The 57110-nt window shown below is 45.5% G+C and carries 60 protein-coding genes (1 of these 60 running past the window's edge); 35 read left to right on the forward strand and 25 right to left on the reverse strand.

What is annotated here, in order from left to right; all coding sequences use genetic code 11:
* Nucleotides 1–16: 16 nt before the first annotated feature.
* Entirely contained in the window at nt 17–196 is a 180-nt protein-coding gene (locus V2H45_RS00575; protein ID WP_330481654.1) for a hypothetical protein, read from the reverse strand.
* Between V2H45_RS00575 and V2H45_RS00580 the strand changes: the two genes are divergently transcribed.
* From V2H45_RS00580 to V2H45_RS00615, 8 genes are all read left to right on the forward strand, one after another.
* Nucleotides 195–860 carry an S-layer family protein gene (locus V2H45_RS00580; protein WP_330481655.1) on the forward strand — a complete coding sequence of 222 codons (666 nt, stop codon included), beginning with the start codon at nt 195–197 and terminating at the stop codon, nt 858–860. The two genes, V2H45_RS00575 and V2H45_RS00580, sit on opposite strands and share 2 nt — an antisense overlap.
* A 143-nt stretch (nt 861–1003) precedes the next feature.
* Nucleotides 1004–1885, forward strand: a complete 882-nt coding sequence (locus tag V2H45_RS00585) for an NAD(P)-dependent oxidoreductase (RefSeq protein ID WP_330481656.1) — start codon at nt 1004–1006, stop codon at nt 1883–1885.
* A 51-nt stretch (nt 1886–1936) separates the two neighbouring features.
* Nucleotides 1937–2557 (forward strand): trimeric intracellular cation channel family protein, encoded by a 621-nt coding sequence (locus V2H45_RS00590; protein WP_330481657.1) that lies wholly within the window; start codon nt 1937–1939, stop codon nt 2555–2557.
* Between the two features lie 285 nt (nt 2558–2842).
* The gene (locus tag V2H45_RS00595) at nt 2843–3118 is read left to right on the forward strand and encodes a pilus assembly FimT family protein (protein ID WP_330481658.1); all 276 of its coding nucleotides are present in this window, start codon (nt 2843–2845) and stop codon (nt 3116–3118) included.
* The gene (locus V2H45_RS00600) at nt 3093–3458 is read left to right on the forward strand and encodes a type IV pilin-like G/H family protein (protein ID WP_330481659.1); all 366 of its coding nucleotides are present in this window, start codon (nt 3093–3095) and stop codon (nt 3456–3458) included. Before V2H45_RS00595 ends, V2H45_RS00600 begins: the two co-directional genes overlap by 26 nt.
* Nucleotides 3459–3665: 207 nt before the next feature.
* A complete protein-coding gene (locus V2H45_RS00605) occupies nt 3666–4190 on the forward strand; it encodes a DUF2059 domain-containing protein (RefSeq protein WP_330481660.1) in 525 nt (174 codons plus the stop codon).
* A gap of 240 nt (nt 4191–4430) precedes the next feature.
* Nucleotides 4431–4634 (forward strand): hypothetical protein, encoded by a 204-nt coding sequence (locus tag V2H45_RS00610; RefSeq protein WP_330481661.1) that lies wholly within the window; start codon nt 4431–4433, stop codon nt 4632–4634.
* Nucleotides 4635–5057, forward strand: coding sequence for a type II toxin-antitoxin system VapC family toxin (locus tag V2H45_RS00615; RefSeq protein WP_330481662.1), 423 nt, complete (start codon nt 4635–4637; stop codon nt 5055–5057). It abuts the gene before it with no gap.
* Nucleotides 5058–5172: 115 nt separating this feature from the next.
* Here the strand turns inward: V2H45_RS00615 and nuoK are convergent, their stop codons facing one another.
* The 5 genes from nuoK to V2H45_RS00640 form a co-directional block, all read right to left on the reverse strand.
* Complete coding sequence (nuoK, locus tag V2H45_RS00620; protein ID WP_330481663.1) at nt 5173–5478, reverse strand: NADH-quinone oxidoreductase subunit NuoK; 306 nt, start codon at nt 5476–5478, stop codon at nt 5173–5175.
* Between the two features lie 124 nt (nt 5479–5602).
* A complete protein-coding gene (locus tag V2H45_RS00625; protein ID WP_330481664.1) occupies nt 5603–6214 on the reverse strand; it encodes an NADH-quinone oxidoreductase subunit J in 612 nt (203 codons plus the stop codon).
* A gap of 18 nt (nt 6215–6232) precedes the next feature.
* Nucleotides 6233–6823: an NAD(P)H-quinone oxidoreductase subunit I gene (ndhI, locus tag V2H45_RS00630; protein WP_330481782.1), complete on the reverse strand. Its 591-nt coding sequence runs from the start codon at nt 6821–6823 to the stop codon at nt 6233–6235.
* Between the two features lie 97 nt (nt 6824–6920).
* Complete coding sequence (gene nuoH / locus V2H45_RS00635; RefSeq protein ID WP_330481665.1) at nt 6921–8039, reverse strand: NADH-quinone oxidoreductase subunit NuoH; 1119 nt, start codon at nt 8037–8039, stop codon at nt 6921–6923.
* The gene (locus tag V2H45_RS00640; protein ID WP_330481666.1) at nt 8039–9220 is read right to left on the reverse strand and encodes an NAD(P)H-quinone oxidoreductase subunit H; all 1182 of its coding nucleotides are present in this window, start codon (nt 9218–9220) and stop codon (nt 8039–8041) included. The genes nuoH and V2H45_RS00640 overlap by 1 nt, the downstream gene beginning before the upstream one ends.
* 339 nt (nt 9221–9559) lie before the next feature.
* On the opposite strand from V2H45_RS00640, the gene petM reads away from it, so the two are divergent.
* From petM to V2H45_RS00655, 3 genes are all read left to right on the forward strand, one after another.
* On the forward strand, nt 9560–9649 hold the full coding sequence (petM, locus tag V2H45_RS00645) for a cytochrome b6-f complex subunit PetM (RefSeq protein WP_330481783.1): 90 nt from the start codon (nt 9560–9562) through the stop codon (nt 9647–9649).
* A 235-nt stretch (nt 9650–9884) separates the two neighbouring features.
* On the forward strand, nt 9885–10757 hold the full coding sequence (gene rsmH, locus V2H45_RS00650; RefSeq protein ID WP_330481667.1) for a 16S rRNA (cytosine(1402)-N(4))-methyltransferase RsmH: 873 nt from the start codon (nt 9885–9887) through the stop codon (nt 10755–10757).
* 152 nt (nt 10758–10909) lie between these two features.
* Nucleotides 10910–11638, forward strand: coding sequence for a DUF4349 domain-containing protein (locus V2H45_RS00655; RefSeq protein ID WP_330481668.1), 729 nt, complete (start codon nt 10910–10912; stop codon nt 11636–11638).
* A gap of 350 nt (nt 11639–11988) precedes the next feature.
* Here the strand turns inward: V2H45_RS00655 and V2H45_RS00660 are convergent, their stop codons facing one another.
* Nucleotides 11989–12144 (reverse strand): hypothetical protein, encoded by a 156-nt coding sequence (locus V2H45_RS00660; RefSeq protein ID WP_330481669.1) that lies wholly within the window; start codon nt 12142–12144, stop codon nt 11989–11991.
* Between the two features lie 373 nt (nt 12145–12517).
* Between V2H45_RS00660 and cobU the strand changes: the two genes are divergently transcribed.
* Both cobU and V2H45_RS00670 read left to right on the forward strand, forming a co-directional pair.
* The gene (gene cobU / locus V2H45_RS00665) at nt 12518–13051 is read left to right on the forward strand and encodes a bifunctional adenosylcobinamide kinase/adenosylcobinamide-phosphate guanylyltransferase (RefSeq protein WP_330481670.1); all 534 of its coding nucleotides are present in this window, start codon (nt 12518–12520) and stop codon (nt 13049–13051) included.
* A gap of 117 nt (nt 13052–13168) precedes the next feature.
* Nucleotides 13169–13504, forward strand: a complete 336-nt coding sequence (locus tag V2H45_RS00670; RefSeq protein ID WP_330481671.1) for a DUF3082 domain-containing protein — start codon at nt 13169–13171, stop codon at nt 13502–13504.
* Here V2H45_RS00670 and V2H45_RS00675 read toward each other — a convergent pair.
* Nucleotides 13501–14181 carry a response regulator transcription factor gene (locus tag V2H45_RS00675; protein ID WP_330481672.1) on the reverse strand — a complete coding sequence of 227 codons (681 nt, stop codon included), beginning with the start codon at nt 14179–14181 and terminating at the stop codon, nt 13501–13503. The two genes, V2H45_RS00670 and V2H45_RS00675, sit on opposite strands and share 4 nt — an antisense overlap.
* 309 nt (nt 14182–14490) lie before the next feature.
* Between V2H45_RS00675 and V2H45_RS00680 the strand changes: the two genes are divergently transcribed.
* Complete coding sequence (locus tag V2H45_RS00680) at nt 14491–16437, forward strand: M24 family metallopeptidase (protein ID WP_330481673.1); 1947 nt, start codon at nt 14491–14493, stop codon at nt 16435–16437.
* Nucleotides 16438–16514: 77 nt separating this feature from the next.
* Here the strand turns inward: V2H45_RS00680 and V2H45_RS00685 are convergent, their stop codons facing one another.
* The 3 genes from V2H45_RS00685 to V2H45_RS00695 form a co-directional block, all read right to left on the reverse strand.
* Nucleotides 16515–16859 carry a DUF5615 family PIN-like protein gene (locus V2H45_RS00685; RefSeq protein WP_330481674.1) on the reverse strand — a complete coding sequence of 115 codons (345 nt, stop codon included), beginning with the start codon at nt 16857–16859 and terminating at the stop codon, nt 16515–16517.
* Nucleotides 16856–17149 (reverse strand): DUF433 domain-containing protein, encoded by a 294-nt coding sequence (locus V2H45_RS00690; RefSeq protein WP_330481675.1) that lies wholly within the window; start codon nt 17147–17149, stop codon nt 16856–16858. Before V2H45_RS00690 ends, V2H45_RS00685 begins: the two co-directional genes overlap by 4 nt.
* Before the next feature lie 162 nt (nt 17150–17311).
* Entirely contained in the window at nt 17312–18922 is a 1611-nt protein-coding gene (locus V2H45_RS00695; protein WP_330481676.1) for a DUF1565 domain-containing protein, read from the reverse strand.
* Between the two features lie 145 nt (nt 18923–19067).
* Between V2H45_RS00695 and V2H45_RS00700 the strand changes: the two genes are divergently transcribed.
* Complete coding sequence (locus V2H45_RS00700) at nt 19068–19223, forward strand: hypothetical protein (RefSeq protein WP_330481677.1); 156 nt, start codon at nt 19068–19070, stop codon at nt 19221–19223.
* Nucleotides 19224–19560: 337 nt separating this feature from the next.
* On the opposite strand, the gene V2H45_RS00705 is transcribed toward V2H45_RS00700, so the two are convergent.
* Nucleotides 19561–20010 carry a peroxiredoxin gene (locus V2H45_RS00705; RefSeq protein ID WP_330481678.1) on the reverse strand — a complete coding sequence of 150 codons (450 nt, stop codon included), beginning with the start codon at nt 20008–20010 and terminating at the stop codon, nt 19561–19563.
* Nucleotides 20011–20286: 276 nt separating this feature from the next.
* Here V2H45_RS00705 and tig point away from each other — a divergent pair, with 276 nt between their 5' ends.
* The 4 genes from tig to V2H45_RS00725 all read left to right on the forward strand — a co-directional run bounded on the left by tig (nt 20287) and on the right by V2H45_RS00725 (nt 24713).
* Complete coding sequence (gene tig, locus V2H45_RS00710) at nt 20287–21825, forward strand: trigger factor (RefSeq protein WP_330481679.1); 1539 nt, start codon at nt 20287–20289, stop codon at nt 21823–21825.
* A gap of 205 nt (nt 21826–22030) precedes the next feature.
* A complete protein-coding gene (gene clpP, locus V2H45_RS00715; protein ID WP_330481680.1) occupies nt 22031–22714 on the forward strand; it encodes an ATP-dependent Clp endopeptidase proteolytic subunit ClpP in 684 nt (227 codons plus the stop codon).
* A gap of 19 nt (nt 22715–22733) precedes the next feature.
* A complete protein-coding gene (clpX, locus tag V2H45_RS00720) occupies nt 22734–24071 on the forward strand; it encodes an ATP-dependent protease ATP-binding subunit ClpX (protein WP_330481681.1) in 1338 nt (445 codons plus the stop codon).
* Nucleotides 24072–24167: 96 nt separating this feature from the next.
* Nucleotides 24168–24713 (forward strand): NYN domain-containing protein, encoded by a 546-nt coding sequence (locus V2H45_RS00725; protein ID WP_330481682.1) that lies wholly within the window; start codon nt 24168–24170, stop codon nt 24711–24713.
* 88 nt (nt 24714–24801) lie between these two features.
* Here V2H45_RS00725 and V2H45_RS00730 read toward each other — a convergent pair whose 3' ends face one another.
* Nucleotides 24802–25506, reverse strand: coding sequence for an ROK family protein (locus V2H45_RS00730; protein ID WP_330481683.1), 705 nt, complete (start codon nt 25504–25506; stop codon nt 24802–24804).
* Between the two features lie 231 nt (nt 25507–25737).
* Between V2H45_RS00730 and V2H45_RS00735 the strand changes: the two genes are divergently transcribed.
* The 4 genes from V2H45_RS00735 to V2H45_RS00750 all read left to right on the forward strand — a co-directional run bounded on the left by V2H45_RS00735 (nt 25738) and on the right by V2H45_RS00750 (nt 30571).
* The gene (locus V2H45_RS00735) at nt 25738–28098 is read left to right on the forward strand and encodes an NACHT domain-containing protein (protein WP_330481784.1); all 2361 of its coding nucleotides are present in this window, start codon (nt 25738–25740) and stop codon (nt 28096–28098) included.
* A 135-nt stretch (nt 28099–28233) separates the two neighbouring features.
* The gene (locus tag V2H45_RS00740) at nt 28234–29007 is read left to right on the forward strand and encodes an ABC transporter permease (RefSeq protein ID WP_330481785.1); all 774 of its coding nucleotides are present in this window, start codon (nt 28234–28236) and stop codon (nt 29005–29007) included.
* Nucleotides 29008–29012: 5 nt separating this feature from the next.
* Entirely contained in the window at nt 29013–29939 is a 927-nt protein-coding gene (locus tag V2H45_RS00745; protein WP_330481684.1) for an ABC transporter ATP-binding protein, read from the forward strand.
* A 68-nt stretch (nt 29940–30007) separates the two neighbouring features.
* A complete protein-coding gene (locus V2H45_RS00750; protein ID WP_330481685.1) occupies nt 30008–30571 on the forward strand; it encodes a Uma2 family endonuclease in 564 nt (187 codons plus the stop codon).
* 5 nt (nt 30572–30576) lie between these two features.
* Here V2H45_RS00750 and V2H45_RS00755 read toward each other — a convergent pair whose 3' ends face one another.
* Genes V2H45_RS00755 through V2H45_RS00765 form a run of 3 tightly spaced genes read right to left on the reverse strand, consistent with a single transcriptional unit; the run spans nt 30577 to nt 31879 of the window.
* On the reverse strand, nt 30577–31161 hold the full coding sequence (locus tag V2H45_RS00755; protein WP_330481686.1) for a DUF948 domain-containing protein: 585 nt from the start codon (nt 31159–31161) through the stop codon (nt 30577–30579).
* 33 nt (nt 31162–31194) lie between these two features.
* Nucleotides 31195–31545, reverse strand: a complete 351-nt coding sequence (locus V2H45_RS00760) for a YtxH domain-containing protein (protein WP_330481687.1) — start codon at nt 31543–31545, stop codon at nt 31195–31197.
* Nucleotides 31526–31879, reverse strand: coding sequence for a hypothetical protein (locus V2H45_RS00765; RefSeq protein ID WP_330481688.1), 354 nt, complete (start codon nt 31877–31879; stop codon nt 31526–31528). Before V2H45_RS00765 ends, V2H45_RS00760 begins: the two co-directional genes overlap by 20 nt.
* Before the next feature lie 151 nt (nt 31880–32030).
* On the opposite strand from V2H45_RS00765, the gene V2H45_RS00770 reads away from it, so the two are divergent.
* The 6 genes from V2H45_RS00770 to V2H45_RS00795 all read left to right on the forward strand — a co-directional run bounded on the left by V2H45_RS00770 (nt 32031) and on the right by V2H45_RS00795 (nt 37812).
* Entirely contained in the window at nt 32031–32729 is a 699-nt protein-coding gene (locus V2H45_RS00770) for an FHA domain-containing protein (RefSeq protein ID WP_330481689.1), read from the forward strand.
* Nucleotides 32730–33148: 419 nt separating this feature from the next.
* Nucleotides 33149–36055, forward strand: coding sequence for a CHAT domain-containing protein (locus V2H45_RS00775; RefSeq protein WP_330481690.1), 2907 nt, complete (start codon nt 33149–33151; stop codon nt 36053–36055).
* A 211-nt stretch (nt 36056–36266) separates the two neighbouring features.
* Nucleotides 36267–36392 carry a hypothetical protein gene (locus V2H45_RS00780; protein ID WP_330481691.1) on the forward strand — a complete coding sequence of 42 codons (126 nt, stop codon included), beginning with the start codon at nt 36267–36269 and terminating at the stop codon, nt 36390–36392.
* Nucleotides 36393–36560: 168 nt separating this feature from the next.
* Nucleotides 36561–36695 (forward strand): hypothetical protein, encoded by a 135-nt coding sequence (locus tag V2H45_RS00785; RefSeq protein WP_330481692.1) that lies wholly within the window; start codon nt 36561–36563, stop codon nt 36693–36695.
* A 310-nt stretch (nt 36696–37005) separates the two neighbouring features.
* Nucleotides 37006–37275 (forward strand): 30S ribosomal protein S15, encoded by a 270-nt coding sequence (rpsO, locus tag V2H45_RS00790; RefSeq protein ID WP_330481693.1) that lies wholly within the window; start codon nt 37006–37008, stop codon nt 37273–37275.
* Nucleotides 37276–37812 (forward strand): PAM68 family protein, encoded by a 537-nt coding sequence (locus tag V2H45_RS00795; protein ID WP_330481694.1) that lies wholly within the window; start codon nt 37276–37278, stop codon nt 37810–37812.
* Between the two features lie 42 nt (nt 37813–37854).
* On the opposite strand, the gene V2H45_RS00800 is transcribed toward V2H45_RS00795, so the two are convergent.
* The 3 genes from V2H45_RS00800 to V2H45_RS00810 are packed head-to-tail and all read right to left on the reverse strand — an operon-like array spanning nt 37855 to nt 39774.
* Nucleotides 37855–38364 carry a hypothetical protein gene (locus tag V2H45_RS00800; protein ID WP_330481695.1) on the reverse strand — a complete coding sequence of 170 codons (510 nt, stop codon included), beginning with the start codon at nt 38362–38364 and terminating at the stop codon, nt 37855–37857.
* On the reverse strand, nt 38349–38948 hold the full coding sequence (locus V2H45_RS00805) for a hypothetical protein (RefSeq protein ID WP_330481696.1): 600 nt from the start codon (nt 38946–38948) through the stop codon (nt 38349–38351). Before V2H45_RS00805 ends, V2H45_RS00800 begins: the two co-directional genes overlap by 16 nt.
* Complete coding sequence (locus tag V2H45_RS00810) at nt 38938–39774, reverse strand: TIGR04255 family protein (RefSeq protein WP_330481697.1); 837 nt, start codon at nt 39772–39774, stop codon at nt 38938–38940. Before V2H45_RS00810 ends, V2H45_RS00805 begins: the two co-directional genes overlap by 11 nt.
* 302 nt (nt 39775–40076) lie before the next feature.
* Here V2H45_RS00810 and aroF point away from each other — a divergent pair, with 302 nt between their 5' ends.
* A complete protein-coding gene (gene aroF / locus V2H45_RS00815; protein WP_330481698.1) occupies nt 40077–41135 on the forward strand; it encodes a 3-deoxy-7-phosphoheptulonate synthase in 1059 nt (352 codons plus the stop codon).
* 71 nt (nt 41136–41206) lie between these two features.
* On the opposite strand, the gene cobA is transcribed toward aroF, so the two are convergent.
* Nucleotides 41207–42922 carry a uroporphyrinogen-III C-methyltransferase gene (gene cobA, locus V2H45_RS00820; RefSeq protein ID WP_330481699.1) on the reverse strand — a complete coding sequence of 572 codons (1716 nt, stop codon included), beginning with the start codon at nt 42920–42922 and terminating at the stop codon, nt 41207–41209.
* Between the two features lie 309 nt (nt 42923–43231).
* Between cobA and V2H45_RS00825 the strand changes: the two genes are divergently transcribed.
* Nucleotides 43232–45772, forward strand: a complete 2541-nt coding sequence (locus V2H45_RS00825) for a bifunctional diguanylate cyclase/phosphodiesterase (protein WP_330481700.1) — start codon at nt 43232–43234, stop codon at nt 45770–45772.
* A gap of 59 nt (nt 45773–45831) precedes the next feature.
* Here V2H45_RS00825 and V2H45_RS00830 read toward each other — a convergent pair whose 3' ends face one another.
* The 3 genes from V2H45_RS00830 to rpsJ form a co-directional block, all read right to left on the reverse strand.
* Nucleotides 45832–46713, reverse strand: a complete 882-nt coding sequence (locus V2H45_RS00830; protein WP_330481701.1) for a M23 family metallopeptidase — start codon at nt 46711–46713, stop codon at nt 45832–45834.
* 44 nt (nt 46714–46757) lie between these two features.
* Entirely contained in the window at nt 46758–47804 is a 1047-nt protein-coding gene (locus tag V2H45_RS00835; RefSeq protein WP_330481702.1) for an MBL fold metallo-hydrolase, read from the reverse strand.
* Nucleotides 47805–47968: 164 nt separating this feature from the next.
* Nucleotides 47969–48286: a 30S ribosomal protein S10 gene (gene rpsJ, locus V2H45_RS00840; RefSeq protein ID WP_015164464.1), complete on the reverse strand. Its 318-nt coding sequence runs from the start codon at nt 48284–48286 to the stop codon at nt 47969–47971.
* Between the two features lie 662 nt (nt 48287–48948).
* Here rpsJ and V2H45_RS00845 point away from each other — a divergent pair.
* From V2H45_RS00845 to tilS, 3 genes are all read left to right on the forward strand, one after another.
* Nucleotides 48949–50034 (forward strand): hypothetical protein, encoded by a 1086-nt coding sequence (locus tag V2H45_RS00845; protein WP_330481703.1) that lies wholly within the window; start codon nt 48949–48951, stop codon nt 50032–50034.
* Nucleotides 50035–50085: 51 nt separating this feature from the next.
* Complete coding sequence (locus V2H45_RS00850; protein ID WP_330481704.1) at nt 50086–50625, forward strand: hypothetical protein; 540 nt, start codon at nt 50086–50088, stop codon at nt 50623–50625.
* Between the two features lie 83 nt (nt 50626–50708).
* Nucleotides 50709–51746, forward strand: a complete 1038-nt coding sequence (gene tilS, locus V2H45_RS00855) for a tRNA lysidine(34) synthetase TilS (RefSeq protein WP_330481705.1) — start codon at nt 50709–50711, stop codon at nt 51744–51746.
* Nucleotides 51747–51749: 3 nt separating this feature from the next.
* Here the strand turns inward: tilS and V2H45_RS00860 are convergent, their stop codons facing one another.
* Together V2H45_RS00860 and ppc are read right to left on the reverse strand one after the other, a co-directional pair.
* A complete protein-coding gene (locus V2H45_RS00860) occupies nt 51750–52799 on the reverse strand; it encodes a Gfo/Idh/MocA family oxidoreductase (protein WP_330481706.1) in 1050 nt (349 codons plus the stop codon).
* Between the two features lie 121 nt (nt 52800–52920).
* Complete coding sequence (gene ppc, locus V2H45_RS00865; RefSeq protein WP_330481707.1) at nt 52921–55854, reverse strand: phosphoenolpyruvate carboxylase; 2934 nt, start codon at nt 55852–55854, stop codon at nt 52921–52923.
* A 248-nt stretch (nt 55855–56102) separates the two neighbouring features.
* Here ppc and V2H45_RS00870 point away from each other — a divergent pair, with 248 nt between their 5' ends.
* On the forward strand, nt 56103–57110 hold the 5' portion of the coding sequence (locus tag V2H45_RS00870; RefSeq protein ID WP_330481708.1) for a UbiH/UbiF/VisC/COQ6 family ubiquinone biosynthesis hydroxylase. Its footprint extends 312 nt past the window's final position; the window shows 1008 of its 1320 coding nt (coding positions 1–1008); its start codon is at nt 56103–56105; its stop codon lies off the right edge, out of view.

A 57110-nucleotide genomic window follows, 5' to 3' on the forward strand; every position in this document is an offset into this window, starting at 1 on the left:
TCATTTAGCTCACCTTCTATAGGGTAGCCCTATTTCCGCCCTGCTGTACTAGTAATGCTGGCTTTGGTACTGGGCTTGGCAACATCAACATCATTGCCGATCGCCTCAACCTTTTCAACAGTTCCTTTATTAAAGCCGATGCTGCCATTACACAGGCTGGGAACATCACCTTAAACATCGCAGATATTTTACTCATGCGTTTTGGCAGTAAAATCAGTACCACCGTCGGCACGCAAGGTATCACAGGAATTGGCGGTGGCGGCGGTAACATCACCATCAACGCAGGTTTCATCCTTGGTGTCAAAGGCGAAAACAGCGATATCTTTGCTAGTGCCTTCAATACTGGAGCTAATGGCGGCATCATCAGCATCACTACTAACGGCATCTACGGGCTGGATTTCCGTCCTAACCTGACTTCCTTTAGCGACATCACCACCTATTCACAATTTGGTTTAAACGGCACAGTCAACATTAACACCCCCGGACTCGACCCCAGTCGCGGACTGACTAACCTCCCCGTTAACCTTGCAGACCCCTCCAAACAAGTCAGCCAAAGCTGTGCCATTGGTGGCAAATTAGCCAATCGCGACAATCGCTTTACCATATCTGGTAAAGGTGGCTTACCCAAGAGTCCCACTGACGAGCTTTCTAGCATTCACCCCTTAGTGGAACTAGCCGACCTCGTACCCAGTAGCACAAACTCCATCGCAGGCGTTGAAGAGAAGCAAGAAGTCAAACAAGAAGTTCCCAAACGCATCGTTGAGGCGAATACACTTATGCGAGACAGTCAAGGCGTTCTGCATTTGGTGGCAGCTTCTAACCCCCTCAGCCCTGCTATCCCTCAACTTTCCTGTCCTTAACAATAAGCCTTAGAGCAATTTACAAAAATCGTGACCGTCCCCCTTTACCTGACAAAAGTGATTGACTAAAGTTAGACTTAGTGCGATCGGATTTAGCTAAAAAACTTCTGGCTCAGGCTGCTTATCAACATGCAAGAGATATCATGAATCAGCAAATTGCCTTTTTAGGGCTAGGTGTGATGGGAAGTGCCATGGCGGCCAACTTGGTAAAGCGTGGCTTTGCCGTCAAGGGTTGGAATCGCACGAAAAATCGTCCCAGCATTGCCACCTTTCTAGATGCAGGCGGAATTATTGCGCCATCGCTTCAGGTAGCCGTGCAGGATGCCGATGTTATTTGGCTATGCCTGGGTGATGTGCTGGATGTCAAAGAGGTGATTTTAGGACATGAGGGTGTTGCCGAATGTGCAAAACCTAGGGCTTTGATTGTCGATAGCAGCACCATTGGGTCAGATGCTGCCAAGCAAATTGGGCGGGCATTAAGCGATCGCTCCTTACGATTCCTCGATGCGCCCGTCTCTGGCGGGGATGTAGGGGCAAAGAATGCCACGCTCACATTCATGGTAGGTGGCGATCCGCAGGATTTTGCAGAATGTCAGCCTTTATTCGCAGCGATGGGCAAAACCATTCGCCTATGCGGTGCAGTAGGTAGCGGACAGGGGGTAAAACTCTGCAATCAAACCTTGGCTTCGATCTATATGGTGGCTCTCTGTGAGGCAATGCAACTAGCCGAGCAAATGGAAATCGATCCCAATCTAGTCATAGAAGTATGCGGCAGTGGAGCGGCGGCATCTTGGGCATTAACCAATCTAGGTTCCAAGGTTTCTCAGTCCGACTTTGAGCCAGGATTTACGATTAAGAATATGCTCAAAGATCTCAGACTGGTGAAAGAAGTTCGTGCCACTCAGGGCAAAGATTTACCCGGTGTAGAACTCGCCAACCAATTATTCCAACAGGTAAGCGAACTAGATGGAGGAAGCGAACAGGGTACGCAGGCAATGATTCGGGCTTACAAAGAAAATCCTTGAAAAGTCTTTGAGCAACAAATTATCCCTACACATATCGCTTGAAGAGGTTAAATGCCAGAGAACAATAAGTTTCTGTTAGCAGTGGATTTAGTCGGTACGTTTGTCTTTGCCCTTGAGGGGGCAACGGTAGCAATTGGAGTACAGTTGGATTTTTTTGGCGTGATGGTGGTGTCTTTTGTGACAGCATCTGGAGGCGGAATTATTCGCGACCTGTTAATTGGCTCAGTTCCTCCAGCATCAATTCGAGATCGGCGATATTTAGTCACAGCTATTTTAGGCGGGGTCGTCGTCTTTTTTTTGCACCAGTTCGTTGTACAGATTCCTTCTTTGGTCATTGTCGTGCTTGATGCGGCTGGGTTAGGGTTGTTTGCCATTGCAGGTGCATCAAAAGCTCTTGATTATGGCATAGACCCACTAATGTCAGTTTTAATGGGAACGATCACAGGGGTAGGCGGAGGTACTATGCGTGACATTTTGCTATCCCGTATTCCATCCATACTCCGAGTTGACATTTATGCAGTTGCAGCCTTAGTAGGAGCGGCCATCACGATCTTTGGTGTCAATCGAGGAATGCCTCGCAATCTAATGATGGCATTGGGTATAACTGTTTGTTTTTTGCTTCGAGTCGTCAGTGTCTGGCAACAATGGAATCTGCCAAAGGCAATTTCTTGAAAATACAAGTCAATAAGGATCGTGCATTTATTAAGGTGCTGTTCTTTAGAAATAATGGGCATTCTAAATAATGACTCTAAATCATTAGAATTGCAGGTAATTTAGTTCGCGATCCTAATAAATGGTGTTGAGGCATTCTAGGTATCACTGCCAGATTGCGATCGCGATCGTATTCCCCACAAATATCTGTGCGAAAATATAGCTTTAGCGATCGTCGATATCAAAGCGTTCGGGCAACTAGACATTATCAAACCCCTAGTTTTTTATGGTTGGAGGAAAATCGTTATGAGAGACGAGCAAACGCAAATTAAGGATGAAGGATCTCAAAAGATGGAACTTCCTAACCCGCCTCTAGATTCCCTTTCAGAACTAGAGATTAAAGCACTTCGCAAATGTAAAAGAAGAAATAGGATACTAGGATGGACAGTTTCTCTATCCATTATGGGTGTGCTGATTGCCATGGCTTTACCATCATTCCTGGCAACAAACAATGTCATTATAGGAAAATGTTCGCCACCTCCACGACCCACTGGTATTGATTTTAAACCAAGCACAAAATAACTTTTACAAGAACTACCGAACTTTCTCTAATTCGATTTTCAATCACCAATTAGGATCTAGCATTCAATCTGAAACGGATGATTATAAATATTCCATCCATGCCACAGAAAATGTAGCGTTTAGTTATGGCATTCCCAAAAAGCCTTCGCTGCGAAGGCAAGTTGGAGCGGTCTTCGTTGTGCCTGTTTCTAAAAATCATCCAGAAGTGGTAAAGGGCATCTTACCCACAGCCTCGATTTTCTATGCCGCCGATCTTCCAGGAGTTACGAAACTACCCGATCCATTTCTACAGGAAGGGATTCCAACTTGTTCTAAGGGTACGCAGATCGTACAAAATTAAACGTTGCGAAAGGACACCCACGACTACTGCGATCGCTTTAAAAACAGAATGTGGATGAGTTATAGGTAAGCGCGATCGCGTTGCATAAAAATTGATAGGCTTGACTTGTTTTAACAGAAGCAAAAAACTAAGATAGCAAGAGAATTCAGCCATTATTGAGGTTGAATTATTGAACTTGTCCATTGAAGCTGAGGTAATTAAATTCAAATGCTCAAAGTGAAGTTACAATTTTCAAAGTTTCTAGCATTGTTACTGGCATTCTGCTGTACCTTCGTCGCAGTATATGCAGCGAATTCTCAACAACGCCCTTTAGATGAAGCTCACTCTAAAATATCAATATCTGCCAAAGAAGCCTCCAAGCATAAGTTAGCGAGCGAAGTGTTAGTAGAGGCGGGAATCGCAAAACGGTATGATATGCATTTCGATCATGTTTTGGGTTCATTAATCGGTTCGGGGGAAGAGATTAAAATCCATGAAAGGTTTAGAAAAATGTTTGTGAGAGAAATTGGGTGGAAACATTTCAAAGATGCCTACGCAGCAAGACTGGAAGCCGATTTTTCGGAAGATGAATTAAAAGAACTGTTAAATTTGTCCAAGCAACCCGCGATGAAGAAGTTGTTGCAGTCTGAAGTCAAAGCCTATATGGAGACATCTAAACAAAGGTTTAAAATGGGATTTGACTTGTGGAACAACTACAATAATGGCAACATCAGTCTACCTCCAGCCCCCTAACCACATCAGTCGTGGAATGGACAGATATCGCAGTGAATTGAATTAGATGGCAAAAAAGATTGCTACTTTTATCGTTAAGTGCGTTAAGTGATGGGTAACTTCCCATTTATTTGAGGGTAAGCGACGATTGCAAACATCCTCTCAAACTGGCAGGCATCGCCTCATTTATCGCTAATCCTTGTTGAAAAGTTGAATCAATTGTTATTATTGTGTATATGAAATAAGGAAATCTTAACTCTAATGTCAGCATCACTAGAAGAAAGAGTAGCAGTTTTAGAAGCTGAAATTCTGCGCATTAAGGATAAAGTAGAAACTACTACCACTGCAAAGCCTTGGTGGGAAAAAACTGTAGGGACATTCGCTAATTGTTCAGACTATGACAAAGCTATGCAGCTAGGAAGAAAATATCGTAAGTCATTACGTAAATTTTCAGTCAAGTCATAAATGTACATTCTCGATACAGACCATATCAGCATATTAGATCGTGGCGGAATCAACGCACAAAATCTTCTGAATCGATTAGCAAATATTCATCCTGAAGAAGTTGTAGTGACCATTATCAGCTATGAAGAACAGACAAGGGGGTGGTTAAGTCACATAGCAAAAGTGCGTACCCTTGAATCACAAGTTGAAATTTATAAGCAACCTAAAAGACAAATTGAAAATTACTGTGCTATTCCAATTGTAGAGTTCGATATAAAGGCAGCACATGAATTTCAAAGGCTTAGAAAGTCGTATCCTCGTCTTGGCGCAATGGATTTAAAAATCGCAGCGATCGCGATTGTAAACAATGCAATCATCTTGACGCGCAACATTTCCGACTTTGGACAAATTTCAAACCTGCGTATAGAGGATTGGACAGTATAGAGGCGATTGTAGTGACGAAGGGATAGAATTGAAGATTTTTGCGATCGCGATTGGTTTTTAGATGTGAGAAAAGCGATCGCACGGTTCTTTAATTCTTCGGTGAAAAGGATAGATACTACCAGCGCAAGAGGTTGAATTGTTCCATATCAACTGTGTCGCGACTGCGATAGATCGACAGCACGATCGCTAGACCCACAGCAGCTTCAGCAGCGGCGACTGTAATTACAAACACAGCAAACACTTGACCGCGAATATTGGCAGAGTCAAGGAAGTTTGAGAAGGCTAGTAGATTGATGTTTACGGCATTTAGCATCAGTTCGATAGACATCAGCACGCGCACCGCATTGCGGCTAGTAATTAGCCCATAGATGCCAATACAAAATAAGGCGGCGGCTACGATCAAAAACGGTTCTAAAGACATGGTTGTTTGTTGTCAGTTGTCAGTTGTCAGTTGTCAGTTGTCAGTTGTCAGTTGTCAGTTATCAGTTGTCAGTTCAGGAGCTTAAGAACTAAAAGCTAAGAGCTATTAGCTCTCAGCTTTTAGCCTATTTGTCAGAACTAGAGGCAGCCAATTGTTCTTTGGGTCTTTCTAGTAATTCTAAAGAATCATCGGTAATAGATTCGCCCGATGTAATTGGATCTGGAACGAGTTCGCGACGAGCAAGCACGATCGCACCAATCAGGGCAACGAGCAAGAGTACCGATGCCAACTCAAAGGGTAAAAGATAATCGCTAAAGAAATGTTGAGCCAAAAGCACAATCGTAGAAGGAAGTGCGGCAATCTCTGCGGTAACTGCCCAGTTGGTTGAAGTTACAGTTACAGTCAGTAATGCAAATAAAGCCAAACAGACTACGGCTGTGATCGCACTGCGTAAAAAGCCCAATTTAACTTCGGCATAGTCTTGCTTTTTGTTAACCAGCATGATTGCAAACAAAATCAAGACGTTGACCGCACCGACATAGATCAGCACTTGGGCAGCCGCGACAAAATCAGCATTCAGCAGAATATAGAGACCTGCAACGCTAATGAAACATCCACCCAGTAAAAAGGCGGCATAAACAATATTGGGTAACAGTACAACGCCCACTGCAGATGCTGTCAGCATTGCCGATAGCACGACGAGAGAGACTGTTTGTACACCTTCAGCAAGATTCATAAAACTTCTCCTCTCTATTTACTCAGACGGAATGGACTCTTCATCCAGAATTTCTTCGGGGCGCTTACCAGCTCTACGGGCAGTATGAGGGACTTCATGTCCTTCCATCACGCCTTTAGGTAAGTAAGCCAATTCTCGGATCGGCGTCACCATAGGATCTTCAGTAACTTTTGTCGGCATTCTGCCTAGGGCTACACTGTCAAAGTTAAGTTCGTGGCGATCGTAGGTGGCGAGGTCATATTCCTCTGTCATGGAGAGGGCATTGGTGGGGCAGTATTCCACACAATTTCCGCAAAAAATACAAACCCCAAAGTCGATACTGTAGCTCTTTAGCTCTTTCTTTTTCATCGCTGTGTTGAATTCCCAGTCAACCACAGGTAGGTTGATTGGGCAAACCCGCACGCAGACTTCACAGGAAATACATTTGTCAAACTCAAAGTGAATGCGTCCGCGAAAACGCTCGGCTGGGATCAGCTTCTCGTAGGGATACTGTACGGTGATGGGTCGGCGACGCATATGATCGAAGGTAACAGACATGCCTTGACCGATATACTTGGCTGACTGGACGACTTCCTTAGCGTAATCGCCCACTTGATTGAGGAACTTCAGCATAGTGATTTATTTAGGTTTGACTTTAGGTTCTAATCGGTTAGAAATCTACAAGCAAAAAATAGTCCATCTAATCTCGTTTTGATGGATTGAGCGATTAACCACCAAAGGCGGCAGGTAAAGCCAGTTTGAGGGCGGCGGTTAGCAAAAGGTTAACCAAACCGACGGGGAGTAAAAATTTCCAGCCGAGATCGAGGAGTTGGTCGATCCGCACGCGTGGAACTGTCCAACGCAATAGAATCGCAAAGAAGACAAAGAAGTAAGTCTTGATCAGGGTAACTGATATGCCTAAAGTAGCTGTGACGATCTGCCACCATGCCGTATCGTTGCTAATGCCGAGAAATTCTCCCACCTTGTCAATGGGGAAGGGCAATTCCCAGCCACCAAAGTATAAAACCGTGACCAGTAGTCCTGCCAGTAAGAGGTTGGCATAGGAACCACCATAAAACAGGGCAAATCGCATGCCTGTATATTCGGTTTGATAGCCTGCGACGAGTTCTTCTTCGGCTTCAGGTAAGTCAAAGGGAAGGCGTTCGCATTCTGCCAAGGCAGCAATCATAAAAATCACAAAGCCGATTGGTTGCCGCCAGATATTCCAAGTGATAATGCCGTAATCCGCTTGCTGGTTGACAATATCAATGGTGCTGAGTCCGTTAGACATCATGGCAACGGCAAGTGCTGCCAATGCCAGAGGAATTTCGTAACTAATTGACTGAGCGGCGGCGCGTAAGCCTCCCAAAAGGGAGTATTTATTATTGGAAGAGTAGCCCGCCATCAGCAATCCGATCGGTGCAAGGCTAGAAATCGCAATAATAAAGAAGATCCCCGTTGCGAGGTTTGAAATCAGAATATTTTGACCGAAAGGCACAACTAAGAAACAGAGAAAGATCGAGATAAACACGATCGCAGGCCCCAGCGTAAACAAAATCGGGTCTGCCTTGGCGGGTCGAGTCCCTTGCTTGATTACAAGCTTTGCCACGTCAGCGATCGGAATCAGGATGCCGAAAGGCCCTGCAAACTCAGGTCCAATTCTCTGTTGCGCGGCGGCTGAGATTTTCCGTTCTAACCAGGTGCAGACCAATGCCCCAACGGTTACGCCTAATACCATGACAATCATTGGTATTGGCATCCAAACTGCTTTAGCTACCCCTGGAGTCAACCCCAAGCCAACTAAAACATCCACAAAAGATTGCTGTAGGTCAATTCCCGTACTCACTAGCGATCTACCTCACCCATAATGATATCGACACTGCCCAAAATTGCCATAATGTCCGCAATTTTCATTCCTCTAACCAACTGAGGCAAAATTTGCAAGTTGATAAATCCTGGTGGACGAATTTTCCAGCGCCAAGGAAATACACTATCTTCCCCAATCACATAAACGCCCAGCTCACCCTTGGGAGCCTCTACCCGCACGTAATGTTCGGCAGCAGGAAGCTTAAATGTAGGCGAAGGCTTTTTACTGATGAACTGATAGTCCATAGAGTTCCATTCACTCTTAGGTCCAGCCAGTACCCTTTGGGCTTCTAGATTTTCATAGGAGCCACCTGGGATCTGCTTCAGGCATTGCAAGACCATCTTGGCTGATTCTCGCATTTCGCGCACGCGCACGTAATAGCGGGCAAGGCAATCACCACCTGTATCCCATTGCACTTCCCAATCTAGCTCGTGGTAAAGCTCGTAGCGATCGATCTTGCGCAGATCCCACTTGACACCTGAGCCACGCAGCATTGGGCCTGAGAGCCCCCAATTAATCGCTTCATCGCGACCAATGGTGCCTAGCCCTTCTACCCTGCGGCGAAAAATCGGGTTATTGGTAATTAGTTTTTCGTATTCGTCGATTTTTGGCACGAGGTATTTGCAGAAGTCTTCGCATTTTTCTGCCCAGCCATAGGGAAGGTCAGCGGCAACACCGCCAACGCGGAAATAATTGTGCATCATCCGCATTCCTGTTGCTGCCTCGAACAGGTCGTAAATCATTTCCCGTTCGCGAAACACGTAAAAGAAGGGGGTTTGAGCGCCAATGTCTGCCACAAAGGTACCCAGCCAGAGCAGGTGAGACGCAATCCGACTCAACTCCAGCATGATCATGCGGATGTAACTAGCCCGTCTCGGTACGGGGACGTTGGCAAGTTGTTCGGGGGCATTAACTGTAATCGCCTCCGTAAACATGGTGGCGAGATAGTCCCACCGCGTTACATAGGGTAAATATTGAATAATTGTGCGATTTTCGGCAATTTTTTCCATCGACCGATGCAGATAGCCCAAGACGGGTTCGCAATCGACCACATTTTCACCGTCTAGCGTCACGATCAGCCTTAATACACCGTGCATGGATGGGTGATGAGGCCCCATATTGATTACCATGCGTTCGGCTTTTGTTTCGATCATCACCATGATTTGCGATCGCCTCTTAACTCTTGCCTAAAGTTACCTAACACTGCTGTTATATAAAGATGTTTTCTAAAGCTAATGCCTTACGGCTGTTCGTACTTGTATCTATTGATACTTGATATTGCTTAACAGTTTTTAGTATATCCTCATGTGGCAAATGTAACACCAGAGGAGTGTTACACAAGTGCGTTTTATCGCGATGGATTTTCTTATGCTTGACATAAGTTGCATTCAATATCCGCAGCTTTAATCTCAAGAATACTGAAAACAATCACCCCTCTATTGATTATGATTTGAGTACGCAACGTAATCAAAACTGGAGATTAAATACAAATGGGTGAAATGTTTAACGCCGCTATCCTACCAATCGTTCTAACTTTGGTGGGAATTAGCTTGGGCTACTTTTTATTAAAGTTGCAAGGCGCAAAATAGTAGTTTGTTTCGTAATGGGTAATGGGTAATTTTATTCCACCTGTAAATTTTCTGTTGATATTTGGATATTTGTAGGGGTAGCGCCTCTGTGCCTACCCACAGGTATTCGGGCAACCACAGGGGGATTGGCCCCTACAGGTAAAATCTGTCAATCAAAAATTTACGCATAATTTTATCCCTTGCCCTTAATGAATCTCCTCAATGCATCTAATCACAACTGACAACCCAAAAAATATTGACAGATCCTAGTTTTCATCATGTCCCCGTTTTGGCAGATACCCTGATTGACGCGCTGCAAATTTCAGATCGTGGGTACTACCTCGACTGTACCGTAGGGGGCGGGGGGCATAGCGAAAGAATTCTTTTAGCGGCTCAAGATGTACGTTTGGTTGCGATCGATCAAGATGCGATCGCTTTACAAGCCGCCCAAACCAGACTCGCACCCTTTGGAAACCAAGTAGAATTTTGGCATGGAAATTTCAGTACCTATCAGCCCTCAGAATTGGGGCAATTTGACGGCATGATTGCGGACTTGGGCGTGAGTTCGGCACAGCTCGATCGCCCAGAGCGGGGGTTTAGCTTTCGAGAATCGGGCGACTTGGATATGCGCATGGATCGACGCCAAGAGTTAACCGCTGCCGATATTGTCAATACCTATGCCGAGAAAACCCTCGCCGATATTTTCTTTACCCTAGGCGAAGAGCGGTTATCTAGGCGAATTGCCCGCAATATTGTGGAGCAACGCCCGTTTCAAACTACGACGCAACTTGCCGATGTGATCGCCCGTTGCGTGCCAGGTAGTTATCGCCATGGCAGAATTCACCCTGCTACCCGCGTATTTCAAGCCTTGCGAATTGAGGTGAATCAAGAACTTAAGGTGCTTGAGACTTGGTTGCAGCAATCGGTGAACTGGTTAAAGCCCCATGGCAAAATCGCTGTGATTAGCTTTCATAGCCTCGAAGATCGGATCGTTAAGCATACGTTTCGGCAAGACGAACGGTTACAAATTATTACAAAAAAACCCCTGATTGCGACAGATGAGGAAATTCGCCAAAACCCGCGATCGCGATCGGCAAAACTAAGATTAGCGACAAAGGTTAAAATCTAGGCGGCGAGTCGGTTGTCGGCGATAAAAACGGAGAAACCAGATTTGAAAGGTCAAAAATTTTTCAATCGATCTTTGAAAGCTTTGGGTATTCTCGCCGCGATCGCTCTCACAAGTTGCTCTTCATCCTTACCAACCCCAACGCAAATCCAGAATTGACTGCAAAGGATGCAATCCCCCGTCCGCAACTGATCAAATCCGCTGAAATTTCTTTGCAAGTTAAATCGATTGAAGAAAGTACAAAAGCAGTCACAGAAATTGTCAAACAACAACAGGGAGGCATCCTAGAGCTACATGACTTTCGTTCTGGTGAATCTGGTATTGCTCAGTCAGTTTCCTTTAAGCTCAGAATTCCTCAAGAGAGACTCGATATAGTCATTGACGCACTGTCTCAGTTAGGAATTGTAAAAGGGCGATCGCTGAAAGCAGAGGATGTATCGAATCAATTAGTGGATTTGCAAGCCCGCCTCAAAAATTTGCGTCAAACTGAAACGCAGTTACAGGAAATTTTGAAGCAAACTGGCTCAGTGGCAGACGTACTAAAAGTTACGCAAGAACTCAGCCGCGTGCGGGAATCTATTGAGCAAATTGACGCTCATTTGACAAATTTAAAAAATCAAGTTGCTTATTCAACGGTACAAGTTAGTCTCTCAGCCGCGATCGCTTCCATTCCACCTCAATCTGACCTAGGTACGCAATTACAAAACACTTGGAATAGTGCCACCCACTCACTGACGGTTATGAGCGTTGGCTTATTGAAGCTCTTAATCTGGTTGCTTGTATATTGTCCGTATTGGCTCGTTCCCTTAGCAATCTTCTTATTTCTACGCCGCCGTCGCCGTCAACTGGCACAAGTGCAAAAACAGGTGCAAAAACAAGTGTAAAAATCTGATTCTAACGAGATCTCAGACTAAGCGACTACAGCCGATGTCAGTAGAATCTAGCAGGTTAAAGTAGGCGATCGCGATCGTATTTTCTATAGATTGCAGATGGGGCAAAGCTAGCACATCAAGCCTGACTAACTACGATCGCGAATGGACGAGCAAGTGCAAAACATGAACTGAAAAAATGAATTGCAAAAAATTAAGCTCAGAATACTGGGTATCCTGAGCTTATTTTTTGAGAAACATTATTTATCAGCTTTTGGGTAATCAACTAGATTAACAACCGAGCCTGCGAGTCTTACTTAGAGGATTTAGCTGGAGATCTAAATCTTACAATCTAAACTCTCAGCTTAATTTAGGCCGACTTGCTTCATTTCTTGTTCTAGTAAACCAATTAACTGAGTATCGTTATTGGCTCTAGCTACTTCCATACGGCGTTGCAAAGATGCAGCGATGCTTGCTTTGTGGTTAGCATTGGCTTCAATCTTTCTTTCGTTTTTGCTCATGATGAACTTTCCCCTGTGTCAAAGTAATGTATTTATCACAGAATTAAATATAACACGATCCGTAGCTTATGCTACAAAATCATTTTTAAATTTATATTAAGAAACCAGCTTTCCATAACTCCTTATTCGGAAAAATCCTGTTGAGGTGCTCAAAATACAAGTCTGAGCAAGGACTTACGCGAACTTAAGAAAAATTCTTGCGATCGCAAACGTAAGTATTCCAAATCTGTCTGCTTTATTGGTTTGGAACCCAGATAATGCTCTTAAGTTATCGGACTATAACATTTGGGGTATGAAATTTGTGGAGATCGTAACAATTTAAAAAATATTTCAAGATATGCGTATGATCTGACCCAGTAACGCAAAACTACCAATGATCACACTGGTTACAGGTGCAACCCGATCGGGCAAGAGTGAATGGGCGGAGTTGTTAGCACAGCGATCGCAAAAATCAATTATCTATATTGCTACTGCCAGCAGTAAGGTCGATGACCCAGAATGGCAAAATCGGCTTGACGATCACCGCGATCGTCGTCCCTATGACTGGCAAACTTGGGAAGTTCCCATTGCACTGGCAGCAGCTTTAGAGTCAGCGGAGGCAAGTAGCTATGTCCTCGTTGATGCCTTGGGCACATGGCTCGCCAATGTTTTAGAGCAAGACCAAACAACTTGGCAAAAAACCGAACAGGAGTTAATTGCTGCAATCAAAGCCTGTGAGGCAGATATCACGCTCGTATCGGAAGAAGTGGGATGGGGCGTCGTTCCTGCCTACGAACTGGGGCGGAGGTTTCGCGATCGCCTCGGTAGTCTGAGTCGCAAAATTGGTGTGATCGCGGATGTTGTGTATCTTGTGACAGGTGGCTATGCTGTGGACTTAACCCAGATTGGCGAACGCTTGCCTTTTTAGCGATCGATAGGTCTCTCGGTGATCCTGGCGTTGCATATTCTGGGTATTTTTACAGGTGCATGACAGGATTCAAACAGGATTAGAATAAAAGATTAAACACAACCCAACTTGGCAACTATGACCAACAAAATCAACATTATCCCAACCGAGCAACCTCCCAGCCCTTTAAAGAATCTCACGGGTGCAGCAATCTCTGGGGTTTTATCCATAGGATTGTATTTTTTCACCCTAACGGTGGCGCAAAAGTTAGCCAATAGTCCACACAGCACTGAGACATTGGCAACGCGAGTTGCAGCGCTTGTACGAACCATGCTTTTAGGCATCGGTTCAGGTGCAACCATGATCTTTGCTGTAATTGCACTAGGGTTAGTGCTGCTTACGATTCAGCAGGGAATTCAATTTGTAATTGCAAAGTTTGGCAAACAGACTGCTCCCCATGTCACCAAGAACTAAGAATGCTGTTTTAGGCGATACCCTACACCGTGAATTGTTTCGATAAAGTCAGCAGGTGCAGACGCATCCTTTAACTTAGAGCGCAAACTCTTGATCGTGGCATTGATCGTCTCTTCTTTAGGAGGTTTGTGAGGTGACCAAACCTTTTCAACCAAGAGGCTACGTCTGACCACCTGCCGCCCATGGCGCAACAACAATTCCAAAATGCCCTGCTCTTTTACGGTCAGATGTACGGGTTGATCTTTATAAGTGACCTCATAGGCGTCTATATCAAGCAGCAAATCGCCCCACTTTAAAGATGGTGTCGTAGATGGGGGCTGCGATCGCCTTAATAATGCCCGAATTCTAGCCAAAAGCTCTAAAATCTGGATGGGCTTGACCACATAATCATCAGCACCTGCGTCTAGTCCAGTAATTTGCTCAGCACTGGAACTAAGTGCAGTAATCATCAAGATCGGAAGGTCGAAATTATGAGAACGCAGACGGCGGCATAGCCTCACGCCATCAAGCTTGGGTAGCATCACATCAAGCAACATGATGTCATAATCCGTAGACTGAACTTTTTCCCAAGCAACTTCGCCATCTTCAGCAATATCAACTTGGTAGTTATAGTCCTCAAGGCTTTCTGCTAATGTCTCAGCAAGGGTTACATCATCTTCTACAAGAAGCATTCTCATGGCACTAGGCGATCGTTCGGGTAATTTAAGTGTATTTGATTGAACCAACCAACTAAATCGAAACGTTGTTAATCTAGTTGTTAATTATGTTATTGATTGTGGCAGAGGGGCAAACTAAATGTTAACGAAAGATTTGTTGGATTTAATTTTATCCTTATCGGATTGTGAAAGCTCTCTGCACAAACAGCTCGCAACAAACCAAAATAAATCTTCAAACATAGTCTTGAATAATATCGCTAAATCCTACTAATGGAGCGACATCTGCGTAATCATTTTTAGTCACAAGAAAAAACAACTACAACTTGAACCATGCTACTTTCAGACCTCTTGCCTCCAAATTCCTCACCTACATCTAACCAACATTCCCCATACATAAGGCTAACAGATCTACGATCGCTACTTCGCGAGCGTGAATTAGATGGCTACTTTATTCCTTCAGCCGATGAGCATTTAAATGAATATTTGCCAGAGGCAAAACAACGGCGGCAATGGGCTAGCGGTTTTACAGGTTCTGCGGGTGACTTTTTGGTCAGTCAAGATGCGGCATGGTTGTTTGTAGACTCTCGCTATCACGAACAGGCAGAGCTACAGGTCGATCCAAATTTCATCAAGATTTCTAAACTTGGCTTAGAGGGACATAAAACCACCTTAGAAATTTTAGAGGAATTCGGCGATCGGGCTTTAAAGCAACAAACTAGCTTTCGTTTGGGTTTTGACCCTTTCACCCTCACGGTGGATCAATTTCGGCAAATGAAACATCACCTAGATGCAGCAGGAGTGGATCTGGTTCCCACCAAGATCAACCTCATTGACCAACTTCGCGCTCAAAGTCCTTGGCGTGAGATCGATCCTGTGCCTGACTATGGTAACTCGCTTGTATTTTCACTGTCTGATACCCTCACAGGCGAAACCGTCAGCAAAAAATTAGAACGGGTGCGGGAGTCCATGCAAAAGAGCAGGACAGCCATCTTACCTGTGACCAAACTCGATCAGATCGCTTGGCTGTTCAATCTACGCGGGCAGGATGTGGACTGCAATCCCGTATTCATTGCCTATGCAATTGTGACCACATCGGAAACCTACCTATTTACAAACCAAGCACGCATTGATGAAGCGGTAAAGCGATCGCTGACCGAACAGGTAACCATCCTAGACTACGAGCAATATCTCCCTACCCTAGAGCGTCTTGTTGCCACTGCCTCATCGAATCGGGTGTTGGTGGCGACTGCCCAAACTACGTTGGGTACATACCTCAAGCTTAAGGAACATAAAGCCAAAATTGTCGAAGCGAAAAACCCGATTGAGGTGTTGAAGGCGCTGAAAAATGCGGTTGAAATTGAGCAGATGCAGCAGGCAAATCTCAAAGCGAGCCGAGCCAAGACCCTTACTCTCAAGTGGATCTCCGAGCAATTTGCCGCAGGTAACGCCATGAGTGAGTTAGATGTGGTAGGAGCGATCGAGGGCTTTTATCACCAAACCACAGGCTTTCAAGAGTTGAGCTTTCCAACGATCGCCGCGACTGGGGCAAATAGCTCAATCGTCCATTACAGCACCCCTAGCCATGCCCACCAACTTAAATCAGGCGATCTCTTCTTACTAGATTCAGGCTCGCAGTTTCTGGCTGGCACGACGGACGATACTCGCACGATCGCGATTGGCGAACCGACCGCAGAGCAAATTGAACGCTATACCGAAGTCTTGCGATCGCATATCAATTGTGCCATGCAGCGCTTTCCCAAGGGCACGACAGGTAGTCAAATCGATGGGATTGCCCGTTCGTCTCTCTGGTCAAAGGGGCTTGATTTTGGGCATGGCACTGGGCATGGGGTTGGTGTCTTTCTAAATGTACATGAAGGCCCTAACGGGATTAGCAAGCGCGTCCAAACCGAGTTAGAAGCAGGGATGGTAACGAGCATCGAACCTGGCTTTTATCAATCTGGTTGGGGTGGTATCAGAATTGAGAACTTGTATGTGGTTAGAGAAATCCCTAAATCGGAGAATTCAGTAGAAGGTTCATCAGAGAATTCTCAAACAGATGCGCAAACAGATGCCAAAAAGAAGGTTGAGACTCCACCATGGTTCGAGTTTGAATCGCTTACCTATATTCCATTTGACAAGCGCTTGATCGATCGCGATCGCCTCAATACCAAACAACAGGAATGGCTGAATCGCTATCATGAGGCAGTAATTGCAAAACTCTCGCCCATGTTGGATGCCGAGCAAATGGCATGGCTAGAAACAGCCTGTCGGTTTTAATGCCTCTGTCCGAAGTTTTTAGAATTACTTTCGTTTGTGCCAGTAATCAGGTTTTTGCTTATGATGTAGGGATCACGTCAAATGTAAAGCAATTGATTCGCAATTTCATCGGCGGTCAAAGTATCAAGGAGCATAGCAACTCTTTCGGCGATTTCATAGGGATTTCTTCGTTTAGCGATTATGATTCCTGCGTGTGTCTGGTTATTCAAGACATAACTCGTATGTAGTTTCTCAAAATCCAGTCGATTGTGGGTCAGCATACAACGCCCTATTGATGCTGCGAAAGCTAGTTGTTGGGGATCGAGTTCGCCTAAAGTTTTCTGCTGTCTTGCTGTAGTTGCGTCTAATCCTCTAGCGATGAGTAAGGTAGCAACTAGAACATCCACATCTTCATCAATGTAAATTTGGGCGAAAATAGTCATTTTTGATTTAATCTAGCTTTGATGATTGGATGAACTAACTCATCAGGAATGTGGTTGTGTTCTATGTATTCATTGATTTCTGCTTGATTGTCTAGGTAGAAGCTAAGGGCATCAAAGATTTGTGCGAGATTGAGATGTGGTAAATGTAATGGAATTTCTTCTGGTCTAACTCCTAAGCGCCAGTTTTCGACAATGGCTCTGACTGGTGTTCTCGTTCCATCGATAATTGGCTCGCCTGAGAGAATTTCAGGGTTACGAGTAACATGGCGGGAGATAGTTGTAATTTTCATGATGATTCACTAAGCACCTAGGTATTAAAAAACTGAAGATGTAGAGATATTTAGATCCCTGACTTTTTCTTTGAGGATTTATCAAGAAATGAAGTCTCAAGTATTACGATGCCTTTGCTGTCTGAATGCTGTATTTTTTGCTGATTTAGTTATAGGACAGATTTAGCGATTGAATGGCTCAACGATCGCCTTGACCCCAGACTGAGACAACTTTTGCACTTGCGCATCAGCATCTTTACGATCGCTATAAGCCCCCACTTGAATCTGCGATCGGCTTGGGTTTAAAAAAGCATCAGGCACGATCGCGCGAACCCGTTCGGCAAGCAAAGGTGAAGTCAGTGGAACAACTACCCTAAACTGAATTGGCTTGCCTGTACGAGGATCCATTGCCACTCTTGGGGCTACAGGTGTAGGTGTATAAACATTCGTAGAACCTGTTGTCGATCGCACGGGCGGCAAGTCTCGCTCGATCAAAATGGTTGTAGGGGCTGTAGAGGTTGCTACGGGAGGAACCGTTGTCGATCGCACAGGATTGCCTGTCGGTGGTGTCGTCGAAGGTTCCACAGGCACAATCGGTGACTGGGTAGTTTGAGGTGGCTCAGTTGGGATGACTACAGGATCCTGCGATCGCGCCACCAGTGGTGCGATCGGTGTCCGAGGGGGAACCGATGGGACACGGGGCGGCTCTACAATTCTTTCTGGCAGAATTACGGGTGAAGTTGAAGCGTAAAGATTTAACGCCCCGTTGACACGGCTGGAGTTAATTTGGTTTCCTGCTGCGATCAAAGCAATATCTGAGGCGTTATTAATGTCTTTTTCGCGGTTATCCCGAAAAACATTTTTGCCGGGGTTAGAGGTAATGCCCAAATCTGGCCCAGTTTGCCCATTCGAGCCTCTTAATACCACCAAACCATTGCGATTGTTATTGGCAATTAAGTTGCCTCGCAGTGTGGGTTGGGCATCATTGGAAATCACGATGCCATCGACATTGTTAATGATGCGGTTGTCAATCAGAACCACCTGCGATCGCTGCCCGATCGATAGCCCAAACCCAGTATTGTCAAAGGTATTGCCCGTGATTTCGCCAGTACTAACACCCACTGCCGAGATTCCACTGCCTGTATTGCGGGTAAACAGATTATTGGCGATCGCCGCATTCGCACTTCCTGTGAGAAACACGCCATCATGGGTATTGCTGGTAAAGGTGTTATTCGCGATCGTGACATTTTTACTAGACTCTACCCACAACCCATAACCACGCGGGTTGCTGTTGCTTACGGTAATGCCTTCAACCTGTGCGTTACTTCCTACAGCGATCGCTACATTCTGGCTGGCAAATGTAGGGCTGACAAACCTACCGCCACCTCGAATTACAATTCCTGCACCTTTATTACTCGGATCGCCGCGTAAGATTACACCCGTAGGGATTTTTAGCGGAAACACTTCTCCCGAAGCTACGCTGTAAGTGCCACTGGCAAGCTGAATCACTGTACCTGGTTGGAGAGAGCTATTTAATGCAGCCGTGATTGTACGGAAAGGGGCAGCTTGCGAACCATCGCCAGAGGAATCGGCATTAGGGGATACATAAATCGCATTGTTTGCCTGAGCAATTTGTAGCGTGGACTCAGGTGGCTGGAACTGTTGGCGTAAGCGATCGACAGGTGGATTCATTCCTGTGGTATTGGCAGCTAAAACATCGGTAGCCAAAATACTTTGCTGTGCGCCTAATGCCAATAAAAGTAAGGCTCCAGTACAATTCCTCAGCTTAGACATAAGATTTAATCCTTTCAAAGATGCTGCATTTTAGGTTTAGGTCGATCGCACTATCGACATCTTGCAAATTGGAATGCTGTACAATTTTGGCCAATTCAACCAAGACCGCTCTAAGCAAATATCAAACCACAGATCAGAGCCTACAATGATTAGCAACCAGCCAATTTTGATGTTTGATGCGATCGTAGTTGCTCTGACCGATCTAGCCTTAGGTTTGTTTCGTCAGCCCCAACATAAGCCCAACATAGCGCTGAATCTAAGATTGCCGAAATCAAAAAAACAATGTCCTAAAAAACTCTGACAGGGTCTAGAAATAAAGCTTCTGAAGGGCTTGTGTTAAGTATTTGAGTGCCTGAAAATTAGGCTATTTAGCCGATGCTTGAAAATTATTTTGATGACAGGCTAAGTACTAGCAACATAGATGTTTCGTTAAGCCCATCTAAAGCGAGGTTAAGATTTCCAGATCGCAACCTCGCTATTTATTTTGTCTATTTTTTGACTTTGCCCTTTAATCAGCCTTGTTTCGATCGAGATCTCAATCTGCTACCAAAACAAGAATCAGATATTAGCACAGACTTTTTGCAAAGCATAAAAAATGCAAGCAAAAAATCCCGAAAAAAGTGTAACGGTCAAAAACGCTAAATTCCCAGTGCTGTCAGAATATCTTTGGCATGGGTTTCTGTTTGCACAGAAGTATAAACTTGGCTAATTACACCTGCCCCATCAATCACATAGGTAACGCGACTGGCGACGGGCTGGTTATATTCTGCCCGTTGAACGTCATAGGCTTTGATGATTGTGCCATCGATATCGGCAAGTAAGGGGAATGGCAAATTAAATTTTTGCGTGAACTGTTGATGGGAAGTTTCATCATCTGCACTTACCCCTAACACAACAATATCTTTGCCTTGGTATTCAGCGTAAGAATCGCGAAAGCTGCAAGCTTCTTTGGTACAGCCTGGGGTATCGTCTTTGGGATAGAAATAAAGCACCACAGACTTTCCAGAAAAGTCAGCCAGTGAAACGGTATTACCGTTCGTATCTTTTGTTGTAAAAGCTGGAGCTTTATCGCCAACTGCAAGAGCCATAATCGTTTCTCCCGAATCGTAAATCTATTGTTTTTCTCAATCAATCTTAACTGGATTGTTAAAAATTTTAAGATCTGTGACGCGATCGCTACCGATCTTAAAATGCTTACTAGATCGCCCTAACCTTGAGCAATCATAGAATCCATGGCGTATTTATCATGAAATCTTGGCTTCACGCCCCAGATAGAACCTAAACTTGAGTATGCGTCATATATAATCTAGGGACTTGCCACATACACTGGCTTGAGTCATGTTGTTAAGATCTGAGCAAATTTAATGAAGGTTACTTTAGAAAAACTCCCCGCCAGCCAAGTTGGTTTTGATATCGAAGTTGAGGGAGCCAAGTCGCAAGCGATCTACGATCGCATGGTAAAGAAACTTACGCAAACGATGCAGGTGCCAGGGTTTCGCAAAGGTAAAGCCCCTAAGCAGCTAATTTTGCGTCAAGTTGGGATTGAACAGATCAACGCTAGTGTCTTGGAAGAGCTGATAGAAGACACATTACAAAAAGCTTTAGCGGAGCAAAAAGATCTCAAAGCGATCGGGGGCTTTGAACTCGTTTCAAATATCGAGGAATTGATCAAGCAATTTGCGCCCGGTCAAGACTTACAGTTTAAAGCTGCCATTGATGTCCAGCCAGATGTCAAATTAAACAAATATCAAGGCTTTGAAGTTAAGGCAGAAAAAATTGAAGCCGATTTGACCCAAGTTGATAAGACACTGCATGACTATCAAGTTAGAAAGTCAACCCTCGTGCCTGTGGAAAATAGAGGCGCACAACTTGATGATGTTGCCACGATCGATCTCAAAGTCATTGACCTAGAAACGGGTGAAGAGATTGCAGATGCCAGTGAAGATGGTATTCAGGTTGATGTCAATGAAAAAGATTACATTCCCGTTGTTGTCCAAAACCTGATCGGAGTGGCGCTTGACGAAACCGTTGAAATTGAGTCCGTTTTCCCTGAAGACTACTACCCTGAAGAATATGTAGGCAAAAAGATTAAATATGTAGTTACCCTCAGAGATTTAAAGGCAAGAGAACTGCCTGCATTAGATGATGAATTTGCCCAGTCCATCAGTGAAAAGGAAACGATCGCTGAGTTGCGCGAATTTTTAGAAAAGCGCATTGTCGATGAAGCCGAAGAAAAAACCAAGGCAAACAAGGAAAATGCAATTTTGCAGGCCCTGGTGGCTGAACTGGAAGTGGACTTACCCGCAAGCTTGATCAAGCAAGAAGTTAATTTCTTGGTGCAACAACAGGCAATGTATCTCCAAAGGCAGATCGATCCAAAATATGCCAAGCAATTGTTTACGCCAGAATTGGTGAAAGAGATGCGACGGATCAACGAACCCGAAGCGATCGTGCGCCTAAAACGTACCCTTGCTTTGGCTGAAGTCGCAAAACTAGAGAGCGTCACCGTTCCTGAAGATGCGATCGCCGCACGCGCAGAGGAAATCAAGCAATCGGTTCAAGACAACAATGTCGATCCTGTTAGACTAAGAGAAGTCGTAGAAGACGAACTGGTTACAGAAAAAGTTTTAGCGTGGTTGATTGAAAAAGCCACGATTGAGCTTGTCCCAGAAGGTTCCCTAAAACCTGCTGAAGTAGAGCCAAGTTCAGATGCCGAAACCAGCCTTGAAGCAGGTTCAGAGGCAACTAGCGGCGATGCAGTAATCGATGTGGCTTCTGAAACCGTAGATTCCGAGAGTGCAACGACTGAGAGTGTTGAGCCCGTGTCTACGCCAAGTACTCCCAAAGGGAAAGGCAAAGCCAAGGCAGATAAGCAAGCTGCAAAAAATGCTACAAATGAGTAAGTTTAGATTGTAAATTACACCAAGATCGGGTTCGGTTGAATGGCTTGATTTAAGTTTAGATATTTTGAGTCATAATAGCTCCAAAATTGCTACGCCAAAGTCAAGCCCAAACACAACACTCAAAGGTTAAAACTCAGCTTTTCTGCATAGATAGCGTGAAATTATGTTCCAATCCCAATACATAGCGCCACATTTAGTCTCACAAATGAATCCGTCGAAACTGACTAACGCGATCGGTTCAATATCCCCCCATGGTTCGCTTGCAAGTTTGACCACCAATGAAGTCGTTCCTATGGTGATCGAACAATCAGGCAGGGGCGAAAGGGCTTTTGATATCTTTTCACGCCTACTGCGCGAGCGCATCGTTTTTCTTGGTAGCCAAGTGGATGACTCCGTTGCCAATGTGATCATGTCTCAACTGCTGTTTTTAGAAGCCGAAGATGCCGAGCGTGATATTTACCTCTATATCAACTCCCCTGGCGGCTCGGTAACAGCAGGGATGGCAATCTATGACACCATCAAGCATGTGAGACCCGACGTCAGTACGATCTGTATGGGTATCGCTGCTAGTATGGGTGCATTTTTATTATCCGCTGGTACAAAGGGCAAGCGCATGTCTCTACCCAATGCTCGAATCATGATCCACCAACCCTTGGGCGGAGCGAGAGGACAGGCAGTGGACATTGAGATTCAAGCTAAAGAAATTCTGTACCACAAGCGCACGCTAAATGCCCTGATGGCAGAACATACAGGTCAGCCCTTAGAACGGATTGAGCAAGATACAGAGCGAGATTTCTTTATGTCTCCCCTAGAAGCGCAACAGTATGGTCTAATAGACCAAGTTTTAAGTAAGCCGACCGTGCCCCAACCAGCCCTATCCCTAGCATAGCCATAGTGAGATAGCTAATATGCCCAGTAAATATGACTCCCATCTCAAATGTTCGTTCTGTGGTAAATCGCAGGAGCAGGTACGCAAGCTCATTGCAGGACCTGGTGTGTATATCTGTGATGAGTGTGTAGACCTCTGTAATGAGATTTTGGATGAGGAGCTATTTAATGGCACCTCGCCCCAAGCCCCGCAACGTAAGGAATCAGCCCCCGAAAAGCGCAAAACCAAAACGACAGCACCCCTCAATCTCAGCCAAATTCCTAAGCCCCGCGACATTAAGCGCTACTTAGATGAGAATGTCATTGGTCAAGATGAAGCCAAAAAGGTTTTATCGGTGGCAGTCTATAACCATTACAAGCGGCTCAGCTTTTTACAATCTTCAGGCAAACCTAGTAATGAAGACGGCGTAGAACTGCAAAAGTCGAACATTTTATTGATCGGGCCAACTGGATGCGGAAAAACGCTGTTGGCACAGACCCTAGCTGAGATGCTAGATGTCCCCTTTGCCGTCGCTGATGCTACCACACTTACGGAAGCTGGTTATGTTGGCGAAGATGTCGAGAATATTCTTTTGCGCTTGCTGCAAGTAGCAGACTTGGATGTAGAGGAAGCTCAACGGGGCATTATCTACATTGACGAAATCGATAAGATCGCGCGCAAAAGTGAAAATACTTCTATAACCCGCGATGTTTCGGGTGAAGGCGTACAACAAGCGTTGCTAAAAATGCTAGAAGGCACGATCGCCAATGTGCCACCGCAGGGAGGACGCAAGCATCCCTATCAAGATTGCATTCAAATTGACACCAAAAATATTCTGTTTATCTGTGGTGGGGCTTTTGTTGGTCTAGACAAAGCAGTAGAACAGCGCATTGGTAAAAAGTCAATGGGCTTCATTCAGCAAGGGGAAACCCTGCCTAAGGAAAAGCGCACGGCAGATATTCTCAAACACGTCCAGCCCGAAGACATTGTTAGGTTTGGCATGATTCCAGAGTTTATTGGGCGCATTCCTGTAACTGCTGTTGTCGATCCCCTCGATGAAGGTGCGTTAACGTCTATTCTCACAGAACCTCGTAGTGCGCTCGTCAAGCAATATCAAAAGTTGCTACGCATGGATAATGTCCAGCTAGAATTTCATGCCGATGCGATCGTCGCGATCGCTAAGGAAGCCTACCGACGCAAAACCGGAGCCAGAGCTTTGAGAGGCATCGTCGAGCAGTTAATGCTAGACGTCATGTATGAGGTGCCCTCTCGTAAGGATGTCAGCCGTTGTGTGATCACCCGCGAAATGGTCGAAAAGCTCTCTACGGCTGAGATTATTCCGCATCCCTCGGTGTTACCAAAATCAGAGTCTGCCTAAGTTCGGCGAACAAGTGCTGTTGAAGTACTAGGAGTTGCTGTCTCATGACATCGCGATCGATGTCACAATAGGAGCAGCCACTTCCAGCTTGTTCCTATGCCTCCTCATTACCCGCCAGTCATGTTGGTTGACGGCTACAACGTTATCGGAGTTTGGCAACGACTACAAGCTATGCGCGATGCTATAGGCTTTGAGTCAGCCCGCTCTGAACTGATCGAGACCATGATTAACTTTAGTGCTTATCATGGTTACAAAACAACTTTGGTATTTGATGCTTATAACCTTGAGACGCCGGGAAAAACAGAGAAACTGACCAAGCATCTAAAGCTTTACTATACCGAGCACAAGCAGACCGCTGATACCTATATTGAGAAGGTCTGCGGACAGTTTTATCGCGATCCGATGCGTCACCTAAAACGCATTATTGTGGTGACATCCGATCGCGCCCAACAATTAACCGCTGTAGGTTTTGGCGCTGAGTGGATGTCTGCGCTAGCTTTGCAGCAAGAAGTAGAAATTACCTTCAAATCGGTGAAGCATCGTCAAAAAGCCCAAGCCCAAGACACCAAAAAGCTGCTAGGAAATCGCATCGATCTCGAGACTAAGGCACGGCTGGCCAAATTACGTGAAAGCTTAGATTGAAATTTATAGTTTTTCCGTTGTCAGTTGTTCAGTTGTTCAGTTGTCAGTCAGGATACCGATAACCAATAACCGATTACTTCAAAAATTGCTAGTCTTTCCAAAGGGCAATTCCACCTAATAGACCCAATTTATTCGACACAATCTTGACATTCTCAGGTAGCTTGATCGTAATTTTTTTAGCATTACCGCCACCAATATAGAGATAGTCGTAGTTGAACAGATGGTAGAGAGAAGCGATCGCTTTGGCTAATCGACGATTCCAAGTTTTTTCGCCGACTTTATCTAGGGCTGCCTGTCCCAATCGCTGCTCGTAGGTATCGCTGCCTCGAAAAGGATGCTGCCCCATTTCTAAATTGGGTAATAACTTACCGTCCACAAAGATTGACGAGCCAAAGCCCGTCCCCAAGGTCACAACCAGTTCTACTCCTTTGCCACGAATCGCACCTAACCCTTGAACGTCGGCATCATTGGCAATGCGTATGGGTTTACCGAGCTTTTCGGTTAGAGCCGTTTTTAAGTCAAAATTGTCCCAGTCTGGATCGAGATTGATTGCACCCTTTGTGACACCCTCATGTACGACACCGGGGAAGCCTACGGACACGCGATCGAATTCGCCTTGCAATGTAGCTAGCTGCACAATTACGGCAATCACGGCTTCAGGCTTCGCAGGTTTGGGGGTTTCTAGGCGTACCCGACTGGTTGTAGGCACGCCATTTTCATCTAAGACGATCGCTTTGATACCACTGCCACCCACATCAACTGCTAGGGTTAATTTCTGTTCGAGACTCAACATTGTTTCAATATTGTTTCAATTATGGTCACTTATGCGCATTATGTATTTTGGCAGTCTACAGGCGTTAATTCACAATTGATTTGAGAATCTGGCAGTTTCCAAAAGTCTCCATTCCGCCGTTGAAGCCAACCATTGACACTACAAGAACATCTCAGATGATTTAGGATAGCGATAGTAGGTCGCTAAGTGACAATTGGTTAGATTTCTTGTTTACCCTATGCAAAGTTGACTATGACGATAGAGCGATCGCTGCGTGCCCCTTCCGAAATTCTTAACATCGCCAGTACAGTACTCAAACAAAAAGGCTATACCCCTCTCAAGCTAGCAGAAGAGATGGGGCTCTCGGCTGAATTGGTAGAAAAATTTTTTCGTGGTGAATCCGTCGATTCGCATACTTTTTTAAGTGTATGTCAGAGATTAGGGGTCAATTTGCGATCGCCCAATCATGCTCCCCAACCATCCCCATCGGTAAGTCCCTCTACAAATCTTCAAGTCAATCCTCAAAGCGTTACAAAGCTCAGTTCTGAGCAGATTGTCCAAGAGGTGCGACAAAGTATCTGCGAATCCATTCAGAGGCAATGCGATCGCTTGCGCGTGCTGGGGATGGCCGAACCGCTGAAACTCCGAGATATTTATACAGTCCCAAAATTCTTTGTCCAGATCCCCAGTCAAAGACGACTGAGTATTGATGAGTTGCTCAAAGATGAAAGTTCGGGCAGTTTTGAGGGCTGGCGACGGCAAATACCAACAACACCCGCCCTAGAAATCGTTCAAAAGCATCCTAAACTCGCAATTTTAGGCAGGTTGGGAGCAGGTAAAACCGTCTTACTCAAATATTTGGCTTTGGCTTGCAGTGCTGGCGATTTTTGTCCCGATCTCGTGCCAATTTTTCTATCGCTTCGAGAATTTACGAGGGAGTTTGCGAATTCGGAATTTACCGGACAACCAGTGAGTCTAGCCCAATATATCGCCCAACAATTGGCTAACTATGGCGTAGAAGATAGGCAACTGAGCGAACACTTGCTGCGCCATGGCAAATTATTTCTGCTGTGTGACGAATTGGACGATGTCAGCAATCTCACAAGACGCAGCGTCATAGGACAAATTAACCAACTTGCCGATCGCTTTCCTCAGCATCAGTGGGCGATCGCTTCTCGTAGTTCTAACTACACTCACCTACTCGAACAATTCACCACATTTGAACTAGCTGACTTTGATGTTTTGCAAGTTTACAGATTTACGACGAAATGGTTTCAAGTGAGTAGCACGCCAAGCTCCAGTAAAAATTCTGATCGCAGTCAAAATCAAAGCCCAAATAAATTCGATCAATTTACCCAATTTATCGATCAAAAACCGCTTCTCAAAGAACTAGCGAGTAGTCCTCTTGTCCTTTCGCAAATTTGTTTAGCGTTTCAGCAAGCGACACAATTGAATGAATTTGGTTTCTACCGTGAAGTTTTAGATCTTTTGCTGCAAGATTGGCAAGCGGCCAAACTCGATATTCCTGATGGCTCTCCCCAACTAAGTGAAAAAAAAGAGCTGCTAGGACATTTGGCGATCGCGGCGTTAGATCGCCATGGGTATTTGTGGGATCGCGCCCAGCTAGAACAAGAAATTCAAACGTTCAAGCGGAAAGGCAATCTAAATCAAGCGATCGAGCGCAGTGACTGGATCGAAATACTCAAAATTCAGCATGGGCTGATTGTAGAACCAGCAAAAGGCATCTTTGCTTTTTCCGATCGGGCTTTACAAGCCTCGTTAGTCGCTCACAAAATAGCTACCAGTAAAAATCCTGTCGCGATCAAATACTTGTGGCAACATTTAGGCGATCGCCGTTGGCATGATGCGATCGCGATCGTAGTCAGTATGGCAAAAACTCCAGAAGAACTCATCCGAACGATTCAAAACTATGCCGAGTCCTTGGTTGCCAACGAGCAAAAAATTCAGCGATTTTTGGCTTGGGTAAGCCAGCAAGTACTTTATCTCAAGTCTCCCTTTAAGCCAGTTGCAGTCAAAGCCTTTTATCTAGATTTCGATCTAGAGAAAACCCGCACGCTCGATCGGGCGCGCGCCCTTGATATTGCTCATTCTCGCTCTTTGGAACGCGCACAGATGCGATCGATGGGTAAGGATGGTGAAATGCAAACCACAGAGACTGGGGTAGATATCGATCGAGCCGTTACCCTCGCGCTCAATCTCGATCTTGCGCTCTATTTTGTCAGTTACCCGATTTTACAGCTTGCCTCAGCGCTAGATCCGAACCTTGGTAAAGCGCTGGCTCAACTTCGCCAAAGACTGCCAGATCTCGGACGCGATCGCGAAAAATTTGCTAGGTGGTGGCAGAACAAAGGGTTAGAGTGGTCAAAACAGTTACGGGAAGTCATCATTCAGCATCGTAAGGGCATACAAGATTGGGAATTTAGTGAGGAACAATTCGCCCTGCTGCGTCAGTATCATGATGCCAATAAACTTTTGGCTGATTGCCTCAATGCCTGTCCCTACATAGATCCAACGGTACGAGAAAAGATTGAATCGACCTTGTTTGCCTCCCAATTACCCAGCGATGACGATCTAACCATTTTGCAAGGTTAGGAACGTATAGGAATAGATCCCCCAGGCTTTGTGTGCGAATCCTGTCAGTCCGAAAAGTGGCTAGGATATATACTTAGTATGTTTTTGTTCTCCAATGCAGGTTTCTGAATCTAGGCTAAGCAGTGATTATCCGTGATGAAATATTGGTATGAAACGCATGCCGTAGCGCAGCGCATCTTGCTGGAGTTATGGCGGCGCAAGCGCAGTCTAGTATTTTGGGTGGTTTTTCCCATTTCAATTTTGGTGATTAATGGGTTGATTTTGGCAGAACGCGGCAAGTTTCCGATCGCGCAAGGCATAGAGCAGGCAGCACCACCTACCCTGATGGGATCGGCACTTTTCTTTAGCTGCTTGGGGGGAGCCGTGGCAACTGTGGTCTCGGAGCGCGAACAACGCACGCTCAAACGCTTATTTTTGTCGCCTTTAAGCGGGATTTCTTATTTTCTCGGAATTTTTGTCGCCCATGGGGCGATCGCCCTAGGACAGGTCTTATTGGTTTTTACAATCGTTGTTTCTCAAGGTGCATGGATCAAAGGCTCGATCCTATTGGCAGGCAGCATTATTTTATTGGGGATTTTTGCCTACGTCGGATTGGGATTTTTGTTGGGGACGCAATTTGCGCGACGTACCGAAGATGTCAACTCCCTCGTCGCCGCCTTTGGCGTGCCCCTGTTGATTTTGGGTGGTTCGTTTTTCCCAGTATCTGTTTTTCCTGACATCCTACTGCGCATTGCTGAGTTTAACCCGATCTATCACATGAATGAAGCCCTATATGGGGTCGTTGTCAATGGAGATGGGTTAGAAGCGATCGCCAACCATTATGCCTTTTTGAGCGTCTTTGCTGTGGCAATGGTGGTTTTGGGGTGGTTATCTTATCAACGTATGCTCATGGGCGAAAGGAGACTATAAAGCCTGTGCTACAAGTTGACAAACTGAGTAAGTCCTATGGCAAAAAACAGGTTCTGCAAGACCTCAGCTTCCATCTCAAGCGCGGTGAAGTTTATGGTTTGCTGGGACCCAATGGCGCAGGCAAAACCACAACGATCAATATTCTGTGCGGACTGTTAAACGCGGATAGCGGTACGGTCAAGTTAGATAACCGCCCCGTTTCTCTTGCCACTCGTGCCGCGATCGGCGTGGCTCCCCAAGAAAATTTGTTTTATGGCAGCCTCACCTGTGAGGAAAATCTCTACTTTTTTGCCCAGATTTACGGACTGAGGGGCGAGAAATGTAAAGAGAGTATCCAAACCTGCTTAAAGTCGGTGGGACTGTTAGATCGTGCCAAAAGCCTAGCCGAAAACCTCAGTGGTGGCATGCAACGACGCTTGAGTGTGGCGATCGCTCTCGTCCATCAACCCCAGTTGGTGGTGCTAGATGAGCCCACTACAGGGCTCGATATTGAAACCCGCTATGAAGTCTGGGAATTAATTCGCAACCTTAGCCGACAGGAGATCTCGGTACTGCTGACTACCCACATGCTAGACGAGGCAGAACGCCTCTGCCAGCGCATTGGCATTATCAAACAGGGAAAACTCTTGGCTGAAGGCAGCATGGAATCACTGCGCCAGTGGGTTCCAGCTAAGGAAGTGGTCACGATCTGTACGCCAGTTGAAGACCTCGCGATCGCAAGGGGCAACGAACTTGGATTTTCTCACCGTCGCTATGGTCGAGACCTTGCCTTTTGGATGCCTAAGACCGTGGAACTCAAGGAAATTATCAACTGCTTTGATGGCATTCCTCTGGATTCAATCGTGCGTCAGCCCGTCAGCCTAGAACATATCTATGTCGAAGTCACCCAAAGTATGGGCGATCGGGAGATTTCCAACAAGCAAAATTCCTAATCCTTATCTTTTCCAGTCATAATTAGGCTATACAGCGATAAGCCATAAACTTGCTTAGACAAAGTCCTATGATTCAGACCCCTTCTCGAATCATCCCCCTAGAAGACTTCCTTCGATGCCCCGAAACAAAGCCTGCTAGTGAATACATAGATGGTCAAATCATCCAAAAGCCGATGCCTCAAGGTGAGCATAGTACGCTACAACGGGTTTTGACGCGAGATATAGATAATGCTCTTAGTCCATCAAAAATTGCCCATGCCTATCCCGAACTTCGATGTACTTTTGGGGGGCGATCGCTTGTCCCAGACATTTCAGTCTTTCGCTGGGAACATATTCCTAGACAGCCAAATGGTCGTGTAGCCAATCGATTTGACTTGCATCCAGACTGGACAATCGAAATTCTGTCTCCAGACCAAAGCCAAACTAAGGTCACTCAAAATATTCTTCATTGCCTAGAGCATGGTACAGAGATGGGCTGGATGATCGATTCTGAGGAATCCTGTATCTTTACCTATCAGCCGAACCAGACTCCACGATTTTTTGATCGACCAGAAATAGTACTACCAGTCCCTGCCTTTGCCAAAGCGATCGAACTCACGGTCAAACAACTATTTGATTGGTTAACTGATTAACTTTTTCAAGTATTCCCTCGATCCGCACCATTCTCAGCGCTGGGTGGGGCAATTGGGGGATCGATCGATCGCTTCGGGTCTGATGCAATATCCTCCGAAATTTCTAAAGGATCTGGACGACGCGCGTTCGTAATTTCTGGGGTTGCGGGTGCTTGGGGCGCGGGGGGTAACTGCTTGATGCGATTGGCATCCTCAGAGGTCGGTGCATTTCGACGAGGCGATCGCTTGGGTCTGCTAAACGATTTCCAACCTGCTTTAAACCCCGCAAACGCACTTTTCGTTGCGACCGTCACATTAACAGCACCCTTTTTCACACCTTTAATGCTGTCATTGACCTGTTTAACCGCTTCTCCAGCACTTTTTGCCCCTTGATTGAGTTCGTCACTGAGTTCGCTGATCTCTAAGCCAGTCAAGCGAATGGCTTCGAGGGTGGGTGGTAGCTCCCGTGATAGCGTCTCTGCTAATCTCGCCACACTCCGTCCTGCCCTTGCCAGTTCCTGAAATGCAGGGATCGCTGTCAAAAGTAGGGCTGTGAGGCAAACTGCCACCAGCAAAAATGATAATGCTAACCAGAATATTGGCTCTGCCATAGGGTTTTGGGTCAATGGTCAGTGGGAAAACTTTTAATCTTCATCTTCCTGTGTCGCATCTCTCAAATTGGGTTGAGCAGGGCTGACGGAATAATCAAGTTCTTGGCGCAGTTTGGTACTGGCTTCCTGTCCTACGGCGATCGCTTCTTGCAATCGTTGCATGGCATCATCGATCGTGCGTTGTGCGGTTTCCGTAAACCGATCTGCTTGGTACTGTACATTAGAACCAATTTCTTCGGCAATCTTGGGTAGATCGTCTGCTGATTTGCGGAGTATTTGCCGCGTTTCTTTGCCCGAACGGGGTGCAAACAATAACCCTACGGCTGCCCCAATGGTGCCACCAATCAACAAACCACCTAAAAATTTACCTGCGCCGTTTGCCATATTGTTCATTCCTTCTTGATATGCGGGATTTTCGAGGTCGGCTCCACAATCCCTTTACCGTTGTTTGGAAACGACTAAAAGCAAACAAAACCATCTCTACTTTCTGTAGCTGCGCCACGAGAGCTTGATATTTTTGCTTAGCTGCCGTAGCTCCTTTTTGCCCAGTCATAATTGCAGGAGGTGATACAGACAAGCCTTTGTGACAAGCAGCTTCCCAGCCATCTACTTTTCTTACCGTGGCAATAAAAGCAGATCGCAGTAACCAAATTTGTCGCGTTGCCCAAAGCAATCCCGCACTTAATAATAAATTTATCGTAATAACAATCCAGATCATAACTTTTGTAAATATTTACTTTACCGAATCGCTACAAAACGATAGTCAAATGACAGATAAAATCAGGAAAAAACCTGAATCCTTGATTTGGAACCCCAAATCTGCTTAAACGTCCGACAATATAGTTAGGTTATATTGACACATAGTTGAGATGCAAACTAGAAAATTGTCTGATAGTTCAGTAGCCCTTTTACACCCATTCCCCCATCTCATTATCCATGCTGTAGATGGGCAACAGATGATCCCTTTAACCAATGTTGATTTTTGGACAATTGGCAGGGATTATAACAACTCGATTGTGTTAACGGATAAATGGGTATCTCGCAATCATGCGACTTTACAGATTGTTGGCTCATCTAAAAATAGTGATGCGATCGATCCGTTAGTCAGAGGCGATCTGAGAAACCGAAACTCCCACCAAGATCAAGGCAGCTTTTATTTAGTCGATTTGGGTAGCCAGAATGGTTCGTTTGTAAGAGGTCAGCGAGTAACGCTACCGATCTTGCTAAAAAACGGCGATCGCCTGATGATTGGCAAGACAGAAATGGACTTTTATTCACCCCATAAGCGCGAGCATCATCGTGCCGTTCCAGATAATTTGCGGCTGTTTTATCAACCTACTGCACCCGTGACTAGCTCTGGTTTAACCCCCTCAGAAAGTAGGGTTTTCTGGCAGGTCGTACAGGGTTTTACCAACAAAGAAATTGGCAAACGGTTGCAAATTAGCCCTCGTACTGTGCAGACCCATTTGAGTAGCATTATGACGAAATTAAACCTAGAAAACCGCTCTCAAATTGTCAGATTTGCCTACGAAAATAACCGCATTCCTCCTAATACTCCTAGCGCCTAAAGTAGCGCTCGAAGCGTAGCTGTCTGGTTGGGCAAAATGCCTAACCTGTAAGATTTTTTGTGCTTTCAGCGCGATCGCTAGATTTTTAGAATTCATCCCAACCTGTGCAGATATCACCACAGATAAATTCAGCGCGATCGCATCAAATTCCAAATGATTTGTCACCATTTTTGCGATCGCCAATCATCTGTAGGGGATTTGCATTGGCATCACCATTTCTAAACCCATCACCAAAACCTCAAGCTGCCAATGCAAATCCCTCTTTCCTATGTTGTGTTTTTTTTGCAAAGCATTTCCATTAGACGATCTTGGTGAAATGCGTAAATATCTGTGGGAATGCTTCACCCCTACAAAAATCATTTTTGTTTTATGTCTTTAGGGGAACTGTACAATTGTGAGACAACCTCAAAGATGATGTTATGACCTTACGGATCTGCTCGCTGGCATTTGTTGTAGCAACCGTTTTTGCAAGCTTCTTACCACTTGATTTACCCCTTGCGACTGCCCAATCTCAAATGTTGCAAGATCGCAAAGCCCTAGCCGATCGTGCGATCGAGATGGGAAATCAACAACTTTCCGCGAAGCAATATCGCGCAGCAATTCAGTCGTATCAAACTGCGTTAGAGATTTATCAAGATATTAATAATCAATATGGGAAAGGTTACGCGCTTATCGGTTTAGGCTACACGTACAACAGCTTAGGACAGTACCAAAAAGCGCTTGAATCTTATCAGCAATCCTTCTCAATATTTAAGCAAATTAAGAATATCAAGGGTGAAGGATATTCACTCACAGGGCTTGGCATTGCCTATAGCGGGTTAAGACAATATCAAAAAGCGCTCGAATCCTATCAGCAATACTTAACCATCGCTAAGCAAATCGGCGATCGCAATAGTGAAAAGGGCGTATTGATGAGTCTTGGTTTTATATCCAACAGTTTAGGCGAACATCAAAAGGCGATAGATTACTACCAACAAGCCCTAGAGATTGCCAAGCAAATCGGTGATCGTAATATTGCAGGAGATGCATGGATTAGTCTTGGCATTGCATTCATGAGTCTTGGACAATACCAGAAAGCGATAGATTCATTTCAGAATAGTTTAGAGGTTGCTAGACAAATTGCCGATCGCAGTAGAGAAGGAACTTCTCTGAATGGATTGGGTGATGCATATAACAGACTAGGACAATATCAGAAGACAATAGATTACTACCAACAAGCCATAGGAATCTTTAAGCAGATTGGCGATCGCAATGGGGAAGCCTCGGTACTCGGCAACTTGGGCACTGTCTATTCCCAGCTTGGAGAATATAAGAAGGCTGTGGACTACTACCAACAAGCCATAGGAATCTTTAAGCAAATTGGTGACCTCAAAGCTGAAGGAAAGTCGCTCAATAATCTCGGTCTTGTCTATGACAGAATTGGTCAGTATCAAAAAGCAATTGATTTCTATCAGCAATCCTTAGCGATCGCTAGGCAGGTCGGCGATCGCACTGAAGAAGCAGCTTCTCTGATTGCGTTGGGTCTTAGCTACAACAATCTTAGGGATTATCAAAAAGGTATAGATTACTATCAACAATCCTTATCAATCTTTAAACAGGTTGGCGATCGCAATGGAGAAGGTCTATCGCTTGGTGGTCTAGGCAACTCATATCACAAACTTGGGAATCATCAAAAAGCTATAGAGTACTATCAGCAATCTGTTGCAATCTTTAACCAAATCGGAAATCGCGACGGAGCAGGAAAAGCGCTCTCTGGTCTTGGTCTTGCTTACCAAGGGCTAGGGTTGTATCAGAAAGCGATAGAGCACTTCCTACAGTCCTTAGAGATAGCTAGGCAAATTGGCGATCGTGATGGTGCAGGTATTACACTCAATAATCTGGGCTTTTTATTTGTCGAACGAAATCAGCCCGAACTTGCCATTATTTACTACAAACAATCTGTTAACTTGCGCGAATCTATTCGCAAAGAGCTTCTCGGACTCAATAAAGAAGAGCAAAAATCATATCTAGAAACCATCTCTACAGGCTACATAATTCTCGCAGGATTATTGCTCAAACAAGGAAGAGTCATCGAAGCGCTTCAAGTTCTCGACTTACTCAAAGTCCAAGAACTTGAAGACTATCTCAAAAATATTAAAGGGAACGATCGCACATCTCAAGGCATCAGGCTTTTAGAGCCAGAGAAGGCGATGAGCAGTCAGCTATCAGCGATTAGCTACGAACAAATCCCCGAACTCAATCAAAAACTTGCCAACCAGATTCAACAATTACCAAAATCAGAAATCGACAAGCCACCCAACTATTTGCAACAACTCCCTCAAGGCACTGCTCTTCTCTATCCCCTCATCCTCAGCGATCGCGTCGAAATTATTCTCTTTGCTGCTAATACTCCCGCCATCCATCGTTCCGTTCCCATCAAAAAAGACGAGCTGGAAAAGCTCATTACTGAATTTAAAAATAACCTTGTCCAAGGACGGAAAGACCCCAGTGATGATGGATTTCGCGAACCTGCGAAAAAACTCTACGACATTCTGATTAAGCCTGTCGAAGATGACCTCAAGACTGCCAAAACTACCACCATTTTCTATGCTCCTGATGGGAAGTTGCGCTATGTTCCCCTCACTGCGCTCTACGATGGCAAACAGTTCCTAATTGAAAACTATGCCGTCAATAACCTGATCGCCTATATTCTCACCGACTTTACACCTAAGACCAGCAAACAACCCAGTGTTCTCGCAGGAGCCTTTGGTGGCAAAAAAGGTGAAAAGCTATTTGGACAAAATGCCTTACCTGCAAGCCTTGTAGAAGTTTCTGAGATTGGCAAACTGATCGAAAATTCCGAGGCTTTAATCGAAAATAACTTCAGCCGTCAAGCTACCGAAGGTCAACTACCCAATTACAACATCCTCCATCTTGCTACCCATGCCGAATTTAAATCGGGCGACCCCGATAATTCTTTTATTCTCTTTGGCAATGGGGACATCCTTCGTCTCAGGGAGATTTCGGAGCTAAAAATGCCCAACATCGAGCTGATCGTGTTGAGTGCTTGCGAGACCGCAGTGGTTAAATCAGGCAGTGGGGTAGAAATCTTAGGTTTTGGTTATCAAATTCAGAAGGCAGGGGCAAAGTCAGCGATCGCTTCGCTTTGGAGTGTTAGCGATGCGGGTACGCAAAGTCTGATGCAAGCGTTTTATGGCTATGTCAAGCAAGGCGATCGCAGCAAGGCAGCCGCACTCAGACAAGCTCAGATCGACTTGATTCGCGGCAAGCAGTTCTCTCATCCTTACTACTGGTCGCCATTTATTCTGATTGGCAATGGTTTATAGCGATCGCGCAGTTTAGCTCTAGTTCGGGGAGCGATCGAAATTTTTTTGTCACGCTCGCGCTAAAATCGAATTTGTCGTAAGTTTCCCACTGGCTGTCAAAGGTTTGTCAGCGAATTTGGCTGAGTAGAGTCTGCAAGCAGCCCATTTTCCCTCAACTGGGGCTGACAACAAGTTGCAGTATCCGCCATCCCTACCTCTAGAATCGTAATTTTTGCAGAATCGACAGTCCATAGCAACTTCACACCAAGATTTCACCTCTCTACTATCGCCTTTGTTTCATAAAGACTTTGCGATCGATCTGCATATTTCCTGCGATCTCGATCGCAGCAGCTTGTGACGAAGTCATCTATAGACTCTAAAGACTCTAAATCTGACCCAAATCCTTCAGGTCATGTCTCATTTTGCATTCCTTAATTCTGAAAGGTTCGTAATGAAACAAATTGGTATTCCAAGCTTAGGCTAGGATATGTAAAGTTAAACCCTATTCAAGTAGCCGTGTAACTTTATGGAATCTCTTCTCGACTTTAAGCTAATACTCGTCGTCCTAACAGGTGCTTTCATCGTTAGCTGTCTCTTTTTTGGCACGCGTAATGGCTTTTATGACACAGACAAATATCACGGCAACGGCTCGGCTCACTAGACTTGAGTTAAACGCCCATCGCTTTTATTAAAAGCAATTTTTTGCGATCGCACTCTCTATAAAATCCCCCATTGCCTTGAAACCTAACTTAAAACGTTAGGTTTTATATTTTTGTTGTCTGCATTCTTGCGATCCCCAAGGGCAGATTTCTCACTGTAACCGAGGGCGACAAGGAGGTTTTACGCGATCGCACCTTGCAATGGCTTGAAAATATCAGGTAAAACTGTAAAGCATTCGTCACTGGCATCTATCAATGTGATACGCTAGTATATCCAAACTCCGATCTTAGAAATAATTAGAAATTTGCACTATGGCACTGTTGCAAGAGCGCAAGCAGGAAATTTTCGCTGCATACCAAAAACACCCTACTGATACGGGTTCATCCGATGTTCAGGTGGCAATGTTGACCGAAAGGATCAACCAATTGAGCACCCATCTCAAAATTCACTCAAAAGACTTTTCGTCTCGTCGCAGCTTATTAAAGCTGATTGGACAACGTAAGCGTCTTCTTGCCTACATCCGCAACGAAAATCGCGATCACTACAAGGCACTCATTCAAAGGCTAGGGGTAAGAGGCTAAGTGGCTAAACCGACAGAAGAGCGCATTCCCTTTGAGCCGGGCAACCGAGCTAAAAAGAAAAAGGAGGAAAAAAAGCCTCCTGTAAGTGCTGCGCCCGAACGTCAAGCTACTTCTCCGTCTGTGCCTCAGGCTCAGAATGCCTCTAATACCAAAGGTAAAACTCAAAATACCTCTAAGAAGGATTCTTTAGGTATTCCACAAGAGGTCAACAAACGGATTGCACGCCGCGTTGCTCTCTTTTGTGGTATCCCTACGTTTTTAGGAATTGCAATTTTTATTGTCAGTTACATTGTTGTAATTAAGCATTGGGCAGATTTACCCAATGTAGCCGTTGTTCTCTTGAGCATGCTTTTCTTTGGCTTAGGTGTATTAGGACTTAGTTACGGTGCGCTATCCGCTTCCTGGGAAGAAAACCGAGTGGGCACTTGGTGGGGCGGCGAAGAGTTTCGCCGTAACTTTGGCTATTTAAAAGAAGCTTGGAAGCAGCAACGCGCTGAAAAGAAGTTAGCGACGGAGCAAAACGAAAAATCTAAATAAATCCTAAATGTTGCAATCCCAAAGTGTTTACCTAATCTTTTTTTAGTCGAATCCATCAGGCTTAATTTCCCATCCATGCGATACAAGGCGTTCATCAGCTAAACGTGCTAATTTCTGCTGCAATCTCTTAAAAACTTTATCACTTGAATACTCTGGTGAGGGTTCTATTCGGGCATGAGCCTTATTATCTGACTTCGGACGATGAATTACATCAATCTTGTACGAAGTTGTAATTTTTCCCTTACTATCGCCACTACTCAAATCGTCTACGGCTCTGATATTCCCAGCAATTAACCCGATTATTCCATCAGTTTTTTCTAGCTGGGTTCGACTTGGAGTGTACTCATGTATACAAGCCCTATCAACAGATGGTTTAAGTCCGCGATCGCTAAATGTCATTTTACTAAAATTTATTTTTCCTTCAGGAGATCTTGTGTAGTATTGAGTTTCACCATTGCCATGAGCAGCTACTCTCCTATACAGCAATTCTTCGTCGCCTACAAGAGATATTTCAAGCTCACATCCTGTTTCGGGGGTTAATTGGCTATCCACATCCACAGGCTACTTAGGATATTTTCATTCATAGTAGTAAACCCATCTTCCATTTCACGATCAATATCAGCGCCCCAAACCTTTATGTATTCGATATTTGAGCCTGATATATCAAAATCCAACTTTTTTTCCCCGTGCCACCACTCAAGTATGACTTTCGAGTCTGGATCAACATTGATTAGGGGAAGACTCCACCATAAGTTATTTTTTTTTGATAGATTAAACAACTTTGAGAGTAAGCCAAAAGTTGTATGAAGAGTCTTTGAGTCAATTTTTTTTTCTAGCTTCTGTAGTCTAACAGCGGCAAGATTGAGTTCTGGGAAATCGGTCAAAAACCTATCTCTTAGATTTAATGCGACTTCTGTATTTTCTATATAAGTAGTAGGGGTATCCACATTAGTATTTTTATAATCAACCTCTGGAATAGTTGAAGCTGAAATCACATGAATATTGTTTTGTCTATAGTTTTTTTTAGCATTAGGTCTCTGTAACGAATCATGCCAAATGCTAGGAGATTCAATTGGACTTTGTATTGGGCGCTCAGTAATTGAAGCGGCAGCGCTATTTATTAGATTAGTTATCATTTTTTTTACCCCATACTGAGTTTTGCATCTCTAAACTGGTTAAATCAGTAAAACTTTGAATCACCCAATTGTGAGCAAGATTAAACCAGTCTGACAATCCCTCAAGTGAGCTTTGATTAGGATCAATACCACGAACAGTTATATCCATCAAAAACTTTTGCTCTTGATTATCAATCTGTTTTAAAGTTCTGATATTTATATGAATCCTGCCCTTGTTCTCAGGTAATAAAAAAGTTGTATTCCAGTTAATTGATTCTGGCTCTATCAGAAATCTATCTTGATTATTTCGCCATACAATATCAGGAAAGACCCGACCTATTTCAGCTAATTTTTGATTGCCTATGTCTGTTGAAATAATATTCACATATACAATTTCATATTGCAGTGGCTGAATTTCACCTAGATTCTCTTTTGAGAGAAACTCTTTAAATGTAGATAGCTGCTGTTTGAAAATCTGAAAAACCTTGTCAAATCTTGGATATTGATCGTCTTGATTCACCTTTCTCCAGTTATGAAGAAAACGATTTCGTTGTATTTGAATAATTTTGTCTTCTTTATCACTTAAAAACCAAATTCTTGGAAGTGGTGGGGTATCAAAAAACTTTACTTCAGTAACTTTTGGTGTATATCCAGAAAGATCTTCAATTTTAGCTTCTAATTCAGGTTTTTCTTGGCAACTTGGGTAATCAGCCTTAAACTCTTCCCACAACAAGCCAAGATGTGGGGCAAGTAAATTTTTAAGTTCGTGAAAAGCTACCCCACAAGCTACCTCTACAACTGGGGGGGTTTCAAACTGAATCTGAAATGGGGTTTCTATGTCTAGCAAGGATTTAACGATACTTTCAGGATGTTGCTAATTTAGACAGATGTGCCTTACTTAAGATAACGACTAATTTTTACTATTTCTAGTATAAATTTCAACCAACAAACAACACAATAAAAATTCACCTGCAAGATGTGAAGGTTTGTTTTGGTGAGTCTTACAATATTCACATGAATTTTGAGCACAAGAATTTCTTAAGTGTTACAGAGAATCTAGGTGGGTTAGGCTGCGAGATAGATGAAGGCAGATTGGGATAGCGCATACAATAAGGCATCTTTAAAACTAATGATTTGGGAAATTTTGCCATGATCGTCGTGATGAAAGTTGGCACACCAGAAGTTGAAATTAATCGTACTTGCGAAGAGCTTTCCACATGGGGGCTCTCTCCAGAAAAAATCGTCGGAAAGCATAAAGTCGTACTCGGTCTGGTTGGAGAAACCGCAGAGCTAGATACCAACCGAATTGAAGAAATTAGCCCTTGGATTGAGTCCGTCCTGCGCGTAGAGCGCCCGTTTAAACGCGCCAGTCGGCAATATCGCCAGAATGAAGCCAGTGAAATCGTTGTTTCCACCCCCAATGGCGATGTTTACTTTGGCGAACATCATCCGCTCGTGATTACTGCTGGGCCCTGCTCCGTCGAAAACGAAGAGATGATTGTCGAGGTTGCCCAACGGGTCAAGGCAGCAGGGGCTCACTTTCTTAGAGGTGGTGCTTACAAGCCACGTACCTCGCCCTACGCTTTCCAAGGACATGGAGAAAGTGCCTTGTCGCTGTTAGCTACGGCAAGAGAGGCAAGTGGTTTAGGCATTATCACGGAGGTAATGGATACTCCTGATATTGAGAAAATTGCTGAGGTTGCCGACATCCTACAGGTTGGCGCCAGAAATATGCAAAACTTCTCTCTGCTCAAGCAAATTGGTAAGCAAAATAAGCCTGTTTTGCTTAAACGGGGCATGGCAGCCAGTATTGATGATTGGCTGATGGCGGCGGAGTATATTTTGGCGGCAGGAAACCCCAATGTGATTTTGTGCGAAAGGGGTATTCGTACCTTCGATCGCGAATATACGCGCAATACGCTCGATTTGTCCGCAATACCTGTTTTACGGAAACTCACCCACCTACCGATTATGGTTGACCCCAGTCATGGTACGGGGTGGTCGGATTATGTGCCATCTATGAGTAAAGCCGCGATCTCTTCTGGTGCAGATGCGCTCATGATCGAAGTGCATCCCAATCCTAAAAAGGCGCTATCGGATGGACCGCAATCCTTGACCCCTGAGCAGTTTGATCAACTCATTCCTGAATTGGCAAAAATTGCTGAAGTTATGGGGCGCTCTTGGCAACGTCAGACGGTTCTGGCTTAAACCTCTAACTATCGCTATCCTGCTTGAATTATAGAAATCCTCATAGGACAGGCACTTCGCCTGATGTGAGGCTATACCACCAGCTTAGTAATGGCTGCTGTCAGCCCCTCTAGGGTATATTCCTCTGCTTCGCAATCTATTCTTCCCAATAGTTCGCGGCAAGTGAGAGAAGTCTGCGGTCCAATTGAGGCAATTCTCATAGGCAATAGCCAAGATTGCCATACTTCTATCGAGGCTACGCCCGAAAGGAGCTGACAAAAGTGCTTTACGGTTTTAGAACTAGCAAAGGTAATGACATCAATTTTCTGAGTTTGGATGGCTTGTAATGCCAGAGGATCGATTTCTCTAGGGCAGCCTGACTCGTAAGCAGGAACGGCATCGATCGCTGCACCTTGCTGTTTAAACTGCTCGATTAAGATTTCCCGTCCACCTGACTGGACGCGCGGGAAGAGAATTCGCGTACCCTCGATAGTGGGAAATTTTTCGAGAAATGTTTCGATTAGGGCATCGGCAATAAAGTTGGGTGGAATCAAATCGGGGGCAATGCCATATTTCCCTAAAATATCTGCGGTTTTTTGCCCGACTACTGCCAGCTTAAGTTTGTGCAGCGATCGGCTATCTTTGCCAGCATGACGCAATCGTTCAAAGAAGCTCTCCACGGCATTTGCGGAGGTTAAAATTAGCCAATCGTAGTTTTCGAGGTTAGCGATCGCGCTATCTAAGTCTGACCAACTCGTCGGCGGTAAAATTGCTAAGGTGGGCATTTCCAGAACTTCTGCTCCTTGACTGGTCAGCATTTCTGTAAATTGGCTAGACTGACCTGCGGCTCTGGTGACAAGAATGCGTTTACCTAGCAATGGCAAGGATTTTTGAGGGGTTTGCATTTCCATGGGCATGTCATTGATATTTAGCTTTTCATTTTCCTGCATCATTGTCTGCTTAAACGGATTCTGTCTAAATATCCAAGTGTGATATTGCACCACATCTCCCACCACAATCACCGCTGGCGAGAGGGAACGATCGGGTAATTTTGTGAGAATATCTGCTAGCGTTCCTATCCAGATCTGTTGTTCGGGTCTGCCGCACCACTGCACGATCGCAATCGGCGTCTCAGCAACTTTACCAACCAGAAGTTTATCCAATATCTGTCTTAGGTTCAGTGTTCCCATCAGAATCACTAACGTAGGCATTTGATGTAGTGCCTGCCACGGTAGAAGTTCCAAATCATGACCAGTCATGACAGCAAAACAAGGACTGGATTCCGTATCGGTGAGTGGAATGCCTGCTAGAAGAGGTGCAGCGATCGCACTAGAAATCCCAGGCACCAACTCAAATTCGCATTTCGCCTCATAAAGCGCTTGAATCTCAGCAACCGAACGCCCAAATACCCAAGGGTCGCCACTTTTAAGTCTTACGATCTGCTTCCCTTGTTGACATTGTTCGATCAGGATCTGGTTGATATCCGCTTGCCGAATGGAAGCTTGACCACCCCGTTTCCCCACGGATATCAGAAGGCAAGATGGGGAGGTAAGTTGTAATAGCGATTCATCTGCTAGGGCATCATAGACGATCGCATCAGCCTGAGAGAGTAGTTGATGGGCTTTGACGGTTAAATATTCTACGCCTCCAATTCCCGCACCAACAATAAATACCTTCCCTAATACTGGGGGTAAGTAAGATGAATTCTCCACGAATGGAGCTGGTTTTTCGCAAGCTTTGCGATCGGGCGAAGTTCCATCACTGGGATTTCGCTCTGGATAAGAATGACTGGGATTGACTGCAATCATAGGCTCTAAAGTTAAGAATGATTTCTATCCACCATCATTTACCCAATTCTTGACTCCAATAAGTAGGCTTTCATCTATACCGATCGGAATAGTTTTAGAAGTTTATAGAGACTTACTGCGATCGCTGGGCTAAGCGCTCCATGTCAGTATAGTTGGATAAGTTCCAATCTCGTTATAGCTTTGGGATTTGATATAACTATAGAAATTATTGCGTGCATCACATTTGGCGTCAGTATACGAACGTGATAATGTTTGAGAGCTAGTTCCTAAGTGTTATTTGGGAGAATATAAACAATATAGGGGGAAATATTGTCATTACGCTCAATTTTGGTTATACCCTTTGTTCTGCAAATTGTCGTAGCCGTAGGTTTAACAGGCTGGTTATCCCTACAGAATGGACAGAAAGCTGTCAATGAGGTGGCGACAAAATTACGCAGTGAGGTCACAGCAAGGATTCAAGAGCGACTACTCGCTTACATTGAGATTCCTCCATTGGTAAATCAAATTACTGCCAATGCGATCGCGACGGGACAACTCGATCTAGAGAACGATCTCATCCGTGGCCGTCATTTTTGGAAACAAGTCGTAACATTTCCTCAAATTAGCGTTCATTTCTTTGGCAATACCAAGGGCGAGTTTTTTACGGCGCGACGCTTACCTAGTGGCGAAGTACAGGTCGGTTTGGCCGATCGCTCGACCAATGGCAATATTAACTATTTCATGGCGAGTCCGCTCGGCGATCGCCTCCAACGCCTTGATGTCATTCCCCAATTCGATCCGAGGATGCACCCTTGGTATAAAGCTGCGGTGGCATTTGATAAACCTGGTTGGACCAAGATCTACCGTAATTTTGTCACCAAAGGCTTGGGGATTTCATCGGTCCAGCCTGTCTACGATCGCGCGGGCAACCTCATTGGTGTCCTGGGTACAGACCTTATGTTTTTGCAGGTCAATGAGTTTTTGCAAGACATAAAAATCGGGCAATCAGGGCAAACCTTCATCATCGAGCGCGATGGCATGTTAGTGAGTACATCGACGCAAGATCCAGTATTTATCATTAATGGCGAACAAACTGCCCGAATTAAGGCAACAGAAAGTGCAAATCCTCTTATTCGAGTCGCAGCGCAAAAATTAGATGCGGAAATCCTCAACAGTAGCTCGCCCGATCGCGCCATTCAACTTACGTTTGAGAGTGAGGGCAAGCGTCAGTTTGCTCAGGTTACGCCTTTACGAGATCGCCTTGGCATTGATTGGTTAATTGTGGTGGTTGTCCCTGAGGATGACTTTATGGCACAGATTCATGCCAATACCCAAATGACGGTTCTACTTTGCTTTTTGGCACTGATTGTATCGGTGACCCTAGGATTGCTGACATCGCGATCGCTTGTGCAGCCAATCTTACAAATGATTGATGCGGCTGATGCCCTCTCTCAAGGCGAATGGCAGCGGCGCGTGCCTGAAAACCGTTCCGGTTCCGATCAATTAGGACGATTGGCTAAGGCTTTTAACCGCATGGCAGCCCAGATTCAAGAGGCGTTCGCGAGGTTGCAATATACTGCCGATCGCGACGACCTGACGGGGTTACCCAATCGCACGGCATTTATGAAAAAATTGCAAGCCGCGTTTGAGCGGACTGAGCAAGATCCAACTCATTTATTCGCTGTCTTGTTTCTCGATCTCGATAGCTTTAAGCTCGTCAACAATAGTTTGGGGCATTTTGTCGGCGATCGTTTACTTGTAGAAGTAGCCGCGAGAATACAACTTTGCCTTGGTTCCGATGACACATTGGCTCGGTTTGGGGGCGATGAGTTCACCATTTTGCTGAGAAATATTACCAACCGCGATCGGGCGATTCAAGTTGCCGAGCAAATCGCCCACGCGCTGAAGCGACCTTTCGACCTCGATAATTATGAAATTTTTGTCAATACCAGTATTGGTGTTGTCTTGAGCACTTTAGGCAATAAATCACCTGAGAGCTATATTCGAGATGCTGACATTGCCATGTACCATGCCAAAGCGAGAGGAAAAGACCGCTATGAGTTATTCGACCAACTCATGCATTCGCGCACAATCGAGCAGTTGAAGTTAGAAACCGATCTCAGGCATGCCCTCGAAAGATCGGAATTTGTCGTCTATTACCAACCGATCGTGGTCACCGCTACAGGTCAGATCGGCGGGTTTGAAGCCTTAGTGCGATGGCAGCATCCCACCCTAGGCTTTATCATCCCCAATCGATTTATTCCGACCGCCGAGGAAACAGGCATGGTTGTGCGTTTAGGCATCTGGGTGCTACGAGAAGCCTGCCGTCAAATGTACGTATGGCAAAGTAAATTTCCTGCTACCCAAGCCATGGAAATCAGCGTGAACTTGTCGGGTAGGCAATTTTTCCAATCCGATCTCTTAGAACAGATTTGTCAAGTTTTAGCAGAGACGGGCTTACCACCATACAGGCTCAAGCTAGAAATTACGGAAAGCACGATTATGGGGGATGTTGTCAAAACGAGCAGTCTTTTGCATCAACTAAGAGACATAGGAATTAAGCTCAGCCTTGATGACTTTGGCACGGGCTACTCATCGTTGAGCTATCTGCATAATTTCCCCCTGAATACCATTAAGATCGATCGCTCCTTTATCGATCGCCTAGGTGTCAATGGTGAGAATCGCGAGATTATTGAAGCGATCGTCGATCTAGCCCACAAACTCAATATGAACGTGATTGCTGAAGGTGTAGAAACAACGCAGCAATTAGAGCATTTGCGATCGATCGGTTGCGAACAGGTGCAAGGCTATTTATTTGCCGCACCCTTACCCGTCGAAGCGATCGAAAAAATCCTCAGCGCGGAAATTTAAGCCCAAAATTCTGAAGTGGGGAAATGCTTGCCTGTTCGGCAAGCTAATAGCCTACGATTTCACTGCAAACCCTGTTCTCGCCAAGGTACGGGATCGATCGACTCCCCATTTACATATAAACCCCAATGTAGGTGAGGGCCAGTAGCCGCACCAGTAGAACCGACTGCACCAATGACCTGCCCAGCCTGCACAAAATCTCCCTCACGCACGTTAATGCGGCTCAGGTGAATAAAAATACTGGCAACGCCCTGACCGTGATCGACACCGATGGTATTTCCATGTAACTGAAAGCCTTGGGCGACCGTACCGACAAGCCGTACTTGCCCGGGGGCAGGGGCGATAACTGCCGAACCCTCATCGCCTGCATAGTCAACACCGCGATGGTAATAGTCATTGGCAAAGACACCATTGTAATAGCGCCGCACACCAAACCCAGTGGTCACAGGGCCGTCATTCGGTCGCAAAAAGGCACCCCGCCAAAACTTTTGCGGGGTTGCAAGCTGCTTAAACGCTGACACGCGCTCGTATTCGTAGTCGGAGACATCTAGGGCTGCTGCCTTTTCGTCAAGCCAGATGCTTTGCGTGGGAAAATCCCGATCTAGTAGGCGCAAGGTCAACATCTGTTCCAATCCCTCGGCAACCACCCGTACCTGCCGATCGCCTACCCGATCTAGCGGTGTCGTCGGAATAAAGGCACGCCAGCGATTAGGAGCAACCAGAAACGCAGGATATTGTTTTTGATTAATGGTTACAGAGGGGGGCGTTTTTGTAGTCTGCTTTGTGGCGATCCACACAGTTACCGTATCACCCAAAAGCGGGTTGGCAGGAGACAGAGCGGCTTGCAAGGCTTCCGCTTTAGGAACTCCTGCCACCACCGCGATCGCAATGGCAACCAGACTCAATACAATCAGAAACAGGGGCTTAAGTTTTAGTCTGAGCATACATTTTGAGCCTCTTGGATGCTACGGGTGTGTGAAAGAGATAATTATGGAATCAGCGGAATTGTGGCACTGCGGGTAAATTGTTCGTAAGCACTATCGAGATTGCCCGTATACAGTGCTTGAAACTTATAGCCTTGATAGGGGTCGGGAATCCTTGCATACTTGCTCAGTGCCTGCTCTTTACTCAAGATTTGGGCTTTCCACTCTAAGGCAGTGCGTTCTAGGGTACTGAAATAGGCCTGTTGCGTTTGTAATCCACTCACATCTGTAATTGGGCCATGTCCCGGTACAACCTTTGCTTCAGGGTAGGTAGCAATCAAGCGATATAAACTTCCTTGCCACTGGCGAATATCCGAGTCACCTGTAAAGGGAATACGCTTGTTGAATAGCATGTCACCGCTAAATAGCACCTTTGCATCGGGCACGTAGGCAACCAGATCTGTTCCTGCAGAATGACCGTCAACGCGTTCAATTCTGACTTGGCGATCGCCTAGCCAAATATCGGTTTGACTGTTCACAATCACCGTAGGAGGTATGACCCCAGCGGTTTGCAGTCTGCCGCTTTGGATATATTCACGAATGACGCCACGCCCAATAATCGGGATTCCCAGTTTAGAAGCCACGAGGTTTCCACCTGTGTGGTCAAAGTGATAGTGCGTATTTAAAACATATTTGACGGGCTTGTCGGTCAGGGTCTTAACCGTAGAGAAAACCAACTGAGCTAACTCTTCACTTTGAAATGCATCGATAATCAGAACCCCATCACTACCGATCACAATCCCCGCATTACAGATTGCCAGACCAGGTTGTGGTGGAAAGTCAGTACTGGCAACGAGGGAATAGATCCCTTGCCCCACTTCTTCCAAAGTTAGACCCGCTTTTTGCAGGCTAGGATTGTCTACACGAGCCTCTGCCATCACCACGGGTGCGGGCGGTTGCATAAATACACCTTGCCCTGCTCTGGCTGCTATAAAATTGGCATTTGCCTTTGCCTCAGAATAGCTATGACTGCCAACGATTCCCAGAAACGTAGCGATCGCTGCCAGCAAAACCACTAAAAAATACTTGATCTTTACTTTGATCTTGAACATCTCGCACCAGTTTGAGCCATTTGTTAAGGATGATACTCAAGTTTAAACGATAAACAAAAAATAGCTACTAGCCTTAGCCAATAGCTTATAAATTTGGATTTTAATTTGGGGCAGGTTCAGAATCATGGGTGGCGATCCTAAACCCTTGAAATCCTAAAACCTTTTTATAGTTTTACTTCGATATCTACGCCTGCCGCCAAATCTAGCTTCATCAGAGCGTCGATTGTTTTTGCAGAAGGTTGGTAAATATCAATGATGCGGCTATGGGTACGGGTTTCAAAGTGCTCCCGCGAATCTTTGTCTACGTGAGGCGATCGCAATAGACAGTAAATACGACGACGGGTAGGTAAAGGAATAGGGCCAACCGCAGCAGCATTGGTGCGATTCGCTGTTTCCACAATTTTTTCGCATGAGGCATCGAGCAAGCGATGGTCAAAGGCTTTGAGGCGAATTCGGATTTTTTGTTGTTGTAGAGTTGCCACAGCAGTATTTCTCAGTATGTGTAGGGATGCTTTAGTAAATTTGTCAGCGTTTCTGATTCTATCACTGCTTATCAATTATGTGTTCAAAATTACGATCAGAATTCGCCAGCCCTATGAAAGCCTTAGCCGTTTAGCGCGATCGCATTTTTGTACAAGGACATGAAGCTTCAAGCTTCTATCCTCAGCATGCTGCAACACCCAAGTATCCGCTCTGCCTAAACCGATTTTGTCAACATGAAATAATCTTATTTCGTGATAAAATGATGTAGGGTTGAGTGTTTTTTACTACAAAATACAGTTAATAAATTTTTGTAGCAAGCGTAAGGGACAGCCAAGGGTGGCAAAAATAAAATTCCAAAGCAAATCTTTAAGCGAAGTATTTAAGGATTTCTCCCTTACCAAACTAGATACAAGGCAACATCCAAGAAACTATCTATATCGTCGAAGTTTCTCCTTGTACAAAAGTATTTTGTGTTGAGCGTTCTATAAATAAAAGCTAGCAATAAAAGCTAGTAAAGAGAGCAAAAGCTTCCGAAGCTAAAGTTTTTTAGCAACTGTTTTTTGCTGGTTACAAGCATTGTGTGTTGAGTCTCAGCTGCGTAAAACAACTTGGTTAATTTGAGATAATGAGATAAGCCTTGCGGCTATTTGAGGAGAGCACAATGAAATTCTTGATCAAAAGTGGCCTGTCCCTCACATTTGTGGGACTTGTATCGATAGGTGGTGCTTTAGAAGCCCATGCCCAATCTGCCCTTAACCAAAATGGCAATAGAGTAAATAATTCCAAGCCTAGCGATCGCGTAACACCACGGGTTATACCAGTAGTTTCACCCACGATTAAGCTCAATATTTCTAAATCAGCAGTTCCCGATTTAGAGGCTGGGCAAGAGGTTAACCCTGCAAATGAAAATTATGTTGACCCAAATTCCCGCAAGCTTGGTGATGCTCAGCAGTTTTTAGCCCAGACCAAGAGCCCCACCCTAGAAGAAGCCAACAGGCTGCGTCAAGAGCTAACAATTCCACCCCTAGATCCAGATGTTCAGCTTGGGACTCCTGTTTACTTTCCTAGCTCTAGTCCTGGAGGTATCCCCAGTGGATTTGGTGCAAACCTTGGGGATGTCTATCTAGGGCTATTTGGCTCTACCGCAGGCAAAGCGCGCGATTACGTTGATGCGAGCTTTGCAATTGGGACTGGTGTCGGTGATTCACGCAAGGCGGTGGGGCTTGAGGCAACCTATAACCTCACCAGTTTTCGCAACTTTGCTTCAAACGGTACGTTTGACCTTAAATTGCACCGCATGGTATTTGAATCAGACCGATTGCAAGTTGCGGCAGCTATAGGCTGGACAAATTTCGCTAACTATGGCTCAAATGCAGGTGGAACCCCTTCATCGGTCTATGGTGTTGTCACTAGCGCATTCTTGTTAAGACCTGAAGATCCTAAATATAATTTCCCTGTGACGGTTTCAGTTGGTGTGGGTGGCGGTGTCTATCGTCCAGAGTCACTGCAAAATACTTCTGGCGGAGTAGGGGTATTTGGTAGTGTTGGTGTCCAAGTGCATCCACAAGTTGCGCTCAGCACGGGTTGGACAGGACAGGGTTTAAATGTTGGGCTGTCTTTTGTCCCTAGTCCTTCTATTCCTTTAAATATTAATGCGATCTACTCTGATATTGGGAATAGTAGTACAGCTGGCTCGCAATTTATCCTAGGACTCACCTACGGATTTAACTTCTCACCTCGTTTCTAGGTTGTAATATCCCTCTACTTCTGAGTTCATTTCGTTTAGGTCGATCGCACTATGAAAAAACTATCTTTCCGTTTCGCTGTTAACTTGGGCATTGGAACCCTTTTGGGAGCCTTGGCTAGTCCCTTATTGGTATTACCCGCTTGGGCGGGAACGATTCCAGTGATTCAAAACTTTTCTAGCTTGACTACCAATTCAGGGTTTAGTGGGAATAACAATTCAAATAATTTAGCTGCGCTCAATCAGGCTGCTCAAGAGATATTGACTTCACTGAAAGGTGGAAATGCTACCTCCCAATTGCTTGCCAGTATTTTGGTCAACCCTAGTTCTAATGACAAAACTCAGTTTAGCCAGTTGTTGCAAGGCTTAGGCATTTCTTCCGAATCTTCTGAAGCGTTGCTCCAAGTTTTACCTGGTTTGCTCAGTGAAACCCCATCTACAACGGTGAATGTTACGAAACTTGCCAATGCGATCGCCATCTACAATCAAATTATTAATGAGAGTAGCCCTGAAGTCTTAGCTGCCCTTGCGCAAAACACAGATTTTAAAGCTGTGCGCGAGGCTTTAAAAAATCTAAGAGCGGCGATTAAGTAAGCAACTATCAGTTTCAAAAAGCTGAATTCTGAAAGCGAATATCAGTAAGATCGGTCTAGTTCTGGCTGTATCTCAAAGTACTGATGATTCGTAAATTGCTACGGGCGAAATTAAACCGATCGCTTCGGCGGGACGCATCCTGTAAGGAATCACCGCCTGCTCTCTTACCACAGGGTGCAAAGATCCTGATCGCTGTATCAGGGGGGCAAGATTCGCTGTGTTTGGCGCAATTACTTTTGCTCGTACAACCCAAGTGGCAATGGCAACTTGCGATCGCACACTGCGACCATCAATGGCGTCCAGACTCAACGGCAAATGCACTTCACGTCCAAAAAATAGCCGAAGATTGGGGCTTACCTTTTTACCTGCGGACTGCCAAGACCCCACTCCGCAATGAGGCAGAGGCGAGGACTTGGCGTTATGCCATGCTGCTAGAGATGGCAGAAGTCGCTGCCTATGGCTATATCGTTACTGGGCATACCCAAAGCGATCGGGCTGAAACAGTTTTATATAACCTGATGCGCGGGAGCGGGGCAGATGGATTAGCATCCCTAACATGGCGACGAAGTTTGGCGCCAAATATCCAGCTCGTCAGACCTTTGCTCGATATCAGCCGCAGTCAAACTGCCCAATTTTGCCAAGAAATGGCGCTACCAATCTGGCTAGATAGTACCAATGACAATCTCACCTATCGCCGCAATCGCATTCGCCAAGAACTCATTCCCTATCTGTGCCAGCACTTTAACCCACAACTAGAAAAGACCTTGGCGCAAACGGCAGAGATCCTACAGGGCGATGTTGCCTATCTAGAGCAACAAGCCGCTCAGTTTTGGCATGATATGCCAATAGAATTCCATCAAGACTTAAATCTAGAAGCTGAAACTGGAGAGAATTCCCCGCCTCGGGTCGATCGCGTACGGTTGCAAGTACAGCCCATAGCCTTGCAACGTCGCATCATTCGGCAGTTTCTCAATCAGCATTTGCCCCATCAAACCAATTTTGACCAGATCGAAACATTCATTCATTTAATTGCTGCCCAAAATCATAGCCGCAGCGAACCCCTAGCAAAGGGGATGTGGGCAGAAGTGGATCACCCATGGATTTTGCTGAAGCGGGAATAAATTCTACCAAGGTTGACTACCAGCGGTAGCAACTTCGCGCAACTTGAGATCGCAACTTTGCAATACTTGCCCATCTAGTGCCGTTTGCTCGATGATGCTAGCGAGGCGTAACGTTTTTAGTGCCTGTACTCCACCGACGGAAGGTTGTTGACCGCCGCGCACGCAGGCGACAAAGTGTTCTAATTCGGCATTGAGTGGCTCAATATTACTGGTATAGACCTTTTCGATTAAGCCATCTTGGCGATATAAAATCTGACCGTAATCGGTCATGTAATTGGCAGTGGTCTGACGATGAATCAAAATCTCATTATTGAGAAAATCTGACTCTGTCAGGGAATTTTTGCAATGAGCCACTATGCGGCGTTGCTTGCGATGGGTAACTTTACTGGCTGTGAGTGTGGCAATCACGCCACTATCAAAGCCAATAGTTGCTGTCACATAATCTAAAAAGCCCGAATCAGACACCTTGTTGCCATGAGCCGTCAGTCTCGATACCTGCCCTGGTACTAGCTCGAGTAAAAGGTCAATGTCATGAATCATCAGATCGAAGACAACCGATACATCGTTGGCGCGATGGGAATAGGGACTCATGCGATGCGCTTCGATCGCCAACAAAGTCTCATGCTTTAAGACCTTACTCAGCTCTTGGTAGGCGGGGTTAAATCGTTCGATATGCCCCACTTGCAAGATGCGATTGCATTCCGCCGCAATATTTACGAGGGATTCCGCTTCCTCGATGGTTGCTGCGATCGGCTTTTCGATCAAAACATGGATGCCTGCTTTTAAACAAGTCAGACCGACATCATAGTGAAGTCGCGTGGGCACGGCTATACATACGGCTTCGACTAGAGGTAATAGGTCGTGATAGTCTTCAAAAAAACGCACGCGGTGCTTGCTGGCAGTGTCTAGCCCTCGCTCGACATTGACATCCGCAACCCCAACTAGCTCTACGTCTTTAAGTAAACTTAGAACCCTAGCATGGTGCTGCCCCATGTTACCAATACCAATTACGCCAACACGTATGGGTTCCAGATGACTACGATTGGGGTTCATATTCCTCACACACGCTCAATTTGAGAGGATCGTAACATAATTATTCGACTTGGGTTTCGTGTCTAGAGGTTTCATACCTAAAGTCATGTTTCGCGGCTTTATTCATTAGGATTATCCAGAATTATCCTGTATTTCTCATGCCTGCGGCAATGCCATTTACGGTCAGCAAGGCTCCACGTAGCAATTCTTTCTTAGAGTAGCGCGATCGCAGGTTAATCGTATCGCTACTATGTTGCCGCAGTCGCTTAATCAGCGAAGCTTGAATAAACCCAAGCGGTACGATCGAGCCATTTCGTAGTTGTACCGATCGCTGCAAGTCCCGATCTTCATCGAGCAGTTGCTTGTGCCCCGAAATGTGCAGAACCACATTGCAAGTGCGTTGGTACTCTAGGGAAATTTGGGTAAATAGGCGATCGAAGACCTCCTCATAGCCTGGTTCGGTTAGCTCGCGCACATAGTGATGGGCGATTTGCAGATCGGTTTTGGCAAGGGTCATCTCGACACGGGAGATCGCGGTTTTAAAGAAGGGCCACTTGGCGTAAAAGAATTGCAAAAGTGTCAAGTGACCTTCGGGGTTTTCTAGCAAAAACTCCTCTAAAGCCGTACCGACACCATACCAAGAAGGCAAGAGAAATCGGCTTTGCGTCCAGCCAAACACCCAGGGAATCGCCCGCAAACTACCTAAATCTCGCTTACCAGCGCGTCTTGCGGGGCGGGAGCTAATTTGTAACTGGCTAATTTCCTCGATGGGGGTAACTTGATGGAAAAAGTCCACCAACTTGGGTTGTTCGTAGATTAGGTCGCGATAGACCTCGCGCGATCGCACCGATAGGTCTTCCATGGCATCCAGCCAAGAGGGCAGGGTGTCAGAGCTAGTGGGTAGCAGTCCTGCTTGAATGACGGCAGTGGCGATCGTCTCTAGGTTGTAGAGGGCAATTTCAGGTAAGGAGTACTTAGAAGCCAAAACTTCGCCCTGCTCGGTAATCTTGATGCGTCCATCGATACTGTGACCGGGTTGCGCCAAAATCGCTTCGTAGGTGGGCCCACCACCGCGCCCCACCGAGCCACCGCGTCCGTGGAAAATGCGTAATTCGACCCCATATTTTTGACTGGTGGTCTGAAGTGCTTTTTGAGCTTTGTAGATTTCCCAATTACTACTGAGAAACCCAGAATCTTTATTGCTGTCAGAATAGCCCAGCATTACTTCTTGCAGATTTTGATGGCTCACCAAGTAGCAACGATAGAGAGGCAACTCAAACAGTTCCTGTAGAACCAAAGGAGCGCGTCTGAGGTCATCTACGGTCTCAAATAGGGGCACAACCGATAAAGTCCCCGTTCCCGTGGCGGGATCGTAGAGCCCTGCTTCTTTGGCGAGCAGCAGTACCTCCAAAATGTCACTGACACTGTGGTTCATGCTGATCACATAGGTGTTACAGACATCGACCGAAAATTCTTTCTGTAATTTGGTCACCATGCGAAACGTGCTGACAGTCTCGTTGGTTTTATCGGAAAAGCTGAGGTGGTTGGGGATCATCGGTCGCCGCGACTGCAACTCACTGACGAGCCACTGCACGCGCTCTGCCTCATTCATGTGATTGTAAGAACTGGGCAAAATCTTGAGCGTGTCTGCAATTTCGGCAATCGCATCGCTATGGCGTCCGCTTTCTTGACGAATATCGAGGTGCGCCAGATGAAATCCATAGACTTCGACTTGGCGAATTAAGTACTGGAGGGCTTTGCAAGTGAGATCCGTCTCTTGCAAACTGTTTTGAATCAACCGTAATTCCTCTAAAAATTCCGAGGCACTCTTGTAAGCGCAGTCTTCTAAGGCTTTGGTAGACTGCATGTACTCAGAAGCCTGCCAACCATTTGCCCGTACCTGCGCATTGCGATCGCGGGTATTTTCTAGGCGTTGGCGAATGTAAGCCAATTTGAGGCGATAGGGCTCTTGACGAAACTTGATCGAATTGGTCTCATAGACCTCTGGCATCTGCACTTGATCTTGACTCAGCGAGTTTAAGATGCCCTCAGATACATCCGAGAGGTTTTGCGACAGAGATAGCAAGCTCGATAATTTCGCGATCGAGGCAATGTACTTCTCTAAAACTAAATTGCGTTGATAGCAGGCGGTTTGCCATGTCACCGCTGGCGTTACAAAAGGATTGCCATCGCGATCTGAGCCTACCCAAGAACCAAATTTGCAAAAGTTATACTGGGGTGGCTTCAAGGCTGGAAATGAGTCTTTCATGGCAAACTCTAGGCGATCGTAGAGAATTGGGATCGCATCAAACAAAACTTCTTGAAAGTAGTGCAGCGTATAGTCTGCCTCGTCTAAAACCGTGGGTTTAGCTTGGTTTAGTTCGTCAGTGCGCCACCACAGCCGAATCTCCTCGGCTAATTGTTCTTGCAGCGATTCCGCTTCCCAGCTATGCACAAAGGTAGGTATGGGGTCTTGCTCGTCTGCATTAAAGACGGTGAGTTGATCGAGCTGCTTTAGCATTTTGGCAATGCTGCGCTGCTTATCTCGAATGGTGTGGCGCACGATTTCGGTGGGGTGTGCCGTAAATACGAGTTGGATATCGAGATTATCTACGAGGGATTGAATTAAGCGGGGTGGCACATTTAACCGCTTTAACTCTGGAAACAGCCAACGAAATGTCCCAACGGGAAATTGCGATTCGCCACTGAGCGAATTAATCCGACTTTGGCTAGTTTCTTCCTGCTCGTGACGCTGCTCGACAATATTGATCAGTTGAAAGTACATGGCAAAGGCTCGCGCTGCCGTAATTGCCTCATTCAAATCGAGACTTTCGACCACCTTTAAAACCTCTTGGGCGGGATATTCGGGTGCTTGCCCTTCGGGGGAGCACATGTCGCGCAAACGACGCAACAGGTCTACGAGTTCCTGCCCGCATTCTTTGAGTAAAACAGACTCTAATAAATCCTCAACAATCTTGAGTCGATAGCGCAATCGAGAGTTAGTTAGACGCAATGTATTTTGAGAATTGACAATCTGAACTAAGGACTCTGATAGCGAAACTGCTGGGGAATTCATTAAAAATTTCTCCGTTCTCATCTTTGACTGACTCGTTTACGCACACTACCGCGTGTAAACACGTGCAAACGTGAAACGCATACCTATTGTTTCTATACCACACTAGGCTATGTGTTTGTTACTTGTAGACTTTTTTGCCTTAAACACCCAGTTAAATCTGCAACCCACTCAAATTATTAAGTAACATAAAGATAGTGTTGAATTTTTAAGATCGAAATCGAATAAACCATAGGAAATCTTCAGGTTTTATGTCTGCTTTATCTATACCCTTTATACCGACCGTAAAATTTGATGTCTTGATTGTCGGCGCAGGGATGGTCGGGGCTAGTCTTGCCTGTGCGTTGGGGGATAAGTGCAATCCAGCAAATCGCAGCTTAAAGGTGGGCGTAATTGAAAGCAAAGCTGATTGTCTAAAAGGTCATTTTGGCGATGATGGTCGGGCAAGTGCGATCGCTTTGGGATCGAGTTACATTTGGCAAAACATCGGTGTATGGGACGGCATGAAGCAACGGAGCGTCACCCCCATGCATACCGTGCAAATTTCCGATGGTGACTTTCCCCATCAAGTGCAGTTACAACGGGACGATATGGGCAAAGAGGCATTGGGGTTTATTGTGGAAAATGCGGTTACCCAAGCCTCTCTGTGGGAGTTTATGCAGCAATGTCACAACATTGACGTGATTTGTCCCGCCCGTATTACCGATATTGAGTATTTGCAGGCTGCGGATCGGATGCAGGTAAAAATCAGCTCAGGGAGTGGGGAGCAAATTCTAGAGACGAAACTTCTGGTGGGGGCGGACGGCGGACGCTCAGTCGTGCGGGAGTTGGCGCATATTCCTGTAAGCGAACGGCTATACGAACAAACCTGCATTGTCGTTACGGTCAAGTCTGAGCATTCTCACAAAAATATTGCCTACGAGCGGTTTCAGCAGAGTGGGCCCTTTGCGATCTTGCCCCTCGAAAGCGATCGCTGTTGCATTGTGTGGACGGCAACCCGTGATGAAACCCCTGACTTACTTGCCTTAAGCGAGACGGATTTTATGCAAGCCCTCAAACAGCGCTTTGGCAAGCCCTTGCTGGCAAGTCTTGGCAAGCTCTCCCTAGAGTCTCGTACCCGTGCCAGCTATGTGCCGCGTTGGATGCATTCAAAGACTTACATTCAGCCCCGTCTAGCCTTGATTGGCGATGCTGCCCACACTACCCACCCCGTCGCAGGACAGGGCGTGAATTTGGGTATTCGCGATGTGGCGGTATTG

The organism is Tumidithrix elongata BACA0141, assembly GCF_036349135.1.
Lineage (GTDB): Bacteria > Cyanobacteriota > Cyanobacteriia > Pseudanabaenales > Pseudanabaenaceae > Tumidithrix > Tumidithrix elongata.

Bases quoted from the DNA above. Each gene is read 5' to 3' on its own strand.
- cobU (WP_330481670.1), top strand. From the start codon at position 12,518: ATGATCACACTGGTTACAGGTGCAACCCGATCGGGCAAGAGTGAATGG.
- tig (WP_330481679.1), top strand. From the start codon at position 20,287: ATGAAGGTTACTTTAGAAAAACTCCCCGCCAGCCAAGTTGGTTTTGAT.
- V2H45_RS00640 (WP_330481666.1), bottom strand. From the start codon at position 9,220: ATGGTGATGATCGAAACAAAAGCCGAACGCATGGTAATCAATATGGGG.
- V2H45_RS00675 (WP_330481672.1), bottom strand. From the start codon at position 14,181: ATGAGAATGCTTCTTGTAGAAGATGATGTAACCCTTGCTGAGACATTA.
- V2H45_RS00785 (WP_330481692.1), top strand. From the start codon at position 36,561: ATGGAATCTCTTCTCGACTTTAAGCTAATACTCGTCGTCCTAACAGGT.
- V2H45_RS00660 (WP_330481669.1), bottom strand. From the start codon at position 12,144: ATGAGCAAAAACGAAAGAAAGATTGAAGCCAATGCTAACCACAAAGCA.
- V2H45_RS00860 (WP_330481706.1), bottom strand. From the start codon at position 52,799: ATGAACCCCAATCGTAGTCATCTGGAACCCATACGTGTTGGCGTAATT.
- V2H45_RS00575 (WP_330481654.1), bottom strand. From the start codon at position 196: ATGAGTAAAATATCTGCGATGTTTAAGGTGATGTTCCCAGCCTGTGTA.
- V2H45_RS00770 (WP_330481689.1), top strand. From the start codon at position 32,031: ATGCAAACTAGAAAATTGTCTGATAGTTCAGTAGCCCTTTTACACCCA.
- V2H45_RS00685 (WP_330481674.1), bottom strand. From the start codon at position 16,859: ATGACTATTTTCGCCCAAATTTACATTGATGAAGATGTGGATGTTCTA.
- V2H45_RS00670 (WP_330481671.1), top strand. From the start codon at position 13,169: ATGACCAACAAAATCAACATTATCCCAACCGAGCAACCTCCCAGCCCT.
- V2H45_RS00610 (WP_330481661.1), top strand. From the start codon at position 4,431: ATGTCAGCATCACTAGAAGAAAGAGTAGCAGTTTTAGAAGCTGAAATT.
- V2H45_RS00625 (WP_330481664.1), bottom strand. From the start codon at position 6,214: ATGAATCTTGCTGAAGGTGTACAAACAGTCTCTCTCGTCGTGCTATCG.
- V2H45_RS00775 (WP_330481690.1), top strand. From the start codon at position 33,149: ATGACCTTACGGATCTGCTCGCTGGCATTTGTTGTAGCAACCGTTTTT.
- V2H45_RS00735 (WP_330481784.1), top strand. From the start codon at position 25,738: ATGACGATAGAGCGATCGCTGCGTGCCCCTTCCGAAATTCTTAACATC.
- nuoK (WP_330481663.1), bottom strand. From the start codon at position 5,478: ATGTCTTTAGAACCGTTTTTGATCGTAGCCGCCGCCTTATTTTGTATT.
- aroF (WP_330481698.1), top strand. From the start codon at position 40,077: ATGATCGTCGTGATGAAAGTTGGCACACCAGAAGTTGAAATTAATCGT.
- clpP (WP_330481680.1), top strand. From the start codon at position 22,031: ATGAATCCGTCGAAACTGACTAACGCGATCGGTTCAATATCCCCCCAT.
- V2H45_RS00690 (WP_330481675.1), bottom strand. From the start codon at position 17,149: ATGAAAATTACAACTATCTCCCGCCATGTTACTCGTAACCCTGAAATT.
- rpsO (WP_330481693.1), top strand. From the start codon at position 37,006: ATGGCACTGTTGCAAGAGCGCAAGCAGGAAATTTTCGCTGCATACCAA.
- cobA (WP_330481699.1), bottom strand. From the start codon at position 42,922: ATGATTGCAGTCAATCCCAGTCATTCTTATCCAGAGCGAAATCCCAGT.
- V2H45_RS00700 (WP_330481677.1), top strand. From the start codon at position 19,068: ATGATTAGCAACCAGCCAATTTTGATGTTTGATGCGATCGTAGTTGCT.
- V2H45_RS00765 (WP_330481688.1), bottom strand. From the start codon at position 31,879: ATGATCTGGATTGTTATTACGATAAATTTATTATTAAGTGCGGGATTG.
- V2H45_RS00845 (WP_330481703.1), top strand. From the start codon at position 48,949: ATGAAATTCTTGATCAAAAGTGGCCTGTCCCTCACATTTGTGGGACTT.
- V2H45_RS00680 (WP_330481673.1), top strand. From the start codon at position 14,491: ATGCTACTTTCAGACCTCTTGCCTCCAAATTCCTCACCTACATCTAAC.
- V2H45_RS00725 (WP_330481682.1), top strand. From the start codon at position 24,168: ATGCCTCCTCATTACCCGCCAGTCATGTTGGTTGACGGCTACAACGTT.
- petM (WP_330481783.1), top strand. From the start codon at position 9,560: ATGTTTAACGCCGCTATCCTACCAATCGTTCTAACTTTGGTGGGAATT.
- V2H45_RS00695 (WP_330481676.1), bottom strand. From the start codon at position 18,922: ATGTCTAAGCTGAGGAATTGTACTGGAGCCTTACTTTTATTGGCATTA.
- V2H45_RS00730 (WP_330481683.1), bottom strand. From the start codon at position 25,506: ATGTTGAGTCTCGAACAGAAATTAACCCTAGCAGTTGATGTGGGTGGC.
- V2H45_RS00615 (WP_330481662.1), top strand. From the start codon at position 4,635: ATGTACATTCTCGATACAGACCATATCAGCATATTAGATCGTGGCGGA.
- V2H45_RS00750 (WP_330481685.1), top strand. From the start codon at position 30,008: ATGATTCAGACCCCTTCTCGAATCATCCCCCTAGAAGACTTCCTTCGA.
- V2H45_RS00580 (WP_330481655.1), top strand. From the start codon at position 195: ATGCGTTTTGGCAGTAAAATCAGTACCACCGTCGGCACGCAAGGTATC.
- clpX (WP_330481681.1), top strand. From the start codon at position 22,734: ATGCCCAGTAAATATGACTCCCATCTCAAATGTTCGTTCTGTGGTAAA.
- V2H45_RS00830 (WP_330481701.1), bottom strand. From the start codon at position 46,713: ATGCTCAGACTAAAACTTAAGCCCCTGTTTCTGATTGTATTGAGTCTG.
- V2H45_RS00805 (WP_330481696.1), bottom strand. From the start codon at position 38,948: ATGATAACTAATCTAATAAATAGCGCTGCCGCTTCAATTACTGAGCGC.
- V2H45_RS00755 (WP_330481686.1), bottom strand. From the start codon at position 31,161: ATGGCAGAGCCAATATTCTGGTTAGCATTATCATTTTTGCTGGTGGCA.
- tilS (WP_330481705.1), top strand. From the start codon at position 50,709: ATGATTCGTAAATTGCTACGGGCGAAATTAAACCGATCGCTTCGGCGG.
- V2H45_RS00835 (WP_330481702.1), bottom strand. From the start codon at position 47,804: ATGTTCAAGATCAAAGTAAAGATCAAGTATTTTTTAGTGGTTTTGCTG.
- V2H45_RS00595 (WP_330481658.1), top strand. From the start codon at position 2,843: ATGAGAGACGAGCAAACGCAAATTAAGGATGAAGGATCTCAAAAGATG.
- V2H45_RS00590 (WP_330481657.1), top strand. From the start codon at position 1,937: ATGCCAGAGAACAATAAGTTTCTGTTAGCAGTGGATTTAGTCGGTACG.
- V2H45_RS00605 (WP_330481660.1), top strand. From the start codon at position 3,666: ATGCTCAAAGTGAAGTTACAATTTTCAAAGTTTCTAGCATTGTTACTG.
- ppc (WP_330481707.1), bottom strand. From the start codon at position 55,854: ATGAATTCCCCAGCAGTTTCGCTATCAGAGTCCTTAGTTCAGATTGTC.
- V2H45_RS00740 (WP_330481785.1), top strand. From the start codon at position 28,234: ATGAAATATTGGTATGAAACGCATGCCGTAGCGCAGCGCATCTTGCTG.
- V2H45_RS00760 (WP_330481687.1), bottom strand. From the start codon at position 31,545: ATGGCAAACGGCGCAGGTAAATTTTTAGGTGGTTTGTTGATTGGTGGC.
- V2H45_RS00705 (WP_330481678.1), bottom strand. From the start codon at position 20,010: ATGGCTCTTGCAGTTGGCGATAAAGCTCCAGCTTTTACAACAAAAGAT.
- V2H45_RS00585 (WP_330481656.1), top strand. From the start codon at position 1,004: ATGAATCAGCAAATTGCCTTTTTAGGGCTAGGTGTGATGGGAAGTGCC.
- V2H45_RS00850 (WP_330481704.1), top strand. From the start codon at position 50,086: ATGAAAAAACTATCTTTCCGTTTCGCTGTTAACTTGGGCATTGGAACC.